Below are 57,671 nucleotides of genomic sequence, written 5' to 3' on the forward strand. Positions count from 1 at the left end.
AGTATCTTTTCCAACCAAAATCACATTTGTCGCTGAGGTCTTTCTGAAATAAATTCCAGCTGCCATTGCAAGACGCATAGATGTTTGAGCTGATAGCTTTTCGCCTGCCTTGCCACGAACACCATCTGTTCCAAATAGTTTCATAAATTTATCCTTTTTATTATAAAATTGTGCTATTTTATCAGAATTTACCTAATTTAAAATCTAAAATTTTACTTTCATTAAGGATGACTTAAATTAAGGTTAAATTTATTATATCTTTAATATAATCACCGACTAAAATTATTCAAAAAGGTATATTATGGCAAACCATAAATCTGCTGAAAAAAGAGCTAGACAAACTATAAAAAGAACAGAAAGAAATAGATTTTACCGCACAAGACTTAAAAATATCACAAAAGCAGTGCGTGTAGCTGTAGAAGCTAAAGATCTAAATGCTGCAAATGAAGCTTTAAAAGTTGCTAACAAAAGTATCCACAGCTTCGTAAGTAGGGGCTTTTTGAAGAAACAAACTGCTGCTCGCCGTGTTAGTCGCCTTGCACAATTAGTAAATACTCTAAAAGCTGCTTAATCTATAAAATTTAATGTTTGCTGATAAACTTCATCCATTTTTGGATCGCTATAATGAAATTTCTACGCTTCTTAGCGATCCAAATATAGCAAACGATATCGAAAAGATGACAAAGCTCTCAAAAGAGCAATCATCTATCGAGCCGGTTGCGTCTGCTGCAACAAAATATCTACAAATTTTAAATGACATTGATGAGAATAAAGATTTACTAGATGACTCTGAGCTCGGAGAGCTAGCAAAAGAGGAACTTAAAAATTTGGAGATTTCAAGAGAAAAGCTTGAAGAAGAGATTAAAATTTTACTTCTTCCAAAAGATCCAAACGATGATAAAAATATATTTTTAGAAATTCGTGCAGGTACTGGTGGAGATGAGGCCGCGCTATTTGTTGGAGATCTTTTTAATGCTTACATCAGATATGCAGAGCTTCGTGGATATAAATTTGAGATCGTTAGCCAAAGCGAAGGCAATACTGGCGGCTTTAAAGAGATCATTGTGCTTATAAAAGGCAAAGGTGCTTACTCAAGACTAAAATTTGAAGGCGGCACGCATAGGGTTCAGCGTGTGCCAGAGACTGAGAGTCAGGGTAGGGTGCATACTTCAGCTGTGACTGTGGCTATTATGCCAGAGGTTGAAGATAGCGAGATTGAGATCAATCCAAATGATATAAGGGTTGATGTGATGAGAAGCTCAGGCCATGGCGGTCAGTCAGTAAATACAACCGATAGTGCCGTTAGGATCACACATATACCAACAGGCCTTGTTGTCACAAACCAAGATGGCAAGAGTCAGCACAAAAATAAAGAAGCTGCGATGAAGGTGCTAAAGGCTAGACTTTATGAGCTTCAAGAGCAAGAGAGACTTGCAAAAGAGACTAGTGAGCGAAAGAGCCAAGTTGGTACCGGAGATCGTTCTGGCAGGATAAGGACATACAACTATCCGCAAAACCGCATAAGTGATCACCGTATAAATTTAACACTTTACCGCCTTGATGCGATTATGGCTGCGGGATTATTTGATGAGATCATTGAGCCACTTATTACGCATTATCAAGCAGAAGCTATGCTAGAAGCTGGCATTTAAACTTTCAAATTTTTACTTCAAATTTTATAATTTATTTCTTTACCTAAAAATATTGCTTTAGCTTAAAATACTTTTAAATTTACCAATCTTTAAAGTCAAATTTACAAGAATTTTACAAAAATAGATATTTAGAAGTAGTAGTTAGTAATATTTTTTCTCGTTTTTTTTAAAATAATATAAATTAAATTTTTAGATTTTATTTCTCAAATAGCGATTTCTAGGGCATTTAAAAGTGTAAAATTTTTATTTTTGATATTATAATTTTGTATAAATAGTTTTTAAGTTTTGCTTAATAATTCTACCTTACAATTTCACCATAATTTAATTCAAAACAAGGAGACAAAATGTCAATAAGTACAAGAAATCAACTAAATGTTGAGATCACAGAAGTAAGAACAGGTGCGGTAAATTCGCTAATAGCTGGCAAACTAGCAGGTGGCGAAGTGCTAAAAGCAACTATTACAGTTGATAGCGAGAAAGCTCTTGATCTAAAAGTTGGTAAAAAAGCTATATTTTTATTCAAAGCTTCAAGCGTTATCGTTTCAAAAGACGATAGCATCAAACTAAGTGCCACAAACCAAATAAAAGGTACTGTAAGCGAGATAAAAGATGGAGCTGTAAATGCAGAGGTGATTATCGATGCAAATAGTAGCAAAATTTCAGCTATCATCACAAAAGAGTCTGTTGGTAACCTGGCTTTAAAAGTAGGCGATGATGTAACTGCAATCATTAAAGCAACTCAAATTATAGTCGGTGTTAAATAATTTACGGAGCAATTTTGCTCCGTTCTCCTAACTAAATTCTATTCTTAAGCTAAGATCTAAAATACTATAAAATTTATCAACGAAATTATAAATTTAAATAAGTCGTAGTGAATATTTTTTAGAAAATTTATAGCTAAAATTTATATTATTTTTTACTTTTATAGCCTATCCGCCATTTTAAGCAGAGCATGGCACGCCAAAGGTTCACCAAACAATAGGCGGCCAAATATCAACACAAAAGCCCAAGTCATAAGCTCTCAAATGGCTATACCTATACCAAATCTATATGTAGCTGGCAAGATCACTGGTGGCGTTTGCAGAGCTAGTCGTCTAGGGTCAGTCGTGATAACTGACCGCTTGACATTTGGCATGATCACTGCTAAGACTATGGGCTAAAAAGATGTTGTAAGCGTTTGCTTGCCACTATAAATTTTTAAATCTATAAACCCCATTTTTCACTCGCTCGAAAATTTTCTTCTCTTCAAGCAACTTAAAGGTATTTATTACGGTTGGTTTGCTCACATCTAGCTTTTCACAAATTTCTGAAATTTTTACTACAATAAAGCCATTTTCATCACAGCTTTTAACTAGCAAATTTATAATTTCTACCTTTTTCTCGCCAATGATTGCCTTGTAAATTTCTTCATTCATGCTAGCTCCAAATTTTATATCCTATCGCTGCGCACCAAAGCGTGCCACATAAAAAATTTGCGATCATCACAGCTGCACTTCCTGCATCTTTTGCCGTCTTTGCTAGGGCGTGATAGTCTGGGCTTGCAAGATCAGTTACTCGCTCTAGGCCTGAGTTTAGGCACTCGCAAACTAGCACAAATGCCATGCTAAAAATCAAAAATAGATTAAAAACAAGGTCAAAATTCCAAAAAAATAGCGATAGTGCTGCTAATAAAAATATGCAAATTTCTATTCGAAAGCTCTTTTAATTTTTAAAAATTTCAGCCAAACCCTCTCTTGCATAGCCAAAATTTTTAAAAAATTTATACTCTGGCTGGTTTCTCATAATTTTCCTTTTTGTGATTTTTGGCATAATTATAATTAAAAAAAGGATGAAATTTGAAACTTATTAGCTGGAATGTAAATGGCCTTAGAGCACTTGTAACAAAAGATGGTTTCGCGTGGCTTACTGAGCAAAAGCCTGATTTCTTAGCGCTTCAAGAGATTAAAGTCAAAGAAAGTGATGTGCCAAAAGAAATTTATAATCTTGGCTTTAAAGATATAAGTGTAAACTCGGGTGAGAGGGCCGGATACTCTGGTGTGATGAGCCTAGCAAATTTTGACATTTCTACGCAAAAGGCAGCCTTCTTTGATGACACGGAGGGGCGTGTTTTGGAACATAGATTTGGCGATATTGTACTTTTTAATATCTATTTTCCAAACGGCCAAAAGGATGACGAGCGACTAGCCTATAAAATGGACTTTTACGAGAAATTTATAGCTTACTGCAAAGAGCTTGCAAAAAACGGCAAAGAGGTGATATTTTGTGGTGATGTAAATACCGCTCACCGTGAAATCGACCTTAAAAATCCAAAGGCAAATGCCAAAACTTCTGGCTTTTTACCTATCGAGCGAGCATGGATCGATGAGGTGCTAAAAAGTGGCTTTATAGATACTTTTAGAGCTATAAATGGCGACGTAGCGGACGCTTACTCGTGGTGGAGCTACCGCTTTAATGCAAGGGCTAAAAATGTCGGCTGGAGAATTGATTATTTCTTTATTTCACAAGGATTAAAAGATAGGCTAAAAGACGCATTTATCTTGCCAGAGATCACAGGTAGTGATCACTGCCCAGTTGGGATAGATATAGAAATTTAGTCGCTATTCCATTCTGCGAGGCTTGCCCAGTAAGAAACCTTGTGCGTAAGGTATTCCAAAATTTTTGATTTGGTTTAAAATTTCTTCTGAACTTGCAAACTCGGCTACTATTTTGTAGCCTTGTTTTTTTGCAAAGCTTACGATGGTTTCTACTAGAACTCTAGCATTTTCGTCAAATGGAAGCTTTTTGATTATCGAGCCATCTATCTTTATGGTGTCTATATCAAGCTCCAAAATTCGGTAATAGTTTGAGTATCCTGAGCCAAAGTCATCAATCGAAATTTTACATCCATAGCCTTTGACGCGTTTTATGAAAGAATTTACCGCAACATAGTCGCTAAGCTCTTCGCTCTCTAGCATTTCAAAGCAAATTTTATTAGGATCTTTGCACTCGTTTAACTTGCTCTCTATAAGCTCTCTCATGCTAGCATCAGCGATATCGGTAATTGATAAATTTATCGAGAACATATAATCTGGATATCTTTTGGCTAGATCAAACGCAAGACTTATCACCTTTTTGGTTATTTGCGGATATAGTTGCGTTTTCATGGCAATATCTAAAAATTCGCCCGGATAGTGTATCTTGCCATTTTGATCGATTATACGAACCAAAACTTCATAATATTTTGCTTCGGTTTCATTTTCTTCTAAGTTAAAGATGCCTTGTGCTTCTACTATGACTCTATCGTTTTCTAACGCATCTTCGATTAGCTGAACTGCCAGCTGGTTTTTGTGATATTTCATCTCGATAGCGTCATTTTCTAGATAGTAGTAAATATTGCTACCATTTTCTATTGCGAGCTGATTTGCAAGGACTGATTGCATTAGGCGGTTAGTTTGTGGGGTATCATTTGGCAATGAAACACCAAATACTATCTTTATGCCTGGTAAATTTTCAAATTTTTCATCAATAGCGACATTTATTCTATTTGAGCCAAAATATTCTCTTATATATTCAATATCTCTTACGATATTATCGCCTTCATACCATATATAAAATGCGTCATCTTGAAATCTAAATAGCTTTGCTTTTATCTCAGAAGTATCTATACAAAGCTTTAGTGTATCAGCTACTGCTTTTAGCATTGCATCGATAATCTTAGTTTGATAAAAGAATCTTAAAATTTTAAAATTTTTAATGCTTAAGCAAATGAGCACTCCATCTTTTTGCGCGTCTAAAATTTCAGTTAAAGCAAAGTAGTTACCAAAGCCTGTTAGCTTATCGATTGAAGATTGAATTTTTATTTGTTCATTTTTTTGAGTTAGCTCGTTTAGTATCAGTGTTTCTTTAGTCCTATCAAGCTTTACAGCTATGTAGCCCTCAAATTTATTTTTAAAGAAAAATGGTGAAAATTTTACCTTTTCATATAAAAAATCACCGCTTTTTGTTCTACTTATAAGCTCATCGCTCTCCCAAGGTAGAGATTTTTGCACAGCCTCTTTTATGGACTCATAAAAGCTTTGTGGATGCATATATGATTTTAGTATTCTAGGATTTTTACCGATTACATCCTTTAGTTTGTAGCCAGTTTTTTCTTCAAAGGTTTTATTTACATATGAAATTCTATTGTCTTTGTCGCAATAGACAATAGAGCTATGATCGTTTTCAATTGTAGAACTTAGGAGTTTTATCTGTCTTAAGCGTCCTGAGGCTATTTTAATTTGAAAGAGGCCAAATGTACAAAATATTATAAATGTAAGTAAGCAGATTGTCTGAGCCATTTTTGTGTTATCCACCGCATCAGAGTGAAATTCTAGGATTTTGTTTCTAAAATTTTCTATTAGATTATCAAGATGTAGCTCTTTTGCACTATTTGAGATTGTATGTAAAGTTTTTGTAGCTTGAGTCACATAAAGTATCTTGTCTAATACGCTTTGAGCTTTTTGGTTATCTTTATACTCGTTTTTATATATTTTTATTTGCTTTGAAATTTCATCTATTACTTCAGGACTAAGCATCAAAGCACCTTTTATCGCATAAAATATAGGCTTAAGCTTATTTGGAAGTGCGAGATTTTGTATCTCATATTGACTTATTTGGATATAAGAATCTATAGATGAGTTTACATAAGCTGATCTTTGTAAAAAAAATACTTTTTTACTAAATGTATCTTTTATGTTTTGTAGATCTTTTGTTATTTCATTTTGATGAAACAACATCATCTTATCACTAAGCATTGAAAGGTTGCTCAAATTTGTATCAAAAGAATTTATGTCAGCATTGAGTTTGTCGTAGTTTGAGATATCATAAATATTATTTAAAGAAAAAGTTATCTCATTGTCTATAAATTTTAGATTTAAAATCCCGTCATCAAATTTATGAGCCGTATCAATGGCTATATTTGCTTTATATATAAAAAATGAGCTAATAAAAAATATAGCCGCTAAAAGACTAAGTATGGTTTTTGTTCGTTTAGTACTCATTTAATATCCTAGGCTTTTTACCATTTAGTGTCAAAAAAAATGAGTATAAAGCATCAATTTCATCTTTGCTAAGCTCATATCCTAGCTGGTAGTTACCAATAAAGCTTATAGCCTCTTTTAGATCATTTATCTCTCCATGGGATAAATATGGGGCAGTTTTTGTAACATTTCTTAGTGATGGCACTCTTCTTAATCTTTTGTTTGTATCTAAGGCAGAAATTCTTTCTCGGCCAATATCTTGTGTCAAATTTCCTCCCAAATTTCTACCATTGTGACAAGCGGCACAGCCTATATTATTAAATATCTCAAATCCTTTCTTTGCACTATCATCTATGGCATTGCTATCACCTGATATAAAACGATCAAATGGCGAATCAACACTCAAGACAGCCTTTTCAAACTCAGCTATTGCATCTGCAATATTATCAAAATTAATGCCGTCATTATAAATTTTTTTAAATAAAATTTTGTACTCAGAGATATTATTTACAGAATCCACTATCTTGTCGTTATCTGAGTTTAGTTCTATTCTAGAGGTTATGGACTCTTTTACTTGATCTTTTAAATTGCTAATCTTTGCATCGCTATAAAATAGATAGTTTGCTGCAGCATTTAATATGGTTGGAGGATTTAAAGTGCCTTTTTCCATGCTATCTTGGTTGCTTCCGCTTAAATTCCAGTACAAGTTGTGACAAGTTTGGCAAGAGTAGTTTTCATTTGGGCTTAGTCTTTTGTCAAAAAAGAGTTTTTTGCCAAGCAGAGCCTTTTCTTCATTATATTTTACTACCGTGAGAGGTTTGTAGGATTCATATTTGCAAAATGAAATCGTGATGATAAATAGACAAAGTATAACGCCCTTCATAACGCCCCTAATTTTTAATTTTCTTTTTTATATCGGCAAATTTTTAATTTTTTATATAGTAAATTATTTTATTGTTTTTTTGAAATTTATGATACAATTCGCTCGATTTAGAAAATATTTATATTTCAGGGAGGAGAAGTCATGAAAAAAGGCTTTACGATGATTGAGTTGATCTTCGTGATCGTTATATTGGGTATATTAGCTGCGGTTGCTATACCAAAATTAGCTGCAACAAGGGATGATGCAGAGATATCAAAAACTGCTTCAAACATACAAACACTTATTTCGGACTTGGGTTCTTACTATACTTCACAAGGCGAATTTGCTTCTGGTTCAGATGCTGTTAAGAAGATGTCAAATGTTAAAAATCCAGTAAATGCAAAAAATGATAAGTGCCTAGAAGTAGGTACAGGAAACAATACTAATGGTGAGATAGGAATAACTATAAAAACAGATGGTCTTTGCGAGCAAGTTTGGAAATTACCTGGCTTAGCAGACGTTAAAGCTCTAATCGAAAGTAGCGATAATAAGACAGCTAATACGCTTAAATTTGGTGGCATGGGCATAAAATATAAATAAAATTTTAGCAAGGTATTTTCCTTGCTTTTTATGATTTTTGTATTACTAAATTTTTAATATAACAAAGATTGATATAAATACAAATTTTCTTTTACATAAATAATACACATAAGATTAAAAGCTTTCTAAGAGTTAATACATCACCAAAAGATATCAATCCTAACTTATTACTCATGGGTAATGGCCTTTTATTAAATTTAATTGATTTTATCCTTTACAAATTTTAAAGATAAAAAACGTAAAATCAAGCCATGGATTTACTAAAAGACCCGTTAAATAAGCTCATCATTTCGTTTTCGCTTCCAGCTGGCACCGCAATGATGTTTAATACTCTTTATAATGTTACCGGCACATTTTTTGCAGCAAAAATTTCTACCCTTGCCGTAGCTGGTATGGCTATGAGCTTTTTGCTTTATCTAAGTATTGTAGGCATTGGGCTTGGTTTTGGCTCAGCACTAACTGCGCTAATAGGCAATAGTCTTGGAGCAGGAAAAGTAAAAATGGCTAAATTTTATGCAGCAAATGGAATTATCTTTGTGCTAGTATTTGCTATTTTTATGGGGTTTTGTGGCTATTTTTTAGCACCAAATTTACTCACTTTTTTAGGAGCTGATCATCACTATTTAAAAGAGGCACTTGATTACGCGGGTGTTATCTTTCTTGCTGCACCATTTTTCTTGATTATCAAATCTCTAAACGGAGTGCTTGTAGCGCTTGGAGATACAAAAAGTTACCGCGATTGGCTATTTTATGGCCTTTTTATCAATGCATTTTTTTGCTATTTTTTTGCATTCATTTTGGATCTTGGTGTAAAAGGACTTGCTCTAGCAACAGCTAGTGTTCAGCTTTTGGGCATGATCTATCTTTTTGTAAAAGTTAAAAAAGCTAAGATGATCGAGCCAAGAAATTTAAGCTATTTTGTGCCAAATTTTAGCATTTGGACAAAGATTACAAAGCAAGCTCTACCAGCTTGCTTAAACTATCTATCGATGTCACTTGGCTCACTTGTACTTTTAAAATTTATAAGCTACTATGGTGTAAATGCCGTAGCGGGGTACGGTATAGCTTTAAGGATAGAGCAAATTTTGGTATTGCCGACCATTGGTATGGCCGCAGCAGTTTTAAGTATCGTTTCAAGAAACTATGGCGCTAAAAATTTTAAAAGAGCTAAGCAATGCTATAAAATTTCGCTTCTTTTTTTGCTTATCTATTGTGCATTCGCTTGCGTTTTTATTAGATTTTTTGGTGAAGATATGATAAGAATTTTTGATGATACGCCGGCAGTTTTGGAGATAGCAGGGCTTTATCTTGGTATAAATTCTCTTGCTTACGTAGCTTATGGCACGATAAATGTCTCAGGCAGCACTCTTCAGGCCGTAAAACGCCCAGTGGCCATCTTTTTGCTAAATGGATTTAGGCAATTTGTGCTTCAAGGATCACTTTTTTACGTGGTAGTCTTCTATTTTGGTCTTGAGATAAAATTTATATGGCTGGCTCTATTTTTTAGTGTCTATCTCACAGCCATTTGTTTCGTCTTTTGGACGCTTTATCAGTTAAGAATGGCTACTGACGTAAGCTTTTAAATTTAAAACAAAAAGCAAAAAAGCAAAGTGAAGCAACTAAGATTATGCTAGCTCCGCCTGTTAGGTTAAAATAGAAGCTAATAAATAGACCACTAAAGCAAAAAATGACTGAAAAGATAGTAGAGATTAGCATCATTAGTCCCAGTCTTTTGGCAAAAATTTGTGCTAAATATGGCGGTATAGTAAGAAGAGCGATGACTAAAATCAGCCCCACAACACGGATCGTAGCCACCACACAAAGTGCCATCATACACACTAATAAATAGTGAAAAAATGTTGTATTTACGCCGCGCAGCTTTGCAAATTCTGCATCAAAACTAATAGCTACAAATTGACGATAAAAAAGGGCAATGAGCGCCAAAAATAAGATATCTAAAATACTCATAAATGTTATATCTTGCCCACTCACTGCTAAGATGGAGCCAAAGAGATAGCTCATAAGATCGGCATTGTATCCTGGAGTTAGGTCTATAAAGATGATACCAATAGCCATGCCAAATGCCCAAATAGCACCGATAACTGAGTCGATGTTGGTTTTATCTTTTAACGTGATAGTGGCGATTATAAGGGCTAAAAAGAGTGAGAATATGCTAGCTCCAAGAAGTGGTTCAAGCGAGAAGAAAAAGGCAAGTCCTATGCCGCCATATGCTCCGTGTGCGATACCGCCAGCGATAAAAGTCATTTTATTTATAACAACGAGTGAGCCTATGAGCCCACAAATGATACTAACTAAAATGCCAGCAATAAAGGCATTTTGCATAAAATTTAACTCTAAAATTTCACTCATTTTATCTCTTTAGCTTAAAAACATTACTTTTGATTTTGCACTCACATTCACCAAGTGCGATCTCAACGTCACAAAAATGGCTATGAGATTTTGCTAAATGCTCTATAAATTCTCTTTTTGCAGTATCTTCATGAGTTTTATGAATATGCAAATTTTTACTCACATAGGCGATTTTTGTAGCATAATTTAGCACGATATTTAGATCATGACTTACTAAAACTACGCCAACACCGCTTGCATTTATATTTTTTAAAATTTCATAAATTTCAGCCTGGCCCTTTGTGTCGATACTAGCTGTTGGCTCGTCTAAAATGAGAACCTTTGCATTTGCACAAAGTGCTCTTGCGATATATACACGCTGTCTTTGGCCACCGCTTAGCTCACCAATTCTAGCGCTTGCAAATTCTTTCATGCCAACTTTCTCAAGGGCAGCAAGAGCCATTTGTTTCTCATTTTGTGAGTAAAAACCAAAAATTTTTTTATCGATTAGCCCCATTAAAACTACTTCTAAAACCATCATTGGAAAGCTTTGATTTGAGAGAAAATTTTGAGGCACATAGCCTATAAATTTACTGACTTCGCTTGGCTCTTTTCCAAAGAGTTTTATCTCACCGCTTTGAGGCTTAAGCAGCCCTAAGATAAGCTTTAAAAGTGTGCTTTTGCCACCACCATTTGGACCGATGATAGCTAAAAACTCATCGCTACTATAATCTAAATTGATACCTTCTAAAACCACTTGCTTATCGTAGCTAAAGTTTAAATTTCTAATTTTTATAATTTCTTTCAAAATAGACTCTTTTGCGTAAATGTAGTAGTAAAAATAAAAAGTCCAAGCCAAAGCATAACGCTAAGAGCCATAAATTCGGCATAGATTTTAAACTTTTTTAACTTAATGTTTGTGCTCTCATTTATCTTGGCTCCAAAAACAGCCGCTAAAAATATCACTGTGCTCATGCCAAGCGCCATAAATAGGCCGCTTACAACGCCTGCAAAGTAGCTGCCTAGCTCATTTGCTAGCACAAAGACAAGTATCGTGCCAGGACAAGGAATAAGTGCCGCAGCAGCTGCAACCAGCCATTCTTCTTTGTTTTTTGGTTTTTTTGTAGTACAGATATTACAGCCACAGTCGCTAGTAAATTTTGTATTTTTACTCAAATTTTGGCTTAAACTTGAGCTAAAAATATAAAATTTACTTAACTCTTTTTTGCTTGAAAGATAAATTTTGACCTTTTTATAAAGCATAAAAATCGCTACAAAAAAGATAATAACGCCAGAAAATGCTGTCGTAACACTTGCTGTATCTTTTGTCAGATCACTACTGATCTCACGTAATATCATAAAACTAGCAAGCACAAAAATAAACGCACCCACAACATGTAAAAATCCGATCTTTAAAGAGAAGAAAAAGGCTTTGGCGTAGCTTCCACCAGTTGCGGCAAAATAGGAGCTTGTAAGCACCTTACCATGTCCCGCAGATGCAGCATGCAAAAAGCCATAACCAAATGATATGAGCGCTAAAAATAGCAGAGTCAGCGGACTTTTTTGATCAAAATTTCTTAGGATTTGCTTTAATCTATCAAGCATATTTAGACTTGTTTTTGAAACAAGATCAAACTTAGCCTCATCGATTTTATCGATCTGGCTTAAATTTTCATCTTCAAAATTTACTGAGTTTGGCTCTTTTAGAAGCTCTTTTAATGCAGGTTTTTCGTTATGAGCTTTGGCTGCAGCCTTACTTGAAAATGTAAAAAATATTAAATTTACATTTGGATTTGGTATCGTCCAAAACTGATCTGATACCAAAAATGCGTTGTTTTGCGTAAATTTAAAATTAAAATATCCCTCTTTATCGTCCATTTCGACAGACACCACAAAGCCATCTTTGATAAGCAAATTTGTCTTAAAACTAACATCAAATTTTAATCTACCCTCATCAAAATAGAGTTTATACTTTTTTAAATTTAACTCAAGCTTCGTAGCATTTTCATCTTTGTAAAAGTACTCAATATTCGTTAAATAGTGCCTTGGCACAAGATAATCAAGTAAATTTAAGCGGATCTTTTTGATCTCGCTTTCATCTATCTTTTCATCCTGATTTAGGTCAAAATTTTGCCTCATAAGCTCTGAGAAATTTTGTGAAAATGTCCATGAAAAAGCAATTGTAGTGATATTGTTTTCGTTTGAGTCAAATTTTACGCTCACGTGAGCGGTCGGGCTATAAAGCGAGCAAAGAGCACACCCGAAGGCATTTATAGCAAAGAAGCAAATGACAATCAGGCGTGCTAACATCTTTTATAGACTCTTAGCAAAAATTTCTGCTGTTTTTTTCATCTCATCTAGCCAATTTTCCGGTAGCTGATCAATGCTTATAACCTTTGAGCCAGTCTCTTTTGCCACTAAATTCGCAGCCTTTGTTGGAAACTGTGGAGCTACAAAAATGACCTTTACGCCGTGCTCTTTAGCCTCTTCGATGAGCTCTTTTAGCTCAGCTGGCTTTGGCTCTTTGCCCTCTATCTCGATGGCAATTTGCTCTAAGTTATAGCGTTTTGCAAAATATCCCCAAGATGGGTGATATACGATAAATTCGCGAGTTTTAACATCTTTTAGAGTATTTTTGATAAAGCTATCAAGCTCGTCAAGGCTAGCTTTAAATTTAGCCAAATTCTCCTCATAAAGCTTTGCATTTTGCGGGAATTTCTCTATTAGCGCCTTTGCTATGTTATCAGCTTGTGTTTTTACTAGGATAGGGTCAAGCCAGATGTGTGGGTCAAGGCCATCATGATGATGGTGATGATGCTCGCCAGCTTCGTGGTCATGGTCATTGTGCTCGTGATGCTCATGTTTATGCTCACCCTCATGCTTGTGCTCATGATGTTCATGGTGTTCATGATGCTCATGTTCATCGTTCATAGCTATCTTTTCGATACCTTCTTGTGTTTTTACAATGTGTAAATTTTTAAAAGATTTTGAAAAACGCTCTAGCCAAGTATCTTCAAACTCAATGCCAATAGCAAAGTAAAGCTCGCTCTTTTCAAGCTCCTTCATCTGTTTTGGCTTTGGCTCATAAGTGTGCGGATCAGCACCTTTGCCAACCATTGTATTTACACTTAGTGTATCACCAGCGATTTGCTCAACAAAAAATTTTGTAGGCAATATACTAGTCGTAACAACTGGCTTTGCAAAAAGTGACAAAGCGCAAACTGCTAAAAAAACAAAAATCTTTCTCACCATCTCTCCTTTATTTGAAAAAATATTGCGGAAGTTTAGCAAATTGCAACTTGGTTGCAACTTAAAGAACGAAAGCCTAAATATAGTGCTTTTTAAATGAAATTTAAAACTTTTAGCGTTAATATACAAAAAATAAAAAGGGCAAGGATGAATGCAAGAAATTTCTTAGAAGAGCATAGTATCAAAGCAACTACTTTTCGCATAAAGCTCGTTGAAATTTTGCAAAATGCCAAAACTCCATTAAGCTATGATGAAATTTTAGAAAGCCTTAATGCAAATAAAACCACTTTTTATAGAAGCATAGAAATTTTTGAAAAAAAGGGCCTTGTCATAAAAACCGAAAATAATCATAAAAGCTACTACGAACTAGCAAATGAGGCAAAAGCGTACTTTATCTGCGATGTTTGTCATAAAGTCACAAACATCGATATGCCACATCTAAACGTCGCTAAAAATATAAAAAGTGCCGTGATAAAAGGCGTTTGTGATGAGTGTGATCACGAGTAAAGAGCGATTATCTCAGCCGGAATGGCTTTTGGACGATTTGTTTTTAGATCAACATAAACAAACTCGGTCTTGCCAGTTGCTATTAACTCGTCATCTTTTTTAAACTCAAAATATCTACACGAAGTCGCCTTGCCTTCAGCTTGTGTGTAAGTATGAATTTCTATCTCGTCCATCAATTTTACGCTTTTTATATATTTGGCTTCATTTTTTCTAATGAGCCAGATCTCGCCTCTTTTATACTGCGCCTCGACCGTGTCGCCAACCGCTGCAGAGTGCGCAAATGCAGCCTCTTGCATAAGCGTGAAATAATAGACATTGTTCATATGTCCGTGCATATCTATGGCTTGTGGTGGGATTATTACTTTGTAAATAAAATCTTTCATTTCTGGCCTTTTTTGCTAGAATTATAACCAAAAATAAGGAGCTAAAATGCAAAATTTATGGGATAAAAAGGCGTCAAATTATCAAAGGTTTGATGGCAAAGTAAGTGCTATTCAGCAACAAATTTTTGCTAAAGCTTTGTGTTGGGGGGTTGATTTTAGCGGTAAAGAAATTCTTGATATAGGCTGTGGTACCGGTGTTTGGACGATATTTTTGTCAAAAACTGCAAAAAATATAACTGGCATTGATAGCTCAAAAAATATGATAGAAATTTTAAATGAAGATGCTAAAAGATTTGGGGTGACAAATTTAACTAGCGAGGTTTGCTCGTGGAGAGAATTTAAGCCCGCAAAGCGCTTTGATATCGCCATTTGCACGATGAGTCCAGCGATTACTAGCGATGAAGATTTTGCTAAATTTCATAATATCGCAAAGCAAAAACTCTATCTTGGCTGGGATAAGCCTAGAAGCTCTGATTTGATTGAGCCATTTTTTAAAAAATTTGGACGCACTCTCTCACAGAAAAATGTTGTAAATAGGCTTGAAGCGTGGCTAAATGAGCAAGGAATCGCTTATAAGAGTGAAATTTTAAACGAAACAAGGATCGCTAGACGAAGCGTGAAGGAAGCTGCTGAGAACATTTGCTGGCACCTTGAGATAAATGGAGCTAAAAACTACGATGAAAAAGTGGTTTTAGCGATGTTAAAAGAGAAATTTGACGGCGAGTTTATAGATGAAAAGATAGAGTCGCAGATGAAGCTTTTTGTCTTTTAAACTAGTTTTGACCTAGAGAAAAATTTTTTACCAAATTCGCTAAAAATAACTCCAAAGATTATTAAGATTGCACCAAAAATTTGTATGAGTGTTAGCATTTCGTCAGCAAAAAAATAGCCGATAAAGCCAGCAGAGACTGGCTCAAGACAGAAAAATAAAGCTGCTTTGCTGGCTGTTGTATATCTTTGAGCGATGGTTTGTACAAAGTAGCAAAAAATGGTGCCAATAAATGCAGTGATGAAAATTGCTATAAAAAATTCCCTATCGTAATTTGGCACCACACTACCTTCAATAAATGCAAAGACAAATGAGAGTAAAAAGACGGTGAGAAATACCACAAATACAAGCAAATAAAGCTCGCACTTTCTTACAAAGTGGCCATTTAAGCTCGTGTAAAGTGCGTAAAATATGGCACAAAGTAGGGCAAGTGCCTCGCCGCTCCCAAGTGCTAGCGTGGCGCCACTTAAGAGCCAAAGCCCAAAAATGGCAACAAGCGCCCCCAAAATAGCAAAAATGGTTATTTTATTTTTAAAAATGAGTGCTGTCATAAAAGGCACGATAACACACTCAAGCCCTGTAATAAAGGCAACACTTGAGCTAAAAGTAAGCTTTAGAGCGTAAGTTTGAGCAACAAACGAGCCAAAGAGAACTACGCCAAGAATAGTGCCATAAATCACACTTTTTTTATCAAAAATTTTAGAAAATTTAAATGCTATAAGCCCCATAAAGATAGCGGAAATAAAAAATCTACAAAAGAGCATGACAAAGACACTATTTGTTTTTAGTGCATTTGCCATAGGTAAAAACGTAGCGCCCCAAACGATGGCAACTACGATGAGTGCGATGTCGGCTCTGTTTTGTGCGCTTAAATTTTTCATTTAAAGATCGAGTCTAGCACCTTTTTGCCGCTATCTAGGCCAAACACTTCTTAGCCCTTTTTCCTTCTCGCTCATTACGTTAAATAGCCCATCTAGCGTCTTTCTTGTGATATATGTGTTTAGATCCTCGCCGTCATCTGGCACATATTCGCTTGCGCCTAAATTTTTAGCTAGGTTTTTTACTGATTTTATCGTTTCGTTGTTTTTTACTGAGTTGCCGATGAAAGAATTTAGCCCATTATAGGCAGTCGCAAAGCTATTATCGCTCATCATTTTCTCAATTATCGGCGTAAATGCCGCCTTTAGCTTTTGGCTGGAGCTTTCCTGCAGATACTTCGTAACGCTGTCACTGCCGCCCTTAAAGAGCTTTTTGACATCTGCTTCGCTCATATTTTTTATGCTTTCGCTAAAAATTTCAGCAGCCTTTGGCACGGCCGTAGTTGCGGCGTTATTTATCGACTTGCTAAGGTCTTGCGCCCACTTCTCGCCGCCCACTTTTTTGGCTAAATTCGACGCCATCTCAAGACTTTTTGGAAGTGGAATTTTGGCCGTAGCATTGTTTATAAAGCCATCTTTTGAAAGCTCGCTAACAGCGGCATTTAGCGCCTCGCCAACTAGGCTTTTATAGTCGCCACTTGATGCGTGAGTGGCGATTTTGACGCCTTTATTTATCATATCGTCCATGCTTGCGGCTTGTAAATTTAAAGCAAGTGCTCCACAAAGAATAACAAGAGATCTTTTCATCTTCTCTCCTTTTTAAAATTTAAAGCAAAATCATACAAAAAATATCTAAACACTTAAAATAAATTTAATCTTTTTGCACTAGAATTCACCCTTTTTTTAAAGGGAGATTATGCAACTTTTACTTCTTAGCTTCGCTCTTAGTATGGATAGTGCAGCACTAAATATGGCAAATGGTGCAAGATATAAAAATTTAGCTCTTAATAAAATTTTATTTATTGCTTTTATGCTTGGCTTTTTTCAGTTTCTTATGCCACTTTTTGGTTATCTTTTAGGTGTTAGTTTTGCAAAATTTATAAGCTCGGTTGATCATTTTATTGCATTTTTTATACTCTGTTTTCTTGGTTTTAGAATGTTTAAAGAGGCCTGTAGTAAAGAGGAGTGTGAGTATCTTAAGATAGGATTTAAGACCATTTTGTATGGGGCATTTGCTACTAGTGTGGATGCTCTTGCCGTTGGTGTCACACTTAGCTTTGAAGAGATAAATATCTTTCAAAGCTCGCTCATCATCGGTGTAGTCTGCTTTGCATTAAGTTTGATTGCTTTTTATATAGGTAAATTTATGGGTGAAATTTTAGAGAAAAAGGCGCTATTTTTAGGCGGAGCAATATTAATTTTTCTAGGTTTTAAAATTTTAATAACGCATTTAATTGAAAGCGGCACAGTTCAATAAAAATTTAAAATAGCAATTAAAAATAATATTTAAGATTAACTATATTTTAAAGCTTATATGGATAAGATTTTGATTTTTAGAAGTGGTGACCCATACGAGACTCGAACTCGTGTTACCGCCGTGAAAGGGCGATGTCCTAACCGCTAGACGAATGGGCCACATGTCGGTTATGAAGTTGGGATTATATTTCTTTTATACTTAATTTTAGATTAATAAGGAAAAATTTTTGAAAAATTTTTTATTTACTTTGTTATCTGTTTTTATTTTTACAGGTTGTGTAGCTACCAAAACACCGCAAAATTCACAAGCTTTTCAAGTTACTTTATTTTCTCCGATGATCAAGATAAATGACGTTGGATTTTTCCATAAATATAAAAATGAGCTAAATTTGCAAATTTATAGTTCTGGTGTAAACACCGCAAACATAAACATAAGAGATAAAATTTGCATAAATAATGCTTGTTTTAACAAGACTGAGTTTAATGAGAAATTTTTTCTAGCCCCGCATTATGAGAGCCTTTTTGAGGAAATTTTGCAAAAAGAAAAGATTTATGATGGCAAAGGCTTGATAAATACGGAGTGTGGTTTTAGCCAAGATCTAAGTTCATATTTTATAAAATACGAGGTTTGCGACAACTACGTCAAATTTGTAGATAGCAAAAACAAAATAAGAGTGATAATAAAAGAGTTAAAATGAGATACATAGGAGCTCACGTAAGTGCGGCTGGAGGTGTGTTCAATGCTCCGTTAAATGCTGCAAAAATAGGAGCAAATGCCTTTGCGCTTTTTACAAAAAATCAACGCCAGTGGAATGCAAAAGAGCTAAGTGCTAGTGAAATAGAGCGGTTTAAGGAAAATCTAAAAATTTCTGGCATAAGCACAAAGCATGTTTTGCCACACAGTAGTTACTTGATAAATTTAGGCCATCCGGATGAGGAAGCAAGAGTAAAGTCGCTTGAGGCATTTGTGGATGAGATAGAGCGTGCTAGCAAACTTGGACTAGAGCTTTTAAATTTTCACCCAGGTTCGCACCTAAAGCAAATAAGTGAAAAAGAGTGCCTAGATAACATAGCTGGCTGTATAAACGAGGCATTAAAACGCACAAGTGGTGTAAAGCTAGTCATCGAAAATACAGCTGCTCAAGGATCAAATTTAGGCTTTAGTTTTAAGCAGATCGCTTATTTGATAGAGCGAGTAGACGATGAGCGCAGGGTTGGTGTTTGCTTTGATACCTGTCACGCATTTGCTGCTGGATATGATCTAAGAAGCAAAGAAGCTTACGCCAAGACAATGGGGGAATTTGATGCGATCATCGGTTATAAATTTTTATCTGGCATGCATTTAAATGATGCAAAATTTGGACTTGGCTCAAAAAAAGATAGACACGAGAGCCTTGGCAAGGGTGAGCTTGGATTTAGTGCTTTTAAAAATATAATAAATGATGATAAAATAGGCGAAATTCCTTTAATATTAGAGACGATTGACGAGAGTATTTGGGAAGACGAGATAAAAATTTTAAGAAATTTCGAAAAGGAAAAACTATGAAAAAAGTGCTATTAAGCATTATTATGGTATCTACTTTGCTAAATGCTGGAGGTTATAAGGTTCCTGAGCAAAGTGCTGATTCTTTAGGTCTTGCTGCTAGTAACGTGGCCTTTAGTTTTGGGGCTGATGCGGCGTATTTTAACCCTGCAAATATGATGTTTTTAGATGGACGCCATCACATAGAAAGTACCCTTGGCTGGTTTCATATAAATAAGCTTGAGTTTAAAAGTGATAGTGGCAAAAGCTATAGATCAGAAAAATTTGACTCGCTAGCTGGTACATTTAGTTTTGTAACGCCAGAAATTTATGAAAACTGGAAATTTGGTTTAGCTCTTGCCGTTCCTGCTGCTGTTGGTGTATCATGGGAGGATCCAGCTACTGCGTTTACCGCTAAAAGGTTTAAGCTACAAGTTGTTGAGCTAAATCCAACCGTGGCTTACCGCATAAATGATAAACTTGCCGTTGCTCTTGGCGCTAGAGGTGTTTACACCAAAGGTAAGATAGCAAGTGACTTTGGACAAATAGGCTACAGAGAGATAAAAGGCGATGGTATGGGCTATGGCTATAATGTTGCACTTACTTATAGACCTATTGAGGATTTAAGCTTTGCTGTTACTTACCGCTCAAATGTAAATTTAGAACTTAAAGGCCATACAGATGCTGATTTTAACGGAGCGCTATCTCCTATAAGCTACCATGGCAAAACAAAAGTCGAGATCCCGCTTCCTGCTCAGCTTGTACTTGCAACTGGATATAAATTTAGCGACTTTACTCTTTTGCTAGCTTTTGAGAGGACGTATTGGTCTAAATTTAAAGGCTATGACTTTGAATTTGGCGACAAGACTGCAGCTCACACGAGTTCTCCGTTTAGTGGGTATTTCAAAACATTCATGGACGACCCAGTTGTCAAAAATGCAAAAGATACAAATACATATAGACTAGGTCTTGCCTATGATGTCAATGAAAAATTTAGACTAATGGCTGGCTTTGCCTATGATGAAGACATTACAAGTAGCAAGCATACTGGATTAGAGCTTCCAAATACTACGTCTAAGGTGTATTCTTTTGGAGTAAATTATAAATTTACGCCAAATCTTGAAATAGCACTTGGATATGTCTATCAACATCGCGACAAAAAGCGTGCAACAGGTATTTCAACAGCTGCTGGAAAAATGTCAGGCGAGTTTGAAACTGGTAAAATCCAGATCCTTGGTACGACTTTTAAATATACATTTTAGTTAGGGTCAATAATGCGATACTCTTATAATAATTTTTATGAAATTTTAACCAAAGTAGCAAAGGAAAATCCAAATCAAGTAGTTCTTTTTGAAGAAAAAGAGAAGCTAAAATATCGCGAATTAAAGCAAAATGTCGATAAAGTGGCAGCTTATTTGCAACTTGCTGGAGTAAAATTTGGTGATAAAGTAGCTATGGCGGTTACAAACTCAAAAGAATTTATCATCTCATACCTTGCGATAACAGCAATAGGCGGTATCGCAGTGCCTATGAATACTTTTTTAAAAGCAAACGAGTTTGAATATATCATAAATGATTGCGGTGCAAAGGTGCTTTTTGCGTCTAGCTCGCTTGCAAAAGAGTTAATCGCATTAAATGAGCTTGAAATTTTAAGAAAGATAATCTGGATCGGAGCAATACCAAAGAAACTTCAAAGTGCCTCAAAGGATGAATATATAGACACTGACGAAGAGTATGGCGAGAGCGCGTATCTCACTTCAACACCTCAAATTTCAAAAGAGGATATGAGCAAGGGCTATGAAAATAATGGCCTTGTTAAAAACATAAATTTTACAGAAACTCTAAATCACAAATACGCTCTTAGTATCACAAAGTATCCGGTAATAGATGATTTAATGCATATAATTTACACTTCAGGCACTACTGGCAAGCCAAAAGGTGCGATGATAAGCTATAAAAATATCTTTTCAAATTTAATTGGAGCTCATGATCGTTTTATAGTGAAAAAAAGCGATCGTTTCATAGTCTTTTTGCCGATGTTTCATAGTTTTACGCTAACTGCAATGGTGTTGCTTCCGATATTTGCGAGCGCTTCGATGGTTCTTGTAAAATCAGTATTTCCATTTTCAAATGTACTAAAACAAACTTTGCTAAAGCGTGTAACTGTATTTTTAGGAATTCCAGCCATCTATACAGCTATCGGTAAGGCAAAAATTCCTTGGTATTTTAGATGGTTTAACCGCATAAGGCTATTTGTAAGTGGTGCTGCTCCGCTTGCTAAGCAAACGATCGATGATTTTAGAGTGAAATTTCCACGTGCAACACTTGTCGAGGGATATGGCCTTAGCGAATGCTCGCCAGTCGTAGCTGCAAATTTATATGATAAACAAAAGCTTTTAAGTGTGGGGCCTGTGCTTGATGGATATGAGGTGAAGATCGTAAATGATGAGATGATGGAGCTTCCAACCGGGGAGATCGGTGAGATCATCATAAAGGGTGATTGCGTCATGCAAGGCTACTATGGTATGCCAAGCATCACTGATGAGACCATAATAAACGGCTGGTTAAAGACCGGAGATCTTGGAAAAGTCGATGAAGAGGGCTTTATCTATATCGTTGATCGTAAAAAAGACCTCATTATATCAAAGGGTATCAACATCTATCCGCGCGAGATCGAAGAGGTTATTTACAAACTTGAAGCAGTTGAAGCAACAGCAGTAATCGGTGTAAAAGACGTACACGCCGATGAAGAGGTTGTGGCATTTATACAAGTAAAAGAGGGTATGGACTTAGACGAAAAAACAGTGAGAGAGCATTTAAAGAAAAATTTAGCGAATTTCAAGATACCAAAGAGTATCTATTTCGCCGAAGAGTTGCCTAGAAATGCCACTGGTAAGGTGCTAAAACGTGTATTAAAAGAGCAAATAGAGCAGATGAAGGATAAATTTTAGTGAAATACTTGCTTGATTTTTTAAACCAGGACCTTAAAAAAAGCAAAATTTATGAGCTGATAAAGTGCGGCGATGAAGAGGGGGAAATTTTAAAATATCTAAGTAAAGCTTATGTGCAAGGAACAGCTAATATGAGCGTTTTTGAGCTACTTGGAGCAGTCTTTGGCACGCAAAATGATAAGCAGCTTTTGTATCTAAAATTTATAAAAAATTTGCTTGATAGTGGTTGGATTGTACAAAATTATAGTCTTTTTAAAATACCTGAGAGCACGCAAAGGGCTTCAACTCAAGGGCTTCTTTCGTTGCTTCATTCTGAAATTTCTCTATCAGCCACATTTTTAAAAATTCTTGAAGATGGCAACGCTGATATAAATTTGCCAGAGCTTACGCCATATGAAGATCATTTGGAGTATTTAAAAGACCAGTTTTTAAAGGTAGAGCTTTACTCAAAGGCTGCTATTTTTGAAAACAGCTCAAGTGATGCCAAAAAGCGTATAAATGAGCAAATTTCTGAGCTTACAAAACGCATAAACGAGCGCGTCAAACTAAGCAAGATCAGCCTAAAGATAGAGCAAATTTTTAAAGAAAACTCACTTGACGAAAAAGAGCAGATTATATTTTTAGCCCTTTTAAAAGAGGAGTACGCGGGCGACTTTGAGAACGGCCGTGATCTAAACACGTTAGTTGGGCTAATAAGCAAAGATGAGCTTGAACGCATCAAAAATCGCACGCTTTTAGAGGACGGCTCAAGGCTCATTGAAGGTGCGCTTATTGATTATGACGAGGTTTTAAACGCTTATGGAAATGTGAGCAAGAGCTTTTTTATAAATGAAGATATTTTGCAAAGCATAATGCACCCAAAAAATGACAAAAATAGTAAAAAAATCAAGATCGAAAGCCTGGTAAAAGAGCAAGAAATTTTTGAGCTAATAGAGCCAGTAACTAGCCTAGAAGATGTCGTGCTAAACGAAAAGACAAAGCAGCTTTTAAGTACAATACTAAAGCAAGTCGATAAAAAAGTGCTCGCTAGACTTAGCAGCTGGGGCATAAAAACTAGAAAAAATATAGACGCCAAGATCATCTTTTACGGCGAGCCTGGCACTGGTAAAACCATGAGTGCCGTTGGGCTTGCAAAAAGCCTAAAGAGGCAAATTTTAAGCTTTGACTGCTCAAAAATTTTAAGCAAATATGTCGGCGAGAGCGAGCAAAACGTAAGGAAAATTTTTGATACTTACAAAGAAATTTGCAAAAAAAGTGGTAGTGAGCCGGTGCTTTTACTAAATGAAGCCGATCAGTTTTTAAGCACGAGAGTGGAGAGCTCGAGCGGAGCTGAAAAGATGCATAATCAAATGCAAAATATCTTTTTAGAGCAGATCGAGCGCTTTGAGGGCGTGCTGATCGCTACGACAAATTTCTTGCAAAGCCTTGACGTGGCGTTTTCTAGAAGGTTTGACTATAAGATCGAGTTTAAAAAGCCTGATTATAACGGCAGGCTTGCCATTTGGCGTAAAATTTTGCCTGAAAATGCGAGCTTTGAAGATGGCTTTAGCGTTGAAAGGCTGGCTGAATTTAACCTAAGTGGCGCACAGATCGTCCTTGCACTAAAAAATACTGCACTAAAAGTAGCTATAAAAGATGATGGGATTTTTACCTTTGAGGACTTTAAAACCACGATAGAGCGCGAGCTAAACTCAAGCTTTGGCGAGGATAAAAAGATGGGATTTGGTTCTTAGGCCTTTCTCTCTTGATTCTATTGTTTGTATAAATTTAAACAAATATAAAAATAGCAAGAGCCACTGACATTGGCGAGTAATCCGCTTTTATCTAATTAGAATTTGCACGATTGTTGTCGCCAAAAATTATAGAAAGTGTGAGCTAAGGTCAAGTTTTGTTTAGAAAAATAGGTCTTGGCTCTTAAGCTCTTCCAAATTTTACTATCTCATGCAGCATATGTTTTGCGCCACGAGGCGAAGTTTAAAGTGCCAGAGATTACTGATCTAAATGTAAAATTTTACTTTCATAGTTAAATTTACGCCTGATTGCCACCAAGATTTATAGCAAGACAGATATCAGCATATTATAGATTTAGCTCGCTCGCCTGTCTCAAATTCACTACTGCAGAGTTTGCAAATGAGTAATTTTTGTCAAAAAATCCCAAATTTTGGAATTTGCCCACTTTGTGATCGCTGTTTGGAATGCGTATTGTGCTTAGAAAGAGTTTTTAATACTTTGTCGTTTTGCATAACACAAAAACCGTCCTCACGAAGTCTAAAATAAAAAGCCTCATAAATTTTAAATTCTCTTTCATGATATTTGTAACAGCGCTTTTTGAAATTAAAAAAGAGATGAGAAAATAGAAATTTATAGGTCCTTGAGCGCAATTTTTACATCCGAAGCAAAGAAGTAATGCGTGATTACTTTAGTAATTAGTATAAAAAATTGATTATATTTTTGGCAAGACTCGAGAAGCTATAAAAATTTTAGTAGCGAAATTTGTCAAAAGGCTTGCAAATTTTAGAAATTTACTGATTGATCTTATCAAGTAGTTCTTCGACCTCTTCAAGTGCAAAGGCCTCTTCTGAGCTTTGTTTTAAGAAGCTCTCCATAAATTCTTTCTTCGAGATCGCAAGGTCAAGCTCCTTGTCACTACCCTTTTGATATGCTCCGATGCGAAGCAGGACCTCATTTTCTTTTAAAAGTGAGTAGAGGCGCTTAAATTTCATCGCATTTAGCTTGTGTTCTTTGCCGATCACGTCACCCATGACACGCGAGGCCGAGTTTTGGATATTGATAGGTGGGTAGATGCCAAAGTCCGTTAGCTCGCGGCTTAGCACGATGTGTCCGTCTAGGATAGAGCGGCTTTGGTCAGCTATCGGATCGCTCATATCATCGCCCTCGACAAGCACGGTGAAAAACGCCGTGATACTGCCCTTGCCCTCCTCTTTGCCAGCGCGCTCCATTAGCTGAGGCAAGAGTGTGAGCGAACTTGGCGGATAGCCTTTTGAGGTCGGTGGCTCGCCAAGTGCAAGGCCGATCTCACGCTGTGCCATCGCAAAACGTGTCACGCTATCCATGATGAAAAGCACGTCATTCCCTTGTTGTTTGAAGTACTCAGCTACGCTCATCGCGCAAAATGCGCCGTACTTTCGCATGAGCGAGCTATCATCGCTGGTTGCTACGATGATGACCGTACCCTCCAGGTCGCCGCCTAGGTTTTTTTCTATAAATTCAGGTACCTCGCGACCACGCTCGCCTATTAGTGCGACTACTTTTATCGGTGCTAGTGTGTTTTTTACGATCATGCTCATAAGGGTTGATTTGCCCACACCTGAGCCTGCGAAAATTCCCAGCTTTTGCCCTTTACCACAAGTAAGTAGCCCATCTATCGTCTTTATCCCAACGCTAAATGGCTCATTTATAAGCCCCCTTTTCATCGCATCTATAGGTGCTCTCATGATCGGCATATATTCAGTCGTCTCGATCGCTCCTTTGCCGTCAATCGGCTTCATAAATGGATCGACCACGCGCCCAAGTAAATTTGGCCCTACTGGTATATTCATACCTTGATCGCTCTCATAGACGAAGTCACCTATCCTAAAGCCCTCGACAAAGCCAAACGGGCTGATATATGCACCATCTGTTTTTATTTGCGTAACCATGCCAAGGCCGTTTTTGCTTTTGTCTTTTGCAACTATCCGTACGATGTCGCCGATGCTTGGGCGAAGTCCAGTTATCTCAATAGTCGTAGCTGTAATCTTAGTTATGATGCCAAAGGTGTTTGAGAGTTTCACACCCTCTTTAAGCTTTAAATTTATGTGCTCTAAGCTCAAAAATGCGTTTCCCTAGGAGAATTTATAAGCGAGAAAAATTCTCGTCTTGTGTCTGCGTTTTTGATAAAGCAGCCCCTAAGAGCCGAGGTCGTAGTGGTTGAGTTTATCTTTTGCACACCCCTCATCTCAACGCACATATGCCTAGCCTCAACCACTACACCAACGCCTTTTGGAGCTATTACGTCCTCAAGCGCCTTTGCGATCTGCTCGGTCATCTGCTCTTGAATTTGTAAGCGTCTTGCGTAGATATTTACCATGCGTGGAATTTTACTAAGTCCCACGACCTTGCCATTTGGGATGTATGCCACATGCACGCGGCCAATAATAGGCAACAAATGGTGCTCACAAAGGCTGTAAAACTCGATGTTTCGCATGAGAACCATCTCGTTATTTGAGCTAGTAAATAGCGCGTCGCCTAGTACCTCTTTTGGATCCTGCTCGTATCCGCTAGTTAGAAATTTAAAAGCTTTATAAACGCGCTCAGGAGTTTTTAAAAGTCCTTCTCTGTTTGGATCCTCGCCTATAATTGTTAGCATATTTTTAACCGAATTTTCAAAACTCTCTTGCATAAATTTTTCTCCATAATTTTATTGCCAAATTCTACGTTAAAACGCCTTTTATATCTATAAAAATTTACAAATTTACAATGAAATAAGGAAAATTCTGCTATATTTTTGGCTAAAAATTTGTATTCATAAAGGAATTAGATGGAAATCAAAATCAAAGCTCTAGATAGCGTAAATACCTTAGCAAGCACGACTATAAGTGCAGATGCTATAAAATCTAGCGTAGAAAAACTAGCAAAAAAAGCAGCAAAAACTATGAAAGTAGATGGCTTTAGACAAGGCCATGTGCCAGTTGCTATTGTGCTAAAACGCTACGAAAAAGAGCTAACAAATGATGCTGAACAAGATGTCTTAAGAGATGTTGTTGATGAGGCTATAAAGCAAGCAGGCAAGAAAAACGATGATCTTATCGGCGAGCCTATTGTTTCAAAATTTGACAGAAAAGATGGTAAGATCGATGTTGAGCTAACAGTTTCATTTAAGCCAAGTGTCGATGTGAGCGGCTATGAGAGCTTGATACCTGAGTTTTCAAACCCACGCGTTTTGAAAAAAGATATCGATGAGAAGAAAACTGAGCTTTTAAAAATGATAGCTCCACTTGAAAAAGTAGAAGGCAAAAGAGGCCTAAAAGTTGGCGATTTTGCTAAATTTGACTTTGAAGGCTTTGTTGATGGCGTTGCATTTGATGGTGGCAAGGCTGAAAACTATGTGCTTGAGATCGGCTCAAATCAATTCATTCCAGGCTTTGAAGATGGCATGGTAGGCATAAAAGCTGGTGGCGAAAAAGATATCGAGGTTAAATTCCCAGAAAACTACGGAGCTGCACATTTAGCTGGTAAAGACGCTATCTTTAAAATAAAACTTCATGAAATTCAAGAGAGAAAAATTCCTGAAAAACTAGATGAAGAGATGCTAAAAACTTTACTTCCAAATGAAGAAAAACCAACTGAAGAGTTACTTGATGAGCGTATAAAAGAGCAAATACGTCAAGAGAAAATTTATAAACTTATAAATGATGAGCTTAAGCCAAAATTTGCTGAAGCTGCGGTCGAGAAATTTAAATTTGACGTGCCAAAAAATATTGTCGAGCAAGAGATCGATATGCAGTTTAGAAACGCATGGAGCTCATTTACTCCAGATGATATGAAGAAATTTAGAGAAGACAAAGATGCTCTTTCTAAAAAACGTGACGAGTTTAGAAAAGACGCTGAAAATAGCGTTCGCCTAACTTTCATAATCGATGAGCTAGCTCGCGTAAGGGGCGTGAAAGTGAGCGATCAAGAGGTCGTTCAAGCGATCTATTTTGAGGCGTATAGAAGCGGTCAAGATCCAAAAGCACACCTTGAGATGTACCGCAATCAAGGCATGCTTCCAGCTATAAAGATGTCAATGATTGAAGAGAAGCTATTTAGCGAGCTCTTTAATAAAGAAAAAGACGAGAAAAAAGCAAGCAAAAAAGAGAAGGCTGAGTAATGAGCTATTACGTTCCTGTCGTAGTTGAAAGAACTAGCAGAGGTGAGCGAAGCTATGATATATATTCCCGTCTTTTAAAAGATAGGATCGTTATGCTAAGTGGCGAGATAGAAGACGGCATGGCTGCTTCTATCGTCGCTCAGCTTCTATTTTTAGAGGCTGAGGATCCAGATAAAGATATCTATCTATATATAAACTCACCAGGTGGTGTGATAACAAGTGGCTTTAGTATCTATGACACGATGAACTACATAAAGCCAGATGTTTGCACGATCTGTATCGGCCAAGCTGCTAGTATGGGTGCATTTTTATTAAGCTGCGGTACGCCTGGAAAGAGATATGCACTGCCAAATTCTCGTATCATGATACACCAACCACTTGGCGGCGCTAGAGGTCAAGCGACTGATATCGAGATACAAGCTCGTGAAATTTTGCGTATGAAAGAGATTTTAAATGGAATTTTGGCAAAAAATACAGGTCAAAAGCTAAGTAAGATCGTAAAAGATACTGAACGTGACTTCTTTATGAGTTCGGCCGAAGCCAAAGAGTACGGACTTGTTGATAAAATTTTGGAGAAAAGTTTTAAATAAGGCCCAAAGTGATAAAGATAGATAATGCACCAGACCCTAAGAAAAAAGCGGTTGAGGTAAAACATATTCTAGAAAAAGAAAAGGTAGATATCTACAGATTTTCAGAAAATGTTTTGCATGAATTAAGCGACGATAATGTTCCATCTACACCAAACAATTACTCTATTTATTTTGAGAAAATGCTTGATGGACAGCCTGATGAATTTAGAAAAGAGATCGGTGATATGATAGTCATAAATTCCGAGATATCAGTACCATCAGGTAGTAATATCTCTATTGAAAAAGAGATAAAGCAAGGATTTATCCAGATAAAAAGTATGCTTCAAGCCGTGGTGCTAATCTATAAAAATTTAGGCATCATGAGAGGCCTAGTACAAAAGCGCATGGATGCACTCAAAAATAATACAAATATCCTAGCTCTTCAAAATGTTTTAAGCGCATTTAATCATGACCTAATAAAATTAAACAGCCTTATGGATAAGCATCTTGATGTCATTAAAGTAAGCTATGATGAAGTAGCCAAGATGCTTAAATCTATTGAAGAGCAGTCGATTTACGATACGACATATGACGTTTATAATAAAAAATTTCTAGTAGCCACAGTACAAAGTGAAGTAGAAGCCGTTAAAAGATATGGCTATAACGCATCGTTTTTACTAGTAAGAGCAAAAGATAGATTTACAAATCGTGTTAAAAATTTAAAAGAGCGAAACAATATGTATAAAGCTATATCACAGCTTCTTTTAAGAACTTCTAGAAGAAGCGATATAGTAGCTCATTATGGTGATGGCTGTTTTGCTATGGTTATGAAATATACTGACGAAAATGGTACAAAACAAGCCGGTAGTAGAATTTTAAATATGCTTTCATCTATACCTTGGAAGATAGATGGTGAAGAGTGCAAGCTTGATATCCAAGTGGTTTCAAGCATGATAACAAAAACAAGAAGCGCTGAAGAATTAATCTCTTACTCGTTAGATCAACTAATACTAACACAAGATGATGAGCAGCCTATATTTTTGGATGAATAAGTAGGAGTTTGGGCTTGATCTTAGAGGTTTTATCTTATCCAAATAAAAAACTTTATGAAGTCTCAAAAGATGTTAAAAATTTTGATGAGGAACTTCACAAACTACTTGATGATATGTATGATACGATGATTGCAAAAGAGGGCATCGGCCTTGCTGCTATTCAGATAGGTGTCGCAAAAAGAATTTTTATTATAAATCTAGCCAATGACGAGGGCGTGCAAGATAAAGAAAATTTAATCGAAATCATAAATCCAAAGTTTGAACTACGTGAAGGAGAATGCATCTATCAAGAGGGTTGCCTTAGTGTGCCTGGCTTTTATGAAGAGGTAAAAAGAAGTGAGGTTGTGGCTATCAAATATCAAGACCGCTTTGGCAAAGAGCAAAGCTTAAAGGCTGATGGGCTTTTAGCTATCGCTATCCAGCATGAAAACGATCATTTAGATGGACATCTTTTTATAGAAAAAATCGGCTTTAATAAACGCAAAAAATTTGACAAGGAATACAAAAAGCAAAAAAAAGAAAAAGTTTCATGAAGTCTTTAAGATGTGCTACTTACGGCGATGGGCTAAAGATAATTGATGTTGAGTCTATCTTCTCTCGCGGGCTTCCTGGTTTTAGCATCGTTGGGCTTGCAAGCGCAAGTATAAAAGAGAGTACAGAACGCGTAAAGGCAGCACTTCTGGCACTTGATTTTTCCTTCCCAGCACAAAAGATAACCATAAATTTATCCCCTTCAGATCTGCCAAAAAGTGGCTCACATTTTGACCTAGCTATTGCTCTTCTTATAGCTCTTCAAAAGGCAAAAAGCTTAGAGAAAATTTTTGTCTTTGGCGAGCTTGGGCTTGATGGAAGCGTAAAAAGCACAGCAAATTTATTTTCTATCTTACTTTTTTTAAGCACGCAGGTAAAAAACGCAAAAGTCTTAGTGCCAAAAGAGATAGCACAAAAAGCTTCAATGATCCCAAATTTAGAAATTTATGCGATTAGTACTCTAGAGAAAGCGATTAGATTTTTTAATGACGCAGAATTTGCAAAAAGTATACGTTTTAACGCCACTCATGAGCTATTTTCAAACGTGATAGAAATTTCTGGCAAAAGATATGTTCCAAATTTAAACTTTGAGCTTGATTTTAAGGATGTTTTGGGTCAAGAAAGAGCCAAAAGAGCCTGCGTTATTGCAGCCGTTGGCATGCATAATATTTTATTTGAAGGCAGTCCAGGCAGCGGCAAAAGCATGTGTGCAAAACGTCTCGTCTACATCATGGTGCCACAAAGCTTAGAAGAGGTGCTAAAGTCTGCCGCCTACCGCTCTTTAAACCTTCAAGATAGCGAATTTACAAGCACCAGAGCCTTTCGCTCGCCCCATCACACTTCAACCAAAAGTTCAATCTTTGGCGGAGGCTCAAATGTCGCAAAGATCGGTGAGATCGCACTTGCAAATGGTGGAGTGCTATTTTTTGACGAGTTTCCTCACTTTGCAAAGCAGGTGATAGAAAGCCTCAGGGAGCCACTTGAGGACAATAAAATTCACATCGCAAGGGTAAATTCAAAAGTGACTTATGAAACTAAATTTATCTTCGTAGCGGCTCAAAATCCATGCCCTTGTGGAAATTTATTCTCTCGCAACTTAAATTGCAAATGCAGCGAAAACGAGATAAAAAACTATAAATCAAGAATTTCGGCTCCAGTGCTCGACCGCATTGATTTAAAAGTTGCTATGGACGAGAGCTCACCAAATGATAGGTCAAGTTTGAGCTCACAGCAAATGAGTGATATGGTTTTAAAAGCCTTTATATTTCAAAAAAAGCGCGATCAAGATGAGCTAAATGGTAAGCTAAATGATGCACAAGTAGAAAAATTTTGTCTATTAGATAATGAAGCAAGAGAAATTTTACAAAAGGCAGCCTTGAAGTACAATCTTTCCCAAAGGGGCATAAAAAGGACACTTAGAGTGGCTAGAAGCATCGCTGATCTTGATGAGAGTGAGCAAATTTTAAAGCCCCACATCTTAGAGGCGCTTAGTTTTAGGGCATAAAGATGAAAAATTTATATTTAGATACGAGAATTTTGGACGAGCGAGCAGGCGAGAAATTTGGCCTTAGCGAAGAAATTTTAATGGAAAATGCCGCCGCTGGCATAGCAAATTTCATCCGTAAGAAATTTAAAAAAGGCGTGAGAGTATTAGGCGTTTGTGGAAGTGGCAATAACGGTGCTGACGTGTTTTGTGCTTTAAGGATGCTTGCTGGAGAGTATGAGTGTGAATTTGTCCTAGCTAGTAAAAGCTTAAAACCACTTGCCGCCAAACAACTTGAAAGGGCTAAATTTGCTGGCGTGCGTGAGAGCAAAGACGCAGAAAATAGCTTAAATAGCGCAAAATGCGTCATAGACGGGCTTTTTGGCTCAGGGCTAAATAGAGCCTTAGATCAAAATTTAAGCGGTCTCATCTCAAAAATAAACGCTAGCCCTGCTTACACCATCGCTTGCGATATGCCAAGTGGACTAAGTAACGATGGCAAGGTGCTAGGTGCTTGCGTAAAAGCAGATATTACGATCACGATGGGAGCTAGAAAGCTTGGGCTCTATAGCGACGCTGCAAAAGACTTTGTTGGCAAGATAAAGGTCGCTGATCTTGGTATAAGCGCTCAAAACTATGAGTGCAAGAGCGACTATCACTTGCTTAAAAAGTGCGACCTCGTGCTTCCAAATAGAAAAAATCAATGCGTAAATAAGGGCGACTTTGGCCACGCATTTATCATATCTGGCGAGCACATAGGAGCTAGCATGCTTTGCGCAAAGGCGGCATTTGCTTTTGGGGCTGGGCTAGTTAGTGTGATAAGTAATGAGAACCTAAATTTGCCAACACATATTATGCAAGCAAGCAAGATAAGTGAGAAAATGAACGCTGGAGCAGTTGGCATGGGACTTGGTGAAAAGGGCATAGAAGAGCTTGATGTGCAAATTTTAAAGGGCAAAAAGCTTGTTCTTGACGCTGATATCTTTTACAGTCCAAAAGTGCTTGATTTATTAAATGAAAACTGTATTTTAACGCCCCATCCAAAGGAATTTTGCTCACTTTTAAAGCTTTGTAATATAGCAGATATTGACGTAAAAACATTGCAAGAAAATAGATTTGCTTATGCTAAGGCTTGGAGTGAGAAATTTAAGGCCGTGCTAGTACTTAAAGGAGCAAACACTATAATCGCCAAAGACGGGCAAATTTTTGTTATGCCTTATGGTAAAAATATACTTGCAAAAGGTGGCAGTGGTGACGTGCTAAGCGGACTTGTGCTTGCCCTTTTAGCTCAAGGCTACGAGCCACTGGATACTGCCATCTCGGCTACACTAGCTCATGCACTAAGCCTTAAAAATTTCAAAAAAAATAGCTACGCGCTCGAGCCAACAGACATTATAAAAGGAGTAAAATGCTTACGAAAAAAATAGCCGTACTTTTTAGCGGTAGTGGCTCAAATTTAGAAGCGATACTTAAAAAAGTTCATAATCAAATTTTTAATGGCATAAAAATTGAAGTTTGCCTTTGTATCTGTAACAAGCCAGGTGCATACGGTATAGAGCGTGCTAAGAAATTTGGGCTTGATACGACGATAATAGAGAGTGCCAAATTTGCAAATAGAGAAGAATTTGACACTGCGGTTGTAGAGCAAATTTTAAAAAGCGGCGCTGAACTAACGGTGCTTGCTGGGTTTATGAGGATATTAACTCCTATTTTTACATCAAAGATAAAAGCCATAAATTTACACCCTTCCATATTGCCACTTTTTAAAGGCGCTCATGCGATAAAAGAGAGCTTTGAGAGCGATATGATGCTCGGTGGAGTTAGCGTGCACTACGTGAGCGAGGAGCTTGACGGAGGTAAACTCATTGCACAAAGAGCGTTTGAAAGAGAAGATGGTATGAGCTTAGAGGATTGGGAGAGCAAAATCCATGCGATAGAGCATGAAATTTTGCCTGATAGCATAATAAAAATTTTAACAAAGGAAACAAATGTTTGAATGGATGACTTCGCCAGAAGCGTGGATATCACTACTTACGTTAACTGGCTTAGAGATAGTTTTGGGTATAGATAATATTATATTTATTGCTATTTTGGTGGGTAAATTACCGCCAGAACAGCGCGGCAGTGGTAGGATTGTTGGCTTAGGGCTAGCCATGGTGACTAGAATTTTACTTTTACTTTCATTGTTTTGGATCATGAAGCTAACAAAGCCACTCTTTACTATCGCAGAATTTAGCATAAGCGGCCGAGATTTGGTGCTTATATTAGGTGGTCTATTTTTACTTGTAAAATCAACCCTTGAAATACATTCTAGTGTTTCTGGCGAAAGCGAAGAACATAAAAATAACACAAAATCACATGCAAATTTCTTGGTTATTGTAAGCGAGATAGCCGTTTTGGATATTGTTTTTTCTCTTGATAGTGTTATCACGGCTGTTGGAATGGCTGAGCATATAGAGATAATGATCATAGCTGTTATTTTAGCAGTTGGCGTGATGATGCTAGCATCAAAAGGTATTTCTAATTTTGTGGACAATAATCCAACAATAAAAATTTTAGCACTTGCATTTTTGGTGCTTGTGGGTATGACGCTCATTGCTGAAGGATTAAGATTTCATATTCCAAAGGGGTATATCTATTTTGCGATGGCATTTTCATTGGCAGTGGAAAGTATAAATATCTATGCAAAAAAGAAAGCAATAGCTGAATAATATTTTTACGACAATGAAAAAGGCTAATGATATGATGGATAAAATGTCAATCAAAAAATTCTAGCCCGAAAAGATAAATCTGTTGAAATTTGAAGGTAAAATTTTGATAAGCATAAAATGCATAATATATAATAGATTGATATTTATTCCGTTGTAATATCAGTGTAAAATATTCTTTCAAGCTACTAAAAATTCGTGAAATAAAGGACATACTTTATAGCTAGGTAGTAAAATAGAGAAGCATAAAAAGCTTGCGTGTGTAAAAAATTAAGTATTTGGCGAAGTATTAATTAATATTTTTGATTGAATTATCTTTTATATATAATTTCTATTAATTTAAGTGTTTTTTAATTGACTTTATAAAAAAAACAAGTTAAAATACGACTTTTTAATGAGGTAGTGGCATAAACTTACAAACACGACTCAGGCGGGGTGTAGCGCAGTCTGGTTAGCGCATCTGGTTTGGGACCAGAGGGCCGAAGGTTCGAATCCTTTCACCCCGACCATGTTAAATGGTGAGTGTAGCTCAGTCGGTTAGAGCATCAGATTGTGGTCCTGAGGGTCGTGGGTTCGATTCCCATCACTCACCCCATTTTGGGCGCTCGTAGCTCAATTGGATAGAGCGACAGACTTCGGATCTGTAGGTTATGGGTTCGACTCCTATCGGGCGCGCCACTTAAAATACTTTATGCGCTCATAGCTCAGCTGGATAGAGCAACGGCCTTCTAAGCCGTAGGCCTCAGGTTCGAATCCTGATGGGCGTACCACTTTATTATTGTTGTGCGGATGTGGTGAAATTGGCAGACACGCCAGACTTAGGATCTGGTGCCCCACGGCGTGAAGGTTCAAGTCCTTTCATCCGCACCATTCTTTTTTATAATCTGAAACAATTTTATGTCATTAAAATTAAAGTTAGCCTTGATTGTAGAAAATATTAGATATTTTTCTTGTTCCTTGACATGTAATAATGTTTTTTGTATAATCTCAATTCTTTTTTAAGCAAATGTCTTGCTAGCTCAGTCGGTAGAGCATCTCACTTTTAATGAGGGGGCCGTTGGTTCGAATCCAACGCAGGACACCATTTTTGGGTTTATGACCCTTTCGTCTAGTGGCTCAGGACTCTACTTTCTCTGTGTAGAAACAGAGGTTCAAATCCTCTAAGGGTCGCCAGATATTTTTTAAATTTTAGGTCGCTTAGCTCAGTTGGTAGAGCGCCACCCTTACAAGGTGGATGTCATAAGTTCGAGTCTTATAGCGACCACCATTTTAGGTGCAGCGGTAGTTCAGTTGGTTAGAATGCCGCCCTGTCACGGCGGAGGTCGCGGGTTCGAGCCCCGTCCGCTGCGCCATCTATTAAACCTTAGGTTAAGGTCGTGTCTCATAAAACACCCATTATTGAGTGTCAAATTAAATTTTAAGATTATAAGTTCTAAGATAACACTTTAAGATTTATTATTGCTATTTAATCTTGCCTCGTTAGCTCAGTTGGTAGAGCATATCACTCTTAATGATGGGGTCGTAGGTTCGAGGCCTACACGGGGCACCATCCATTTTGGCCCATTCGTCTAGCGGTTAGGACACCAGCCTCTCACGTTGGTAACACGAGTTCGAGTCTCGTATGGGTCACCATTTTTTCTAATCCTTTTTTCTTTTTAATTTGTTACATAGAAATTTTTATAGAAAATTTCTTAAAAATGTATACTTATTTGCTTGGCAAATTGCTATTAAAAACGTAAAAATCAATTTTTATAATATTGTGCTTAATGAGTGTGTATTAAGCGATAAATTCTAGAAGTTAGCTTGTAGTAAGCTAAAAAATCTTTATAAATATAATAAAAGTACATCATAGAAACGTGATTACATAGCGTTACAAGTTTTTTGCTTTGATCTACTGGGCAAAATTCATTAAGTGTTTTTAATTTTTAAGCTTAAAAATCGTAAAACAGCCTACATTTAGTATTGTTGATTTAATAAAATGGCCAATTCTCTTTATTTATGAGAAAGATGCTTAAAATTTAAACATACCAGCCATGCTCGTGCGTTAAAAATACATTAAGGCTTACGATAAATATAGCTCTTTTTATAATATAAAGAGCATTTGATAGCAATGCAAAAAATAATTAAATACGTAAAAAAGTTCAACTTAAATAGCAAAAATAAAGGCTAAAATTTAAGCTTAAATATAAAACTTAGCAAGCAAGCTATTTCTTTGCTTTTAGCTTTTGCCTATCATGTCAAGCTTAGCTTTGCAAGCATCTTTATACGGGCTTACAAAATTTGAATCAGAGCACTCATTTAAATAAGGTCTAGCCAACTTAAACTGTTTTTGCCTTATATAGATTTCGCTTATCAAATTTAAAGCATGTAAGCGATCTTCTGGCTCAAGCTTCATATTTAGTATAAATTTCGTCTCGTCAAGCGCCTCATCTAGGTTATCTGTCTTTAGTGAAGCTTCTGAATAGTTAAAATTTATCTTTGGTGAAAATGTATTTATCTTGGCTTTTGTTTGTAGTTCAAGAGCTTTTTTGGCATACGTTGTAGCTATGGCGTAGTCATTACTTTTCATCGCATAGTCGCTTATAGCTGTATATGCTTCGATAATCTTAAAATCTTGGCCTCTTAGCTGCTCAATAGCGCTAATGGTTGAGATCGCCTCCGTAAAGCGTTTTAATGCAAGCAATGAGTAAAACCTGTCAAAAAGAGATGGTGTTGGATCTGAGTATTCAACTGATGAGCCAAGTGAAAGCGCATCATTTGCAGCAATGATCGCATGCTCGTAGTCTTTATTTTTATATAAAATTTTGCTCAAATTTACCAGCCATTCGACCCTATCTTCTAGATTTTCATCTTTTGCATGAGCTTTTGCCAGCTCAAGTGCATCGTTGTAGCGGGCCGTTCTGTAATAGCAGTTAAAGAGCTTAAATTGTGGTAATGAGATTTTGTTTATATCGTAGTTTTCAAGTAAATTTATAACAGCCGTGCAATCATCTTTTATAAAATACTCTTTTGTAAGCTCTAGCGCAGCCTCATTTATCAGCTCCATTGCCTTACTTAAATTTCCATCTTTTGCCATGGTTTTGTAAGATAGTGCATCGGAGAATTTACGCTCTTTAATATCCAGCTCAAGCTCGCTTATTAGAGCCTTTTGGCTAATGTTTGTCCCAGCATATTTTTCAATTAGCTCTTTATATCTAGCATGAAGTGCAGTAGCATTTTTATCCTTTTCTTCAAAAAATAACCCATCTTTTGCTTTAGTCACCTCATCGATATAATCACCATATTTAAACTCTGTCTCATATCTATTTAAGTATTCGTATGCTTTTTTCTCATCTTTTGTTTTGGCTAGATTTAGTGCTAAATTTTTTAAAGCAACTTCATAAAAATCTTTCGTCCTATCGCTATTATTTATCAAAATTTCATAAATTTTAGCAGCCACATCAGGCATATCTTTACTTGCGAATGTAGTTGCAAGATTCATCGACTTTGTTGGGTTGTTCATAAAAAATTTTTCATTCGCATTTGCAATTTTTAGTATAAATTTCTTTGCTTCATCAAATTTTTCTTTATCGATATTTGCATCAGCTAGGCTTAGTGCTGATCTACTTGCAAGGTCGATGTCGTTTGTGGAGTAAAGTACTTTTTCATAGTCTTTTAGCGCCTCTTTTTGTCTGCCTATCTTGTAGAGATAATCAGCATAATCAAGCGCTGCAAGTTTCGTAAATTTTGAGTTTGCGTGCTCTTCGTTTAAGATATCAAGCATATATTTTGCATCACTTGCGATGCTATCTTTTAGGTAGGCTCTAGCGATTAGGTAGAGCACCTCTGGATAGTTTTCATCAGATGGGAATTTTCTAATCCAAGCCCTACCTTCACTTACGATATCTTTTGGCTCGATCTCTTCAAACTCATTTTTTATCTCAAAAATTTTATCAAGAGCCCTTAGACGAAATAGTAAAAATTCACTTGAAAAAAGGCTATTTGGATGCCTTTTTATCGCTGTTTGAGTATCTTTTACTACATTTTCATAAGCGCCCTTTTCATAAGCTCGTTTTATACTTATGTAGATATCAATGTCATTACTATCAAGTCCAGCAATAGGGGCTTTGTTAAGATCAAGCGCTCCAATACTAGGATTTAGCATATCTTTAAAATCAGGTTTAAAATTTAGCCCAGACTTTCTCTTGCTATTTTCACTGAGCGAAGTATCTATGATTATGCTAAAGTGTTTTGAAATGGTTGTTTTTGGGCTATCTTGTACGTTTTGGCTATTATAAAGCTCAGTTTTTATATTTAGTAGTTTTGACGGTGCTTTTGGCATTATGACGATAAAAAGTTTGCCATCTTGCTTTTTATATTTTATATCCATTAATGGCAGTGTCGTATCTTCAATTTTTGGCAAAATTTCATTATCTAGCATGCAGACATAGCGTTTGGTATCGTAAGCTAAAATTTGCTCCACGCATTCAAATTCTTGCTCATCGCTTAGCTGAAGAACGCTATAAGGTTTATCACCATTTGCGCCGCTATTTAGGCTAAGATTAAAAGCGGTTAGATAAAGCGGAAAAAATAAAATAATTAAGAGCTTTTTCATGCCGCAATTATAGTTAAATTTTCTAAAATCCTGAAGCAAAGACAAAATGCTCAATAAATTCCAAAATTGCTCCAGAAAATAAAAACGAAAAGGCCGTTCCAGCTACCGCAATGCCAACAATTACTTTTAATGCCATCGAGATATTTGCGGTGTAGAGATTTTTATCTTTTACGATCGGCTCTTTTAAAAACATAAAGACGATTAGCTTTAAATAGTAATAAATCGCAATGGCAGAATTTATCATGATTATAACGCCAAGCACGACGTAATCAGATTTTATGAGCGATGAGATAAGTACCATCTTACCCCAAAAGACGCTAAAAGGCGGAATGCCAGCAAGAGCGATCATAAAAATTCCCATTATCACAGCGTAGCTTGGTAAAATTTTTATAAGCCCTGAAAATTTCTCAAATGGGTGCTTAAAGCGCTTGTCCCAGCAGACGACATCGTCGCACCTTGCCACCCAGAGCATAGAAAATGCGCCCAAATTTGCAAACAAAAACATGATCCAGTAGAAAAACAAGGCGACATTTGTCTCGTGAGAATTTGCCACAAGCGCGCAAAGCACGACACCAGCGTGAGCTATGGAGCTAAAAGCAAGCATTCTTTTTACGTCCTTTTGTACTAGCGCCATGATATTTGCAAGACTCATAGTAAGCACGGCGATGATGTAAAGAAGGTCTTTTATCCACGAAATTTGCGAGGCCTCAAGCATGGCAAAGACGCGAAGTGCGACGATAAATGCTGCTACCTTTGGTACGATCGACATATAGCCTGCTAATGGTGCATTTGAGCCCTCATAAACGTCTGGTATCCATGTATGAAATGGTATGAGTGAGAGTTTAAAGCCAATGGCTGAGGCGATAAAAACGCAGGCAAGCAGGATGATTAAATTTTGATTTAGGCTAAGGTCTTTTATCACTACGCCAATTCGCGTGATATCGATAGAATTTGTAGCTAGATAAAATATCGCTATCGCCATCGCAAAAAAGCCAGCTGAGAGCGAGCCCATCGCAAAGTACTTGATCGCTGCCTCGACGCTTTTTGCCTTGTTGTGAAGGGCGATTAGGGTGTAGAGGCAAAGCGAACTGATCTCAAGGCCTAAAAAGATGATGAGTAGATTATTTGAGCTCACCATAAATAAAAATCCAGCGATCATAAACAAAAATAGAGCGTAATACTCGTAAATTTTGTACTCAAAATACTCTTTTGTGCTAAGTGCAAGCGGGATAAAAAGGGCTGAGGCGATTAGGATGATGACTTGAGAGATGACCGAAACGCCATCAACTAAAAGCATATCCCAAAAGCTAAGGCTAAGACCGTTAAAATCAAGTATTAGACCTAAATTTACAAATATTGCGATAATACAAAATACGCAGTAGAAATTTCTTGAAAGATCTTTTTTTATGGTGCCAACGATTAAGATAAAAAGCGCAAAAATTATCATGCTAAGCATCGGAGCAACCGAAGATAAAGAAATTTCTTTAAGGTCTAAAAAGGCTATTTCGTTCATAGTTTGCTCCCGCCATTTAAAGATAAAATCTTATCCTTTGTGTCGCTATTTACAGCTCTAGTTTGCATTTTGCTTATGATATTTTGCACGCTTGGCTCAAGCGGCTTTAGTATTAAATTTGGAGCAACACCAAGAGTGATGATAAGCAAGCAAAGTGGCACAAGAGCGGCTAGCTCTTTGAAATTTAGATCTTTTAGGCTTAAATTTTTCTCCTTACACTCGCCAAAAAATACCCTTTTATAAAGCACTAGCATATAAACAGCGCCCACGATGATGCTAAAGCCACCAAGTAGCGCAAAGAGCTTGTTTAGCTTAAAGACGCCAAGCAGGCTCAAAAACTCGCCAACAAAGCCAATCGTTAGAGGTAGGCCGATACTTGCAAGCGTTGCTATAAAAAATATGAGCGCGTACTTTGGCATGACCTTGGCAAGGCCACCAAATTCGCAAATTTCTTTGGTGTGAGCCCTCTCATAGATGACGCCAACTAACAAAAATAGCGCACCACTAACGATGCCGTGGCTTATCATCAAAAATATTGAGCCACCAAGGCCTATTAAATTTAGTGAAAAAATGCCAAGCATGATGACGCCCATGTGTGAAATGGAGCTATAAGCGATCACTTGCTTTATGTCGCTTTGTGCGTAGGCAACGAGGGCTGCGTAGATGATCATAATGATGGCTATGACGCAGACAAAGCCACTTAAAAGTAGGCTCGCGTCTGGAAAAAGCGGTAGTGAAAATCTCACAAAGCCGTAAGTGCCCATCTTTAAAAGCACGCTAGCAAGCAGCACCGAGCCGATAGTCGGAGCCTGTCCGTGCGCGTAAGGTAGCCACGTATGAAATGGAAATAATGGAGTTTTCACACCAAAGGCAAAGAAAAACGCTAAAAATAGCCAAATTTGAGCGCTTTGCCCGATACTAAGCTTGTACCAGTCAAGCAAGCTAAAGCTAAAGACGCCGCTTTTTTGATAGCACAAATAGCCGATAAAGATGATCGCTACTAGCATAAAGACAGAGCCTAAAAATGTATAGATGAAAAATTTAATCGCAGCATAAATTCTATTTTTACTGCCAAATGCGCCGATGATGTAAAGTAGCGGTATGAGGCTAAGCTCCCAAAAGCTGTAAAACAAGATCATATCAAGCGCGCTAAAGACGCCCATCATCGTGCTCTCTAAAAATAGCACGCTAATAATTAGATGCTTTAAATTTCCATCATCGCTAAGTGCCACGATAGAGATGAAGCTCATAAATGCACTAAGTACGATAAGTGCTAGCGAAATGGTATCGATGCCCACAAAATAGCTGATATTTAGGCTTGGTATGAGTGAGACTTGATGTGTTAAAACAAAGTCATAACCCTGAAAATCAACATTGACGCAGATAAAAATGGCTAGTAAAAGCTCTATGAGAGCGATGCTTGCTCCATAAAATTTGATGCTTTTATTTTCTATTAAAAAGCCAAGTATCGCGCTTATTGCAGGGAAAAATATGATTACACTTAGCATTATTTGGCTCCGTTTAATAAAAATATAAAGCTTAAAAGCAAGGCAAATCCTGCGACCATAAACCTAAGCATAATGCTTAAGTCGCCACTTTGCATTTTGTTTGCTAAAAATGCAAATTTATTTAGCGCCATTGCGACTAGATCGACACTATGATCGATTATCATCTCATCAATCTTTTTACAAATTTGTGAGATCAAAATGTAGCCATTTATAAAAAATTTCTCATAAAATTTTGGTATAAAGTAGGCATTTTGCAAAATTTTGTAAGCTTTATTCTCACAAATATTCTCTTTAAAAATTTCTTTTTTATAGGCAAATACTGCAAAGCCAGCGCTTGCTAGCACCAGACTAAGTGTTAAAATAAGTAAAAAAATTTCACTACTGTGAGATAAATTTAGTGAAAAATCTTTTAAGCTTTTTTCTAAAAACTCACTAAAGTTACTCCAAAAAAAGCCACTTATGACTGAGAGAATTCCAAGCATGCCCATGCCAGCTAGCATATAGTTTTTAGCTTCATGAACGTGTTTCTCGCTCTTTGGCTTTGTGAAAAAGACGAGCATAACGAGCCTAAAGCTATAAAATGCCGTAAGTACGGCACCAAAGAGCAAAATGATCCATAAAAATTTATTTTCACTAAAGGTGACTTCTAAAATTTTATCTTTAGAGAAAAAGCCAGCAAATGGATAAAAGCCAGATAGTGCGCAGCTTGCGATGATAGAAAGAAGCGCAGTTGGCTTCATAAATTTATAAAGCCCACCCATTTTTTTGATATTTAACTCGTCATTCATCGCGTGCATAACGTTGCCAGCGCATAAAAATAGAAGTGATTTGAAAAATGCGTGCGTGACAAGGTGAAAAAGCGCGATCTTATAAGCGCCAAGACCAGCAGCTACAAACATATATCCAAGCTGCGAAAGCGTCGAGTAGGCGACTATTTTTTTAAGGTCGTTATGTACTAGTGCAATGCTAGCGGCAAATATCGCCACAAAAGCGCCAAGGCAGGCTATAAAGTGCGAGACTTCTGACACATTTGTAAAGATGAAATTTGCACGTATCACTAGATAGACGCCAGCTGTTACCATGGTTGCTGCGTGGATGAGTGCAGAAACTGGAGTTGGCCCCTCCATAGCGTTTGCAAGCCAGGTGTGAAATGGAAACTGTGCGCTTTTACCCATGGCGCCTATAAAAAGAAGTGTTGCAATGATGCCTAAATTTAGCCCGCTAAAATCGTTTCTAGCGGTAAAAACCTCGCTAAATTTAAGTGAGCCAAAGCTATAAAATATATAAAAAATGCCAACAAGCATCGCAAGGTCAGCGACTCTATTCATTATAAAGGCTTCGTTTGCAGCGATATTTGCACTAGCTCTTTTATACCAAAAGCCAATGAGTAGCCACGAGCAAAGTCCAACACCCTCCCAGCCGATGAAAAGTCCTATAAAATTATCACTTGATACAAGGACGTTCATGCAAAATACAAAGAGTCCTAAATAGCTAAAAAAGCGGTTAAAGCTTGCGTCATCTTTCATGTAGCCAATGGAATATATATGCACTACACTGGCCACCACACCCACAGTGCTAAGCATAACAAGGCTAATGGCGTCAAGATAGAAGCCAAAATTTAAATCCAGACCACCAAAATTTATAAATTCTTTTAGTGATAAATTTAGCGGTTCATCTATGCCAAGACTGGCTGCTAGCATAAGTGAAGCGGTGGTGCTAATAATCATGAGAAGTGAACAAAAAACACCAATTAGTAAATTTTTACTGCTATGTGAAAAAAGTCCAGAAACGATAAAGCTAAGAAGTGGAAAAAATAGCGAAATACAAAATAAAATCATCCCTTAGCCTTTCATATTTGTCATTGACTCTAGGCTGATGCTGCCAGTCTTTTTGTACCAAAGCACGAGTAGCCCTAACCCCACGGCGACCTCGCTAGCAGCGATAGCCACTATAAAAAATGCAACTATCTGGCCTGTTAGGTCAAAGTAATACTTTGAAATAGCAGCCAGGGCGATGTTTGCTGAGTTTAGTAAAATTTCACTTGAAAAAAATAGCATGATCAAATTTCTTCTTCGCATTATGCCAATTAGCCCTATTACAAAGACTAGGCTTGCTAGGATGAGGTAATGTGTAAGACCTATCATAGTATCTCCTCTAGGCTGCTTTGGCTATTCATATCTTTGTGTATCAAGATGATGCCAGCAACCATCGCAACAAGAAGCATTACGGCACACATCTCAAAAGCGATCAAATACCTACTAAAAAGTAAAATTCCAATAGCCTCGATATTGCCAAGCTCACCAACCACTGGATTTAAACTCTCAAGCTTAACGCTATAAATAGGCGCTAAAAATATAAATATCAAAAGCAGCGCTACAAAGCTACTTAAAAGATAGACAATAATCTTTGCCCTTTTACTACTTTTTGGTTCACACTCTTTGCTACTATCAAAAAACATCATCGCAAATGCATATAAAACGACCACAGCGCCTGTGTAGACTATTATCTGTACTACACCCAAAAATTCCGCTCCAAGCAAGAAAAATATAGCCGAGATAAAGACCATGCCAGCAGCTAAAGCTGAGACCGCGTTTAATGCGTTTTTACAAAATACGCTAAAAGAAAAGCTCACCAGAATCAAGGCACTAAAAAGATAAAATGCAAAGCTCTCATACATTTTTTACTCTTTGTAAATTTATATCGCTCACCACTTTTGTCTCATTTTCACTCTCGCTTATAAATGCATTTGGCGTCTTTTTGACCAAGCTGTCAGAATTTTTAGCAAGTGCGCCATAGCCTTCAAATTCGCTTTGATCTTTTAAAAATTTATCTTTTGTTAAAAACTCATCTTTCGTGCCAAAAATAGCTCTATGTTCACTTGCGACCTCATACTCCGTGCCACATACTATGGCAAGCTCAGGGCAGACATCAGCGCAAAATCCGCAGTAAACGCATCTACTTAAATTTATAGTGTAGCTTGCGACCTTTTTGCGCCCATCTTCACCAAGTGAAGTTTTCATTGAGATGCAGTTGCTAACGCAAATTTTCTCACATAACCCGCACCCAATGCAACGTTCATTTTCACTTTCAACAAATTTCAAAAGCTTATGAATGCCCCTATATCTAGCATTTAGCTCCATCTTTTGCATAGGGTATTTTAAAGTATGCGACTTGCTAAAGAGCATCTGCTTTATCGTGACTTTTAGTCCGATCAAAAGATCAGGCTTAAATGTGATAGCGATGAAGTGCTTAAATTTATCAAACGCGCTCTTTGGCTTTAACTTTTCATCTATTAAAATATATTTTTTCTCACTCATTTTTCGCCTTAGATTAGTAGCATAAAGCCAGTGATTACGATATTTAAAATTCCAAGCGGAAGCAAAATTTTCCAGCAAAATGCACTTAACTGATCAACTCTTAAATGTGCCCATGAAGCCCTTACCCAAATAAAAAAGAAAAAGACAATGCTTGATTTTAAGATGATCATTAAAGCACCTGGGATAAATAAAAATTCGTTAAATCCACCTAAAAATAAAATCGTAATGATGATGCTAGCAGCGATCATATTTGTGTATTCGCCGATGAAAAACATCGCCCATCTCATGCCGCTATACTCGGTGCCATAGCCTGCTACTATCTCTGTTTCGTTTTCTGTTAAGCAAAATGGCGTTCTGTTGCACTCCACGAAGCTTGCTATTAAAAAGAGTAAAAAGGCAAGGGGCTGCTTGAATATAAGCCAGCCAAAAATTCCTTTTTGATAGTTGTTTATATCCACAAGTGAGAGTGAGCTAGTTACCATTACGACGCTTAAAAGAGCCATGCCAGCGACTATTTCGAAACTAAGAAGTGAGACTACTGCGCGAGCTGCGCTAATTAATGCAAATTTATTATAGCTTGCAAGACCAGCTGCAAGCGGAGAGAAGACGCAAACTGAAGCAACGCCAGCGATGTATAAAATACCAACATTTATATCTGAGAGAATCGGACGTAATGTATGTCCAAAAATTTCAAACTCAGGCAAAAACGGCACAGGTGCAAGCGCTGCAAATGCGGCAATGGCTGATATTAGTGGAGCTATTAAAAAGATAAATTTATTCGTATTTGCTGGTACGATGTCCTCTTTTGTAAAGAGTTTTATCATGTCAGCTACTATCTGTAAAATTCCAGCAGGTCCCACCATATCAGGTCCAACGCGGCGCTGCATGTAGGCTAGTACCTTTCTTTCAGCGTAAGTTGCCAGTCCTGCAAGGCTTGCCATGACGGCTAAGATGACCACGGCTTTAATGATAGTGCTTAGCACAAAAAATAGTGTTTCACTCATCTTTTGCCTTTATGATTTTAACTGTGGCGTAGCTTTTGCCATTAAATATAACGCCCACATCAAGCTTGTCGTCATAATCACCTAAATACGCACCAACTCCGCCAAGCTCGCTATCAAGCTCCACGCAAATGGCAAGCTTGTGCCCATCTTTTTCTAAAATAATCGCTTCATTTTGTGAAATTTCAAATTTAGCCATAAATTCGCTACTTGCATAAAGCTTCGCTCTTTTGGCTGTTTGTGTGGCATAGTTTGCAAAAAATGATGGTAAATTTATAGGATTTGAAAGACTTATGAGTGCCTCATCGTCTTTTAAATTTATGCTCTTGCTATCTTTTAAAAGTGGCTCTATATCATCATTTGGTGTGAAATTTGAAATTTCTAGTTTATAACCTCTGTGACTTGTGCCGTCGTTTGCGTAAAAATTTTCTAAATCATCAAATTTAATGCCTTTGTAACCCTTTTCTTTTGGTAAATTTGGCGTGTAATCAATCGTATCTTTAGCCATTAGTCCAAGTGCATTTGCAATATCGTTTAGAAAATAACCTTTGTGCGGTATCGCCACATTTGTTGGCACTAGGGCGTTATTTATGCTTGTAAATGTGCCTTCTTGCTGATTTAGCGCGCTAGCATCGATATCGCCTTCAAAAATGCTAAATTTATAATCGCCATTTTCGTTATAGCCAAGCGTCTTGCCAGGCTTTTTCTCGCTTGTAAGAGTGCAAATTTTAGCAACACCAAGTGAGTTTGTGCGTGGTGGTATTAGCATCACACGAAACGGCGTAGCTCTAGCGATCACTCCAGTAAGTGCGGCTAGTAAATTCGCATTTTCATCCGTGTAAAAATCGCTTCCTAAAATGAGCGTAAATTTACTTTTGCCCTCGCTTAAAGCTGGTGCATCTAAGCCAAAATTTTCATCAAAATTTTTAAGCTTTGATGTAAGCGTGCTAGATAAATTTTCGCCCCAGTTTTTAAGCACAAAGAGTAAAATTTGCTCTAATTTTCCAGCTTCATGCGCTACATAGATAAAATTTTTAGAATATTTTTTAACGATCTCATCGGCTATGTGATGAAAGTAAATTCCAGCTGCTTTATTCATTTTTAAAGCATTATTTAACTTAAAGCTTGTCACTGGGCTTTCGTGTCTTAAGAAACTGCCAGCAGTGATGATAAAATCGCTATTTTTAATATCTTCATAGTCTGCGTTATATGAGCTAAGCCCACTAAATTCGCTAAATTTATTTAAAAATTTTTGATAATTTAGCGCTTCATTGTTTATTAAATTTAGATCAAATTTTTCTCTTAAACGCTCTAAAATAAGGGCTTCTTCGTTCGTGATGAAGCTATTAAATTTTATATTTTTGATCGCGCCATTTTTAATATTTAAAACAATCTCTTCAAATTTTTCTTCATTTTTACAGGCAAGCTCGTTGTGAAAGTCATAACCAAACCTAGCTGCTCCACTTATCTCGCCAAATGTAAAATCATTGCTGACGCGGTAAATTTGCTTACTTCTATCGCTAGTACTCTTTTCTTTTACGTCATAGTAAATTAGCTCGCAGTCGCTTTGATGTGGATTTGCAGCTAGGATAGGATTTAGCTCCCAGATATTTGTGCTATATTGAAAATGTGAACTAATAAGCGCTCCAGTAGGGCAAACGCTGATACACTCGCCGCAAAATGAGCAGTCTAGACTCTCGCCCACGCTTGGACCTATTAAGCTTTTTTGCATCTTGCTAAAAACTGCGTAGGCATCTTTTGGCATACTCTCTTTTAGCTCTTTTGGCACCTCAACGCCCCTTGGTACGGTCTTTAGTGCACTCTCACCGATCCTATCTTTACAAACAGTGACACATCTTTCGCAGACTATGCAAAGAGCTGGATCGTAGTTGATTAGCCCCCATTTTTTATGTGGTTTGTGCGTGTCAGCGATGGCAAATTTTTGTTCATTTACCTTTAGACGCGTGGTTAAATTTTGTAGTTCGCATTCGCCACTTTTGTCACAAACGCCACATTGAATCGGATGATTTACGCAGTAAGTCTGCATGATCGCATTTCGCTCGGCAGCGATTTCTGGCGTGTTTGTATAAATTTGCATATCCTCTTTTGCTTTGGCATTGCAGCTATACACTACTTTGCCATTTGCCTCGACCATGCAAAGCCTACAAGCAAGAGTTGGTGAGCAGCCACTAAGATAGCAAAGAGCTGGGATATAAATTCCATTTGCTCTTGCGATATTTAGGATGCTCTCGCCTTCATCTGCTTCTAAAATTTGATCATTTATGCTTATTTTCATTTACTAACTACTACTTGTTTAAATGTGTATCCATCAAACTCTTTTGCGCCAAATATCGCAACTGTGCCTTTTAGTGAATGGTCTAGTTTAAATTTTGCCTTCACGCTAAAATCTTTTGCTTTAAGCTCTAGCATATCGCCATCCTTTGCCTTTGCTACGATACCAAATTGCATGCCTCCTACGATCTCATCGCTTGCGTTTTTGTTTAGATAAACGACTGCTCCGTCAAAATTTTCAAGCTCTTTTAGCTCGTCTATTTTGTGATAATCATTAAATTCTTTCCTGCAACCACCAGCTAAAACGACATTTTTGCCTAAAATTTCAAGTAGCCAAAAGATCGCATCTTTGTCTGGATGAGTAAAAAATGAATCATCAATAACGATGTTTTTAACGTCCTTTATCCACTCGCCTAGCTCTTCAAATTCCTCTTCACCAACATTGCACTCGCCACTTATCAGCCCATCATCAAGCTCGCTAAAAAACTCATCGCAAGATAAATTTGCGTATTTGCAAAGAAGAGCTAAGACATAGCTTATTGAGCCTATTTCGCAGCGGATTAAATTTTCACCGCCAAGCTCGCTATCTTCGATGCAAGAGATGTATTTAAATTCATGCTCTTTTATCTTTTTTGCTAAATTTTTGTCGCTCAAGCTTAGTAAATTTGCGATGCTTAAGCTTTTGCCTGCTATTAAATCATTAAATTTCATATCTTGCCCTTTTTTATAGTTAATACCCAATCAACTTGGTTAAATTTAAGCGAGTTCATCACTTCGCAGTTTAGATTATAGGCTAAATTTACAGCCTTTGTCACGCCGCTAAAATCGCCTATCTCAAATAAAAATATAATCACTTCGCCAGCCTCGCCAGCCTTTATCTGCTGTCCAAGAGCGCTCAAAAACTCACTCTTTAAGTGCCTAAGATCGACCCTTCTCATCTATCGACCTCGCCTAAGATGATATTTGTGCTACCAATTATCGTAGCGACGTCAGCGACGTACTGACCTACTAATAAATCTTCGTAAATAGCACAGTGCCAAAAGCTTGGCGTGCGAATTTTTAGGCGATATGGGCTTGCGCTGCCATCTGAGTTTATATAAATTCCTAGCTCGCCCTTTGGCGACTCGCTAGCGAAGTAAATTTCGCCTTTTGGGGGTTTTAGCCCCTGAGTTATAAGCACAAAATGCTGCATTAGAGAATAGTTTTGAGTCATGATCTGCTCTTTTGAAGCGCTCACATATTCTGGTGCGTCAGCGATGATGGCAGGGCTGCTGGTCTGATACTTGCTAACACACTGCTTTAAAATTTTCACGCACTCACGCATCTCTTTCATGTAAAGTAGATATCTTGCGTAGCAATCGCCCTCATTAGCGTACGGCACGGTAAATTCTAACTCGTCGTAGATGAGATATGGCTCCTCTTTTCTGATATCACGTGCGACTCCGCTTGCTCTTAGCATGACGCCAGAACAGCCGCTACTAAGGGCTAGTTCTTTACTAATTACACCCACATCTACAAGCCTTGCTTGCCAAATTCTATTTTCACTTAGCAAATCTTCATAAAGCGTGATATCGCTTGGAAATTTTTCACAAAATTTAAGCAGCTCCTCGCACCAGCCATCAGGCAGATCAAGCGGCACGCCACCGATCCTTATGGAGCTATGTGTTAGCCTTGCGCCGCAGTATTTTTCTATTAGATCAAGGACGTATTCGCGCTCTCTAAATGCGTATAAAAAGACGCTCATTGCCCCCACATCAAGGGCGTGCGTAGCTAAAAACAAAAGGTGTGAGCTGATGCGGTTTAGCTCCAAAAGCATCACTCTAATAATCTGCGCACGGCGAGGCACTTCGATAGCGCAAAGCTTCTCCACAGCCGCGCAAAATGCGTAGTTATTCGCACTTGATGCGATGTAATCAACCCTATCAGTCACCGGGATAAACTCCTGATAGGTCATATTTTCAGCCATCTTTTCAACGCCTCGGTGCATAAAGCCAACCTCTGGCATAGCGCGCACGACCTTTTCTCCGTCAAGCTCAAGCACAAGCTTTAGCTGTCCGTGTGCACTTGGATGCTGTGGACCAAAATTTAGTATCATCTTGCCGTCATTTTGCTCAAATTCTAAATTTTCAAAAAATGGTTTTAAGCGGTTTGGTGACTGGCTCAAGGTCTTTCCTTTACTATCTGGCTCTGGTTAAATTTAGCCTTTTTGACAAATTTTATGCCACCATCTTCTTGATACTCGTACTCTTCGTTAAATACTCTTGAAAATCCAAAGGTATCTTTCTCTTCAATATAAGCTGGATCGCGGTTCTCTTCACCAATTTGCTCTCTAAATTCACTTCCAAAAATTTTATCCACCTCGTACCATTTGGCAGCCTCGTCGCCAGTTAGCGGGTAGCTCTTTAGTAGTGGGTGTGAGAGCCAGTCATCAGGCATTATGAGGCGCTTTAAATTTGGATGATCTTTAATGAGAACGCCGCTTAGATCATACATCTCGCGCTCAGCCCAGTTTGCGCTTTTGTAAAGCTCGCAAACGCTTTTTAGCATTTCATCATTTTTTACAAAGCATTTTACACGGACGCGTCTATTTTTACTCATGCTAAGAAGTTGATAAAAGACCTCATATCCATCTTTTTGATTTATGAAATCAAGTGCTGCAAGCTCACTAAGCTGTTCGTAACCAAAGCTTTTTAGTGTCTCAAGCGCTTTAAAATTTTCACTAGAATTTATATAAATTATAAGCTGATCAAACTCCACATAGCTAGATAAAATTTCTACTCCGCTTTGCTCTAAGATGGCTAACTCCTCATCAAATTTAGAACCTTTTACCTCATCTTTTGGCGTATGCTTTTCTATATAAAATTTTTCGCTGTAATACTGCTTTTTTTGCTGGTCGTTTTTTGGCTTATACTCTCTCATATGTCTAGCTTTCTTGGCTTTTGCGCCCTAAATGCACTTTGTTTTCTTATCTTTTTTTGAAGCATCATAAGTGCATATTGAAGCGTCTCCGGACGTGGGGCACAGCCTGGGATGTAGATATCTACTGGTATGATGCGGTCTACGCCTTGAACGGTTGAATAGGTGTTAAACATACCGCCTGTATTTGCGCAGCTGCCCATTGAGATAACCCACTTTGGCTCAGGCATCTGATCATAAAGACGCCTTGTAAATTCAGCGTGTTTTTTAGTTAGCGTGCCAGCTATAATCATCACCTCTGAGTGTCTTGGACTTGCCCTAAAAATGGTGCCAAATCTATCAAAGTCATATCTGCTAGCGCCACTTGCCATCATCTCGATAGCACAGCAAGCAAGCCCGTAGCTAAGTGCCCAAAGTGAGTTACTTCTGCCCCATTGAACTAGCTTATCAACGGTTGTTAAAACGACTGGCAAGCCACCATTTGCAGCGTAATTTATCTGATGCTTTGCCATTTAAAGACTCCTTTTTGCCAAGCATAAGCAAAGCCGATAAGTAAAATCGCCACAAAAAGCAACATTTCGATTAGTCCAAAAATTCCAAGTAGCCTAAAATCCACCGCCCACGGATACATAAAGATGACTTCAACATCAAACAAAATAAATAAAATTCCATAAAAAAAGTAGTGGATATTTATCTTATTTGGCTGTTTTACGGTGGTTGGACCACACTCATAAAAGCCAAGTTTTAGACGCTGTGTATTGCGGTTGGCTAGTTTTTTGCTTATTTTTGAAGATAAGAATGTTATTAAACAAAATGAACAAGTTGTTAGTAAAAGTATGATAAATGCACCAAAATAGGTGCTTTCAAGCTCTGAATGTGACATACTTTGCCTTTTTTAATTTTTAAGATTCTACTAAATTTAAATTTATTTGAGCTTGAAACAGCTTAAGAGTAGGGTGAGTATTGTGCTTTTGTGTAAAAATTACTCCTATTTTATCTTCTCAACTGCATCTTTTGCAGCACTTATTCGCTCGCTCTCGTCTAGCTCACGCACAAAGCCATCTTTTACTAAGATGATCCTAGTTGCTACATCAAAGTAGCTATCATCGTGGCTAACAGCGATTATGCTGATGCCTTTACTTTGTAAAAATGGCAAAATTTCTTTATAAAATTTTCGCTTAAAGAGCGGATCTTGATCGGCTGCCCATTCATCTAGGATAAGGATAGAGCGATGCTCTAAAATAGCTATTAAAAGACTTAGGCGCTTTCGCTGGCCAGTTGAGAGTTGCGTGGTGCTAAGCTTATTGTCTATGACACTTACTTTTTTATCGATCTCAAGTAAGGCTAAAAGCTCGTCTATTTCGCTTTGGCTAGCAAAGCCATTATGAGAGAGCGTTTGCGAAAATAGATAAAAATCGGCAAAAATAGCGCTAATCTTTGCCTGATAGCTTTGTAAATTTTCTTCATCTATCTTTGTGCTATCAAGGTAAATTTCGCCACTACTTGGGCGTATTAGCCCGCAAAGTAAATTTATAAGCGTACTTTTACCACTACCATTTTTACCGATGATAAACGTTATCTCACCACGTTTGATCTCTAAATTTACGTCTTTTAGGCTAAATTTGCCGTGAGTGTAGTTGAAATTTATATCTTTTAGTTTTATGTTTTGCCAATTATCGCTTAGGCTATCGTCAAATTTAAAGCCTTCCTGAAATTTATTTAAATTTAAGCTCATGATCTTTTCTAAGCTCACTTTAGCACTAAGTGCAGCTGGTATGGAGCCAACCATACTCATAAAAGAGCCTCTTAAAAATAGTATCGTTAGGCTAATGCTTAGTGCCGTTTGCAGGCTCGCCCAGTCAAATGCTACGCACAAAAATACACAAAGTCCAACTGAGCCAAGCAGCATAATGTTTGTAAAATTATCACTTAATGCGTGATAAATATCGGCCTTTACCATATTTTGGCGTTTTTTATCGCCTGTAAAATTTAACTCATCAAAGCAGACACTTGCCCTTGCTCTATTTAAACTAAGCTCTCTATGTCCCTCTACGATATCGTCGTAGTGCTTTTGTAGTGCGTCATCTTGAACTCTAGAATGCTTAAAATAAAGATGAATTTTTTTCATAAAAAGTGTATTTATAAAAAGAGTCGCACCGATCCAAATGGATAAAAAGATAAAAATTTTTGGAGCTATCACACAAAGATAGATGCTGGCGCAGACGATAAAAACTAAGCTTTGTATAAAGCCAGTAGCACTCATAAAAGCAAATGTGATCGTTTTTATGTCATTATTTAGGCTAGCTATAATCTTTGCCTTGCCGATCTCATTTATCACGCTATTTGGTGTATCTAAAATTTGCTTTACACTTTGATATCTTAGCTCATAGATAAATTTATGCCCAAAATTTGTAAGCGATATATTTGCGGCGATGGCGCTTACAAAAAATAAGAGCAAAACCACTATAAATTTAACCACTATAAAGGTGTCAAATTCTTTTAAGCTTACAAGCTCATTGTTTATAAATGAAAGGGTCCAAACACCAAGTCCGCTAAATACAAGTGTTAATAACACTATTTTAGAAATTTGGTAGATATTTTTTTTGATTAAATTTGCAAGCATTACATCGCAGCTCGTGGCTGAATGATATTTGGCTCATACTTTTGTTCAGTATTTTCGCTCATTATACGAAGTACCTTGCTTCGTTTTATCTTAGCGTCATCTTTAAATATCGCACGCACTTTGTCCATGCCAGCATAAAAATCACGCATAAGCACGATGCAGATATATTTGCCAAAAAATGTCGGCTTAATAATGCCATTTTCTTCGTATATCGCATTTACAAGCTTAAGTAAGCTAAGCTCCATAAATAAGGCCTTGTTAATGTTTGTGCTATTTTCATCGTTATATCTTTTAATATCAACTCCGCCATCAAAAAGCCTTGTTAAAAACGTGTATTTAAGTCGCTCTTTCTTGCTAAAACCACATTTTGCGATGACTGGGCTTTGCCTATTTTTTATCCTTTTGCCGTATTCAAGTAGATTAAACGCATTTATTACAAGCTCACCGTTAAGAAAGCTAAATGCTCCGCTACCAACGCCAAGATACTCTAAATTTGAGCCAACATATTCGTCGCGAAGGTCAGCACTTTTTTCGTTTGAAAACGCCCAAGCATTGCTCTGCTTGTATCCGCCCTTAGCAAATTCACTCACGATGATCTCGTAAAATTCACGCTCGTTATCTACGTTTGAAACGCCAAGCGAGCGAGCTATATTCTCTCTTGTTAGCTCTGATTTCATGAGTGGATAGAAGGTGATTTGTTGTGAAGAGATCGATTTTGCAGTATTTATGTCGTTTATGAGCTGCTCTTTTGTTTGATTTGGGAGATTAAAGATGAGATCAAGGCTAATGACTGGGATCTTTCCAAGAGCAAGCTCAAGCTTTCTTTTTATCTCCTTGGCTGAGCCAAATTTTTCGTATCTGCCAACTCTTTTTAACGTTTCATCATCAAAGCTTTGTACGCCAACGCTTAAGCGATCAATTAATCCATCAAATCTAGCTAAACTCTCGGGTGAGATGTGATTTGGATCGCTTTCTGCTGAAATTTCATCTATACTAAAAAGCTCTTTTGCAAGCTTAAGTGTCTTCTCAAGCTCTGGCTCATTTATAAGCGTCGTGCCACCGCCAACATAAAGTGAACCAAAGTCAAATCCAGCCTCTTTAACCTGCCTCATCTCCTCACGTAAATTTTCAAAGTAAATTTTTGCAAGCTCTTGTTCATAGTGGTACTTATGAAACGAGCAATATGGGCAGAATGTGTGACAAAATGGTACATGTGCGTAGAGCATATACTTTTTGTCTTTTTTGGGAGTTTTGGTGTAGGTTGTGGTTAAAATGTCTATATTAAATTCATTATATAGTGATCTTTGAATAGAATTATGAGCGTAATTTACGGCAAAATTCTCGACAATATTTTTAAATATCATAACTAATCACCTTAAATAAGTTTGGTTTTAAATTGATCTGTTAGGATAGCTAACTTTTAATAAATTTAGCCTTGTGTTAAAGAAATTTTTAGCTTAGCCAGATAAATTTGGCCTATAAATTTTAATTTTTTAAATCTGCAAATTTCACGTATCGATCAAATTTTAGTCTCAAAGCTTAAGGAAGTTACTTCTTGGCTCTTGAGATAATTTTGCTTGCATCAAGCTCAAATCTTACTCCATCTTTTGTCTGCAGATAATAAAATTTACCAAGAGTTGATAGGGCTTTTACATTATAAAGTTTTATAACTCCGTTTGTTTCGTTTTCATCATAATAAGTTTTACTATCATCACAATATATGCCATTTTTGCAAATTTTTTCTGGCAAAGCACCTGCTATACTTTTTTCAATAGATAAATATTTATATTCCATGTTAGTGATTTCAAATTTCTTTGCGATGTCATCCGCTAGATAAAAAAATATAACTATTGGACATAAAAACATTAAAATAAGTGAAATTTCCTTGTGCGTACCATCCTTATAAATACCTTCACAAAAACACAAAATACCTAAGCAAAAAAAGATATATGTAATGTAAATAAAAAATAGATTTACCACCAAAATAGAAATTAGATTAGTTTGAAAATTAGACAAAAATATTAAAATAAAAATATAAGCGAGCCACATTATCATGCAAAGAGTAAATACTCTTTCCAATATTTTTCCCTTGATCCATATTGTAATACACGATAACAAATATGATAATGCTAAAAAAACCATAAAAGTAAATAGTACGCCTTTTGCATCTATATAGAAAGCTATACTTATAATAAAAGTAGTTAATAGTGCTAGAGGAAATGATAAAGATAATAAAAAAAGTGAAAAATATTTACCATTTTTATATCTGAGGGAGTATCTTATATGTCCAGGATAAAGCATTATGGGCAATATAATAAAAATAGTAAAAATAGCTACAACAAAAAACAATAATGCTCCGACATGAAAAATATCAGAATTACTTAAAACTGGAAAATATCCAACAAAGAGACTAAAATATACAAAATAACAAATCATACTAGCTAAACTAACACCAGTTAGTATCAGTGGATGAAATTTTAAAAGAATTTCAATATGACTTTTTTGGTAAGTCTTACTAGCCCGCCTTTTTCTTTCATCTAAAATATCTTGATAACTCAATTTAAATCCTAAAATTTTATAAAAACTTGCTATTTAAGTACATTTTCGATTTCGCTCCAGCCCAAATTCTCAGCAAATTCAGCTGCCGTTTTACCACTTTTTGTGCGGGCATTTTTGTCAGCACCGTTTTCTAGTAAAAGATTTACAAGATTTAAATTTCCAGCGATCGCCTCGTTGTGAAGCTGCGTATAACCAAACTCATTAGCGTCTGTGACCATATTTGGGTGCTCTTTTATATATTGCTTTACTTGCTCATATGTATTTTTACTCATTGGATGCTCTATCAAATTTTCAGGGTGTTCTTTTTGCTCGTAAACTACCAAAATATCGTTAAAATCGCCAAAATCAAGTCCCCACTCTTTATCGTGCTCTTTTAGCTCTTTCTTTTGCATGCGTGAGCGCATCGCCTGCACGCTAAATCCGCCGTATGCGCGTCCATCTATCGAAAAGAGCCAGTCACTCATCTCGTCTATCTTTGCGCTTATTTGGTCGCCTAATTTCACGTTTTGCACGCTATCAGGCTCATTTATGAGCGTACCATATATCGTTTCGCCGTCAAATTCCACATCGTCTATCCACATGTGCTCGCCAACTTCTTCGCCATTTACGACATCTAAAAAGCAAATTTTTACCATCGCATAGTCAAGTGCTGGTACGATCCTGCGGCGCTCCCAGTAGACCTCACGCCAAAAATATCTAAAGCTCTCTCTGGCCTGCTCAAACGCACGCTGCATATAGTCTTCGTCGCTACTTACAAAATAGATCGGCATTTGCTTGCCAAGATCGATTTGTTTACCGAGAATTTTCTTAAAAAAGCTCATTTTTTTGTCCTTATTTTTTATTTTAGATAGATCAAATTTAAATACAAAACAATAAGGCGAAATTTCACCAACGAATACGCCAAATTTTAGATACAAAATCATACGAAATTTCGCAAATTTAGCCAAGCAACTTACCAAATTTAAACAAAAATATCATGAGATGGATTTAAATGTTGCGAC

Annotated in this window: 54 protein-coding genes, 12 tRNA genes and 2 pseudogenes (1 of these 68 only partly in view); 34 read left to right on the plus strand and 34 right to left on the minus strand. The window is 37.0% G+C overall.

Translation table 11 applies throughout. The features are described from left to right. On the minus strand, positions 1–144 hold the beginning of the coding sequence (glmM, locus tag B9N66_RS00295; RefSeq protein ID WP_087579415.1) for a phosphoglucosamine mutase. 1,197 nt of this gene lie to the left of the window's left edge; 144 of the gene's 1,341 nt are visible here — the first part of the coding sequence; its start codon is at positions 142–144; its stop codon lies off the left edge, out of view. A 157-nt stretch (positions 145–301) separates the two neighbouring features. Here glmM and rpsT point away from each other — a divergent pair, with 157 nt between their 5' ends. The 4 genes and pseudogenes from rpsT to B9N66_RS00315 form a co-directional block, all read left to right on the plus strand. Next, entirely contained in the window at positions 302–571 is a 270-nt protein-coding gene (rpsT, locus tag B9N66_RS00300) for a 30S ribosomal protein S20 (RefSeq protein WP_004317319.1), read from the plus strand. A gap of 13 nt (positions 572–584) precedes the next feature. Next, a complete protein-coding gene (gene prfA / locus B9N66_RS00305; protein ID WP_087579416.1) occupies positions 585–1,652 on the plus strand; it encodes a peptide chain release factor 1 in 1,068 nt (355 codons plus the stop codon). A 344-nt stretch (positions 1,653–1,996) separates the two neighbouring features. Further along, on the plus strand, positions 1,997–2,416 hold the full coding sequence (locus B9N66_RS00310) for a TOBE domain-containing protein (RefSeq protein WP_087579417.1): 420 nt from the start codon (positions 1,997–1,999) through the stop codon (positions 2,414–2,416). Between the two features lie 160 nt (positions 2,417–2,576). Next, positions 2,577–2,812 (plus strand): annotated as a pseudogene (locus tag B9N66_RS00315) (FAD-binding protein); the annotation flags it as partial. Between the two features lie 27 nt (positions 2,813–2,839). On the opposite strand, the gene B9N66_RS00320 reads toward B9N66_RS00315, so the two are convergent. Both B9N66_RS00320 and B9N66_RS00325 read right to left on the minus strand, forming a co-directional pair. Beyond that, positions 2,840–3,067 carry a replication/maintenance protein RepL gene (locus B9N66_RS00320; protein ID WP_072594035.1) on the minus strand — a complete coding sequence of 76 codons (228 nt, stop codon included), beginning with the start codon at positions 3,065–3,067 and terminating at the stop codon, positions 2,840–2,842. Between the two features lies 1 nt (position 3,068). Beyond that, positions 3,069–3,341 (minus strand): diacylglycerol kinase, encoded by a 273-nt coding sequence (locus B9N66_RS00325; RefSeq protein WP_257639733.1) that lies wholly within the window; start codon positions 3,339–3,341, stop codon positions 3,069–3,071. 146 nt (positions 3,342–3,487) lie between these two features. Here B9N66_RS00325 and B9N66_RS00330 point away from each other — a divergent pair, with 146 nt between their 5' ends. Further along, positions 3,488–4,246 carry an exodeoxyribonuclease III gene (locus tag B9N66_RS00330; RefSeq protein WP_087579418.1) on the plus strand — a complete coding sequence of 253 codons (759 nt, stop codon included), beginning with the start codon at positions 3,488–3,490 and terminating at the stop codon, positions 4,244–4,246. Between the two features lie 3 nt (positions 4,247–4,249). Here B9N66_RS00330 and B9N66_RS00335 read toward each other — a convergent pair whose 3' ends face one another. Continuing rightward, the gene (locus B9N66_RS00335) at positions 4,250–6,670 is read right to left on the minus strand and encodes a bifunctional diguanylate cyclase/phosphodiesterase (protein WP_087579419.1); all 2,421 of its coding nucleotides are present in this window, start codon (positions 6,668–6,670) and stop codon (positions 4,250–4,252) included. Next, positions 6,660–7,532 (minus strand): cytochrome-c peroxidase, encoded by an 873-nt coding sequence (locus B9N66_RS00340; protein ID WP_087579420.1) that lies wholly within the window; start codon positions 7,530–7,532, stop codon positions 6,660–6,662. Before B9N66_RS00340 ends, B9N66_RS00335 begins: the two co-directional genes overlap by 11 nt. 141 nt (positions 7,533–7,673) lie before the next feature. Here B9N66_RS00340 and B9N66_RS00345 point away from each other — a divergent pair, with 141 nt between their 5' ends. Together B9N66_RS00345 and B9N66_RS00350 are read left to right on the plus strand one after the other, a co-directional pair. Further along, the gene (locus B9N66_RS00345) at positions 7,674–8,111 is read left to right on the plus strand and encodes a type II secretion system protein (RefSeq protein ID WP_087577232.1); all 438 of its coding nucleotides are present in this window, start codon (positions 7,674–7,676) and stop codon (positions 8,109–8,111) included. Positions 8,112–8,362: 251 nt separating this feature from the next. Then, the gene (locus B9N66_RS00350) at positions 8,363–9,694 is read left to right on the plus strand and encodes an MATE family efflux transporter (protein WP_087579421.1); all 1,332 of its coding nucleotides are present in this window, start codon (positions 8,363–8,365) and stop codon (positions 9,692–9,694) included. Here B9N66_RS00350 and B9N66_RS00355 read toward each other — a convergent pair. Genes B9N66_RS00355 through B9N66_RS00370 form a run of 4 tightly spaced genes read right to left on the minus strand, consistent with a single transcriptional unit; the run spans position 9,675 to position 13,709 of the window. Then, positions 9,675–10,481 carry a metal ABC transporter permease gene (locus tag B9N66_RS00355; RefSeq protein ID WP_087577230.1) on the minus strand — a complete coding sequence of 269 codons (807 nt, stop codon included), beginning with the start codon at positions 10,479–10,481 and terminating at the stop codon, positions 9,675–9,677. The two genes, B9N66_RS00350 and B9N66_RS00355, sit on opposite strands and share 20 nt — an antisense overlap. A 1-nt stretch (position 10,482) precedes the next feature. Further along, positions 10,483–11,268, minus strand: a complete 786-nt coding sequence (locus tag B9N66_RS00360; protein ID WP_087579422.1) for a metal ABC transporter ATP-binding protein — start codon at positions 11,266–11,268, stop codon at positions 10,483–10,485. Then, positions 11,265–12,770, minus strand: a complete 1,506-nt coding sequence (locus B9N66_RS00365) for a nickel/cobalt transporter (protein ID WP_087579423.1) — start codon at positions 12,768–12,770, stop codon at positions 11,265–11,267. Before B9N66_RS00365 ends, B9N66_RS00360 begins: the two co-directional genes overlap by 4 nt. Before the next feature lie 3 nt (positions 12,771–12,773). After that, a complete protein-coding gene (locus B9N66_RS00370) occupies positions 12,774–13,709 on the minus strand; it encodes a metal ABC transporter solute-binding protein, Zn/Mn family (protein WP_087579424.1) in 936 nt (311 codons plus the stop codon). Between the two features lie 147 nt (positions 13,710–13,856). Between B9N66_RS00370 and B9N66_RS00375 the strand changes: the two genes are divergently transcribed. Continuing rightward, positions 13,857–14,216, plus strand: a complete 360-nt coding sequence (locus tag B9N66_RS00375) for a Fur family transcriptional regulator (protein ID WP_084109795.1) — start codon at positions 13,857–13,859, stop codon at positions 14,214–14,216. Here B9N66_RS00375 and B9N66_RS00380 read toward each other — a convergent pair. After that, positions 14,207–14,599 carry an acyl-CoA thioesterase gene (locus B9N66_RS00380; RefSeq protein WP_021090236.1) on the minus strand — a complete coding sequence of 131 codons (393 nt, stop codon included), beginning with the start codon at positions 14,597–14,599 and terminating at the stop codon, positions 14,207–14,209. The two genes, B9N66_RS00375 and B9N66_RS00380, sit on opposite strands and share 10 nt — an antisense overlap. A gap of 46 nt (positions 14,600–14,645) precedes the next feature. On the opposite strand from B9N66_RS00380, the gene B9N66_RS00385 reads away from it, so the two are divergent. Beyond that, a complete protein-coding gene (locus B9N66_RS00385; protein ID WP_087579425.1) occupies positions 14,646–15,371 on the plus strand; it encodes a class I SAM-dependent methyltransferase in 726 nt (241 codons plus the stop codon). Here the strand turns inward: B9N66_RS00385 and B9N66_RS00390 are convergent. Together B9N66_RS00390 and B9N66_RS00395 are read right to left on the minus strand one after the other, a co-directional pair. Next, positions 15,368–16,249, minus strand: a complete 882-nt coding sequence (locus B9N66_RS00390) for a DMT family transporter (RefSeq protein ID WP_087579426.1) — start codon at positions 16,247–16,249, stop codon at positions 15,368–15,370. The two genes, B9N66_RS00385 and B9N66_RS00390, sit on opposite strands and share 4 nt — an antisense overlap. After that, positions 16,246–16,993, minus strand: a pseudogene (locus B9N66_RS00395) (DUF4197 domain-containing protein). Before B9N66_RS00395 ends, B9N66_RS00390 begins: the two are co-directional and overlap by 4 nt. Positions 16,994–17,102: 109 nt before the next feature. Between B9N66_RS00395 and B9N66_RS00400 the strand changes: the two are divergent. Beyond that, positions 17,103–17,663, plus strand: a complete 561-nt coding sequence (locus B9N66_RS00400; protein WP_087579428.1) for a manganese efflux pump MntP — start codon at positions 17,103–17,105, stop codon at positions 17,661–17,663. An 83-nt stretch (positions 17,664–17,746) separates the two neighbouring features. Here the strand turns inward: B9N66_RS00400 and B9N66_RS00405 are convergent. Then, positions 17,747–17,821, minus strand: a tRNA-Glu gene (locus B9N66_RS00405). 68 nt (positions 17,822–17,889) lie between these two features. On the opposite strand from B9N66_RS00405, the gene B9N66_RS00410 reads away from it, so the two are divergent. The 5 genes from B9N66_RS00410 to B9N66_RS00430 are packed head-to-tail and all read left to right on the plus strand — an operon-like array spanning position 17,890 to position 23,868. Then, complete coding sequence (locus B9N66_RS00410; protein ID WP_087579429.1) at positions 17,890–18,360, plus strand: hypothetical protein; 471 nt, start codon at positions 17,890–17,892, stop codon at positions 18,358–18,360. Next, entirely contained in the window at positions 18,357–19,208 is an 852-nt protein-coding gene (nfo, locus tag B9N66_RS00415; RefSeq protein WP_087579430.1) for a deoxyribonuclease IV, read from the plus strand. The genes B9N66_RS00410 and nfo overlap by 4 nt, the downstream gene beginning before the upstream one ends. Next, positions 19,205–20,446, plus strand: a complete 1,242-nt coding sequence (locus tag B9N66_RS00420) for an OmpP1/FadL family transporter (protein WP_087579431.1) — start codon at positions 19,205–19,207, stop codon at positions 20,444–20,446. Before nfo ends, B9N66_RS00420 begins: the two co-directional genes overlap by 4 nt. A 12-nt stretch (positions 20,447–20,458) precedes the next feature. Continuing rightward, positions 20,459–22,135, plus strand: coding sequence for a fatty acid--CoA ligase (locus B9N66_RS00425; protein ID WP_087579432.1), 1,677 nt, complete (start codon positions 20,459–20,461; stop codon positions 22,133–22,135). Continuing rightward, a complete protein-coding gene (locus B9N66_RS00430) occupies positions 22,135–23,868 on the plus strand; it encodes an AAA family ATPase (RefSeq protein WP_087579433.1) in 1,734 nt (577 codons plus the stop codon). The genes B9N66_RS00425 and B9N66_RS00430 overlap by 1 nt, the downstream gene beginning before the upstream one ends. A 789-nt stretch (positions 23,869–24,657) precedes the next feature. Here the strand turns inward: B9N66_RS00430 and fliI are convergent. Both fliI and folE read right to left on the minus strand, forming a co-directional pair. Continuing rightward, complete coding sequence (gene fliI / locus B9N66_RS00435; RefSeq protein WP_087579434.1) at positions 24,658–25,965, minus strand: flagellar protein export ATPase FliI; 1,308 nt, start codon at positions 25,963–25,965, stop codon at positions 24,658–24,660. After that, positions 25,962–26,534, minus strand: coding sequence for a GTP cyclohydrolase I FolE (gene folE, locus B9N66_RS00440; RefSeq protein ID WP_087579435.1), 573 nt, complete (start codon positions 26,532–26,534; stop codon positions 25,962–25,964). Before folE ends, fliI begins: the two co-directional genes overlap by 4 nt. 138 nt (positions 26,535–26,672) lie before the next feature. Between folE and tig the strand changes: the two genes are divergently transcribed. The 19 genes from tig to B9N66_RS00535 all read left to right on the plus strand — a co-directional run bounded on the left by tig (position 26,673) and on the right by B9N66_RS00535 (position 35,979). Beyond that, positions 26,673–28,004, plus strand: a complete 1,332-nt coding sequence (gene tig, locus B9N66_RS00445; protein WP_087579436.1) for a trigger factor — start codon at positions 26,673–26,675, stop codon at positions 28,002–28,004. After that, positions 28,004–28,594 carry an ATP-dependent Clp endopeptidase proteolytic subunit ClpP gene (gene clpP / locus B9N66_RS00450; protein WP_085657936.1) on the plus strand — a complete coding sequence of 197 codons (591 nt, stop codon included), beginning with the start codon at positions 28,004–28,006 and terminating at the stop codon, positions 28,592–28,594. Before tig ends, clpP begins: the two co-directional genes overlap by 1 nt. Positions 28,595–28,602: 8 nt before the next feature. Continuing rightward, the gene (locus tag B9N66_RS00455) at positions 28,603–29,625 is read left to right on the plus strand and encodes a GGDEF domain-containing protein (RefSeq protein ID WP_087579437.1); all 1,023 of its coding nucleotides are present in this window, start codon (positions 28,603–28,605) and stop codon (positions 29,623–29,625) included. Positions 29,626–29,639: 14 nt separating this feature from the next. Then, positions 29,640–30,158, plus strand: a complete 519-nt coding sequence (def, locus tag B9N66_RS00460; RefSeq protein WP_087579438.1) for a peptide deformylase — start codon at positions 29,640–29,642, stop codon at positions 30,156–30,158. After that, on the plus strand, positions 30,155–31,660 hold the full coding sequence (locus B9N66_RS00465; protein WP_087579439.1) for a YifB family Mg chelatase-like AAA ATPase: 1,506 nt from the start codon (positions 30,155–30,157) through the stop codon (positions 31,658–31,660). The genes def and B9N66_RS00465 overlap by 4 nt, the downstream gene beginning before the upstream one ends. A 2-nt stretch (positions 31,661–31,662) precedes the next feature. Beyond that, entirely contained in the window at positions 31,663–33,066 is a 1,404-nt protein-coding gene (locus tag B9N66_RS00470) for an NAD(P)H-hydrate dehydratase (protein WP_087579440.1), read from the plus strand. After that, positions 33,048–33,635, plus strand: a complete 588-nt coding sequence (gene purN / locus B9N66_RS00475; protein ID WP_087579441.1) for a phosphoribosylglycinamide formyltransferase — start codon at positions 33,048–33,050, stop codon at positions 33,633–33,635. Before B9N66_RS00470 ends, purN begins: the two co-directional genes overlap by 19 nt. Further along, positions 33,628–34,350, plus strand: coding sequence for a TerC family protein (locus tag B9N66_RS00480; protein WP_087579442.1), 723 nt, complete (start codon positions 33,628–33,630; stop codon positions 34,348–34,350). The genes purN and B9N66_RS00480 overlap by 8 nt, the downstream gene beginning before the upstream one ends. 428 nt (positions 34,351–34,778) lie before the next feature. After that, positions 34,779–34,856, plus strand: a tRNA-Pro gene (locus tag B9N66_RS00485). Positions 34,857–34,865: 9 nt separating this feature from the next. After that, positions 34,866–34,942 (plus strand) — tRNA-His (locus tag B9N66_RS00490). 6 nt (positions 34,943–34,948) lie between these two features. Next, positions 34,949–35,025, plus strand: a tRNA-Arg gene (locus B9N66_RS00495). A gap of 15 nt (positions 35,026–35,040) precedes the next feature. Then, positions 35,041–35,117 (plus strand) — tRNA-Arg (locus B9N66_RS00500). A 15-nt stretch (positions 35,118–35,132) separates the two neighbouring features. After that, positions 35,133–35,217, plus strand: a tRNA-Leu gene (locus B9N66_RS00505). Positions 35,218–35,355: 138 nt separating this feature from the next. Continuing rightward, positions 35,356–35,431, plus strand: a tRNA-Lys gene (locus tag B9N66_RS00510). Between the two features lie 13 nt (positions 35,432–35,444). Next, positions 35,445–35,520: transfer RNA gene (locus tag B9N66_RS00515), tRNA-Glu, on the plus strand. A gap of 18 nt (positions 35,521–35,538) precedes the next feature. Next, positions 35,539–35,614, plus strand: a tRNA-Val gene (locus B9N66_RS00520). An 8-nt stretch (positions 35,615–35,622) separates the two neighbouring features. Further along, a tRNA-Asp gene (locus B9N66_RS00525) sits at positions 35,623–35,699 on the plus strand. Between the two features lie 121 nt (positions 35,700–35,820). After that, positions 35,821–35,896: transfer RNA gene (locus tag B9N66_RS00530), tRNA-Lys, on the plus strand. A gap of 8 nt (positions 35,897–35,904) precedes the next feature. After that, positions 35,905–35,979 (plus strand) — tRNA-Glu (locus B9N66_RS00535). A gap of 586 nt (positions 35,980–36,565) precedes the next feature. On the opposite strand, the gene B9N66_RS00540 is transcribed toward B9N66_RS00535, so the two are convergent. The 19 genes from B9N66_RS00540 to B9N66_RS00630 form a co-directional block, all read right to left on the minus strand. After that, entirely contained in the window at positions 36,566–38,941 is a 2,376-nt protein-coding gene (locus B9N66_RS00540) for a tetratricopeptide repeat protein (RefSeq protein WP_087579512.1), read from the minus strand. 22 nt (positions 38,942–38,963) lie between these two features. Next, positions 38,964–40,454 carry an NADH-quinone oxidoreductase subunit NuoN gene (nuoN, locus tag B9N66_RS00545; RefSeq protein ID WP_087579443.1) on the minus strand — a complete coding sequence of 497 codons (1,491 nt, stop codon included), beginning with the start codon at positions 40,452–40,454 and terminating at the stop codon, positions 38,964–38,966. Further along, positions 40,451–41,962: an NADH-quinone oxidoreductase subunit M gene (locus B9N66_RS00550; protein WP_087579444.1), complete on the minus strand. Its 1,512-nt coding sequence runs from the start codon at positions 41,960–41,962 to the stop codon at positions 40,451–40,453. Before B9N66_RS00550 ends, nuoN begins: the two co-directional genes overlap by 4 nt. Continuing rightward, a complete protein-coding gene (gene nuoL, locus B9N66_RS00555) occupies positions 41,962–43,800 on the minus strand; it encodes an NADH-quinone oxidoreductase subunit L (protein WP_087579445.1) in 1,839 nt (612 codons plus the stop codon). Before nuoL ends, B9N66_RS00550 begins: the two co-directional genes overlap by 1 nt. 3 nt (positions 43,801–43,803) lie before the next feature. Then, positions 43,804–44,106 carry an NADH-quinone oxidoreductase subunit NuoK gene (gene nuoK, locus B9N66_RS00560; protein WP_087579446.1) on the minus strand — a complete coding sequence of 101 codons (303 nt, stop codon included), beginning with the start codon at positions 44,104–44,106 and terminating at the stop codon, positions 43,804–43,806. After that, positions 44,103–44,639, minus strand: a complete 537-nt coding sequence (locus B9N66_RS00565; RefSeq protein ID WP_087579447.1) for an NADH-quinone oxidoreductase subunit J — start codon at positions 44,637–44,639, stop codon at positions 44,103–44,105. The genes nuoK and B9N66_RS00565 overlap by 4 nt, the downstream gene beginning before the upstream one ends. Then, positions 44,632–45,279, minus strand: coding sequence for an NADH-quinone oxidoreductase subunit NuoI (gene nuoI, locus B9N66_RS00570; protein ID WP_087579448.1), 648 nt, complete (start codon positions 45,277–45,279; stop codon positions 44,632–44,634). The genes B9N66_RS00565 and nuoI overlap by 8 nt, the downstream gene beginning before the upstream one ends. An 8-nt stretch (positions 45,280–45,287) precedes the next feature. After that, positions 45,288–46,283, minus strand: coding sequence for an NADH-quinone oxidoreductase subunit NuoH (gene nuoH, locus B9N66_RS00575; RefSeq protein WP_087579449.1), 996 nt, complete (start codon positions 46,281–46,283; stop codon positions 45,288–45,290). After that, on the minus strand, positions 46,276–48,576 hold the full coding sequence (locus tag B9N66_RS00580; protein WP_087579450.1) for an NADH-quinone oxidoreductase subunit G: 2,301 nt from the start codon (positions 48,574–48,576) through the stop codon (positions 46,276–46,278). The genes nuoH and B9N66_RS00580 overlap by 8 nt, the downstream gene beginning before the upstream one ends. Continuing rightward, positions 48,573–49,283, minus strand: coding sequence for a hypothetical protein (locus tag B9N66_RS00585; RefSeq protein ID WP_087579451.1), 711 nt, complete (start codon positions 49,281–49,283; stop codon positions 48,573–48,575). Before B9N66_RS00585 ends, B9N66_RS00580 begins: the two co-directional genes overlap by 4 nt. Next, positions 49,280–49,510, minus strand: coding sequence for an NADH-ubiquinone oxidoreductase subunit E family protein (locus B9N66_RS00590; protein ID WP_087579452.1), 231 nt, complete (start codon positions 49,508–49,510; stop codon positions 49,280–49,282). Before B9N66_RS00590 ends, B9N66_RS00585 begins: the two co-directional genes overlap by 4 nt. Then, entirely contained in the window at positions 49,507–50,736 is a 1,230-nt protein-coding gene (gene nuoD, locus B9N66_RS00595; RefSeq protein ID WP_087579453.1) for an NADH dehydrogenase (quinone) subunit D, read from the minus strand. The genes B9N66_RS00590 and nuoD overlap by 4 nt, the downstream gene beginning before the upstream one ends. Continuing rightward, a complete protein-coding gene (locus B9N66_RS00600; protein ID WP_087579454.1) occupies positions 50,733–51,491 on the minus strand; it encodes an NADH-quinone oxidoreductase subunit C in 759 nt (252 codons plus the stop codon). The genes nuoD and B9N66_RS00600 overlap by 4 nt, the downstream gene beginning before the upstream one ends. Then, positions 51,488–52,000, minus strand: a complete 513-nt coding sequence (locus B9N66_RS00605; protein WP_021083979.1) for a NuoB/complex I 20 kDa subunit family protein — start codon at positions 51,998–52,000, stop codon at positions 51,488–51,490. Before B9N66_RS00605 ends, B9N66_RS00600 begins: the two co-directional genes overlap by 4 nt. Continuing rightward, the gene (locus tag B9N66_RS00610; protein ID WP_087579455.1) at positions 51,982–52,371 is read right to left on the minus strand and encodes an NAD(P)H-quinone oxidoreductase subunit 3; all 390 of its coding nucleotides are present in this window, start codon (positions 52,369–52,371) and stop codon (positions 51,982–51,984) included. Before B9N66_RS00610 ends, B9N66_RS00605 begins: the two co-directional genes overlap by 19 nt. 105 nt (positions 52,372–52,476) lie before the next feature. Further along, the gene (locus B9N66_RS00615; protein WP_087579456.1) at positions 52,477–54,111 is read right to left on the minus strand and encodes a multidrug ABC transporter permease/ATP-binding protein; all 1,635 of its coding nucleotides are present in this window, start codon (positions 54,109–54,111) and stop codon (positions 52,477–52,479) included. Then, the gene (locus B9N66_RS00620; protein ID WP_087579457.1) at positions 54,111–55,475 is read right to left on the minus strand and encodes a coproporphyrinogen III oxidase family protein; all 1,365 of its coding nucleotides are present in this window, start codon (positions 55,473–55,475) and stop codon (positions 54,111–54,113) included. The genes B9N66_RS00615 and B9N66_RS00620 overlap by 1 nt, the downstream gene beginning before the upstream one ends. 184 nt (positions 55,476–55,659) lie before the next feature. Next, entirely contained in the window at positions 55,660–56,670 is a 1,011-nt protein-coding gene (locus B9N66_RS00625; RefSeq protein ID WP_087579458.1) for a hypothetical protein, read from the minus strand. 29 nt (positions 56,671–56,699) lie between these two features. Then, entirely contained in the window at positions 56,700–57,491 is a 792-nt protein-coding gene (locus tag B9N66_RS00630) for a YegJ family protein (protein WP_087579459.1), read from the minus strand. Positions 57,492–57,671 lie beyond the last annotated feature (180 nt).

It is taken from the genome of Campylobacter concisus (assembly GCF_002165775.1).
Classification (GTDB): domain Bacteria; phylum Campylobacterota; class Campylobacteria; order Campylobacterales; family Campylobacteraceae; genus Campylobacter_A; species Campylobacter_A concisus_E.

Coding starts and splice junctions, on each gene's coding strand:
- rpsT (WP_004317319.1), top strand. CDS start 302: ATGGCAAACCATAAATCTGCTGAAAAAAGAGCTAGACAAACTATAAAA.
- prfA (WP_087579416.1), top strand. CDS start 585: ATGTTTGCTGATAAACTTCATCCATTTTTGGATCGCTATAATGAAATT.
- B9N66_RS00310 (WP_087579417.1), top strand. CDS start 1,997: ATGTCAATAAGTACAAGAAATCAACTAAATGTTGAGATCACAGAAGTA.
- B9N66_RS00320 (WP_072594035.1), bottom strand. CDS start 3,067: ATGAATGAAGAAATTTACAAGGCAATCATTGGCGAGAAAAAGGTAGAA.
- B9N66_RS00335 (WP_087579419.1), bottom strand. CDS start 6,670: ATGAGTACTAAACGAACAAAAACCATACTTAGTCTTTTAGCGGCTATA.
- B9N66_RS00340 (WP_087579420.1), bottom strand. CDS start 7,532: ATGAAGGGCGTTATACTTTGTCTATTTATCATCACGATTTCATTTTGC.
- B9N66_RS00345 (WP_087577232.1), top strand. CDS start 7,674: ATGAAAAAAGGCTTTACGATGATTGAGTTGATCTTCGTGATCGTTATA.
- B9N66_RS00350 (WP_087579421.1), top strand. CDS start 8,363: ATGGATTTACTAAAAGACCCGTTAAATAAGCTCATCATTTCGTTTTCG.
- B9N66_RS00355 (WP_087577230.1), bottom strand. CDS start 10,481: ATGAGTGAAATTTTAGAGTTAAATTTTATGCAAAATGCCTTTATTGCT.
- B9N66_RS00365 (WP_087579423.1), bottom strand. CDS start 12,770: ATGTTAGCACGCCTGATTGTCATTTGCTTCTTTGCTATAAATGCCTTC.
- B9N66_RS00375 (WP_084109795.1), top strand. CDS start 13,857: ATGAATGCAAGAAATTTCTTAGAAGAGCATAGTATCAAAGCAACTACT.
- B9N66_RS00380 (WP_021090236.1), bottom strand. CDS start 14,599: ATGAAAGATTTTATTTACAAAGTAATAATCCCACCACAAGCCATAGAT.
- B9N66_RS00385 (WP_087579425.1), top strand. CDS start 14,646: ATGCAAAATTTATGGGATAAAAAGGCGTCAAATTATCAAAGGTTTGAT.
- B9N66_RS00390 (WP_087579426.1), bottom strand. CDS start 16,249: ATGAAAAATTTAAGCGCACAAAACAGAGCCGACATCGCACTCATCGTA.
- B9N66_RS00400 (WP_087579428.1), top strand. CDS start 17,103: ATGCAACTTTTACTTCTTAGCTTCGCTCTTAGTATGGATAGTGCAGCA.
- nfo (WP_087579430.1), top strand. CDS start 18,357: ATGAGATACATAGGAGCTCACGTAAGTGCGGCTGGAGGTGTGTTCAAT.
- B9N66_RS00420 (WP_087579431.1), top strand. CDS start 19,205: ATGAAAAAAGTGCTATTAAGCATTATTATGGTATCTACTTTGCTAAAT.
- B9N66_RS00425 (WP_087579432.1), top strand. CDS start 20,459: ATGCGATACTCTTATAATAATTTTTATGAAATTTTAACCAAAGTAGCA.
- folE (WP_087579435.1), bottom strand. CDS start 26,534: ATGCAAGAGAGTTTTGAAAATTCGGTTAAAAATATGCTAACAATTATA.
- tig (WP_087579436.1), top strand. CDS start 26,673: ATGGAAATCAAAATCAAAGCTCTAGATAGCGTAAATACCTTAGCAAGC.
- clpP (WP_085657936.1), top strand. CDS start 28,004: ATGAGCTATTACGTTCCTGTCGTAGTTGAAAGAACTAGCAGAGGTGAG.
- B9N66_RS00465 (WP_087579439.1), top strand. CDS start 30,155: ATGAAGTCTTTAAGATGTGCTACTTACGGCGATGGGCTAAAGATAATT.
- B9N66_RS00470 (WP_087579440.1), top strand. CDS start 31,663: ATGAAAAATTTATATTTAGATACGAGAATTTTGGACGAGCGAGCAGGC.
- purN (WP_087579441.1), top strand. CDS start 33,048: ATGCTTACGAAAAAAATAGCCGTACTTTTTAGCGGTAGTGGCTCAAAT.
- B9N66_RS00480 (WP_087579442.1), top strand. CDS start 33,628: ATGTTTGAATGGATGACTTCGCCAGAAGCGTGGATATCACTACTTACG.
- B9N66_RS00540 (WP_087579512.1), bottom strand. CDS start 38,941: ATGAAAAAGCTCTTAATTATTTTATTTTTTCCGCTTTATCTAACCGCT.
- nuoN (WP_087579443.1), bottom strand. CDS start 40,454: ATGAACGAAATAGCCTTTTTAGACCTTAAAGAAATTTCTTTATCTTCG.
- B9N66_RS00550 (WP_087579444.1), bottom strand. CDS start 41,962: ATGCTAAGTGTAATCATATTTTTCCCTGCAATAAGCGCGATACTTGGC.
- nuoL (WP_087579445.1), bottom strand. CDS start 43,800: ATGATTTTATTTTGTATTTCGCTATTTTTTCCACTTCTTAGCTTTATC.
- nuoK (WP_087579446.1), bottom strand. CDS start 44,106: ATGATAGGTCTTACACATTACCTCATCCTAGCAAGCCTAGTCTTTGTA.
- B9N66_RS00565 (WP_087579447.1), bottom strand. CDS start 44,639: ATGTATGAGAGCTTTGCATTTTATCTTTTTAGTGCCTTGATTCTGGTG.
- nuoI (WP_087579448.1), bottom strand. CDS start 45,279: ATGAGTGAGAAAAAATATATTTTAATAGATGAAAAGTTAAAGCCAAAG.
- nuoH (WP_087579449.1), bottom strand. CDS start 46,283: ATGAGTGAAACACTATTTTTTGTGCTAAGCACTATCATTAAAGCCGTG.
- B9N66_RS00580 (WP_087579450.1), bottom strand. CDS start 48,576: ATGAAAATAAGCATAAATGATCAAATTTTAGAAGCAGATGAAGGCGAG.
- B9N66_RS00585 (WP_087579451.1), bottom strand. CDS start 49,283: ATGAAATTTAATGATTTAATAGCAGGCAAAAGCTTAAGCATCGCAAAT.
- B9N66_RS00590 (WP_087579452.1), bottom strand. CDS start 49,510: ATGAGAAGGGTCGATCTTAGGCACTTAAAGAGTGAGTTTTTGAGCGCT.
- B9N66_RS00600 (WP_087579454.1), bottom strand. CDS start 51,491: ATGAGAGAGTATAAGCCAAAAAACGACCAGCAAAAAAAGCAGTATTAC.
- B9N66_RS00605 (WP_021083979.1), bottom strand. CDS start 52,000: ATGGCAAAGCATCAGATAAATTACGCTGCAAATGGTGGCTTGCCAGTC.
- B9N66_RS00610 (WP_087579455.1), bottom strand. CDS start 52,371: ATGTCACATTCAGAGCTTGAAAGCACCTATTTTGGTGCATTTATCATA.
- B9N66_RS00615 (WP_087579456.1), bottom strand. CDS start 54,111: ATGCTTGCAAATTTAATCAAAAAAAATATCTACCAAATTTCTAAAATA.
- B9N66_RS00620 (WP_087579457.1), bottom strand. CDS start 55,475: ATGATATTTAAAAATATTGTCGAGAATTTTGCCGTAAATTACGCTCAT.
- B9N66_RS00630 (WP_087579459.1), bottom strand. CDS start 57,491: ATGAGCTTTTTTAAGAAAATTCTCGGTAAACAAATCGATCTTGGCAAG.